58 protein-coding genes (1 of these 58 running past the window's edge) are annotated in these 57671 nt (G+C 42.6%); 28 read left to right on the top strand and 30 right to left on the bottom strand.

What is annotated here, in order from left to right; genetic code table 11:
* Positions 1–104: 104 nt before the first annotated feature.
* From ABIB50_RS06045 to ABIB50_RS06055, 3 genes are all read left to right on the top strand, one after another.
* On the top strand, positions 105–1325 hold the full coding sequence (locus ABIB50_RS06045; protein ID WP_429378110.1) for a site-specific integrase: 1221 nt from the start codon (positions 105–107) through the stop codon (positions 1323–1325).
* Between the two features lie 69 nt (positions 1326–1394).
* The gene (locus ABIB50_RS06050; RefSeq protein WP_429378111.1) at positions 1395–1895 is read left to right on the top strand and encodes a DUF6922 domain-containing protein; all 501 of its coding nucleotides are present in this window, start codon (positions 1395–1397) and stop codon (positions 1893–1895) included.
* Positions 1853–2551 (top strand): nucleotidyl transferase AbiEii/AbiGii toxin family protein, encoded by a 699-nt coding sequence (locus tag ABIB50_RS06055; RefSeq protein ID WP_429378112.1) that lies wholly within the window; start codon positions 1853–1855, stop codon positions 2549–2551. Before ABIB50_RS06050 ends, ABIB50_RS06055 begins: the two co-directional genes overlap by 43 nt.
* A gap of 159 nt (positions 2552–2710) precedes the next feature.
* Here the strand turns inward: ABIB50_RS06055 and ABIB50_RS06060 are convergent, their stop codons facing one another.
* The 6 genes from ABIB50_RS06060 to ABIB50_RS06085 all read right to left on the bottom strand — a co-directional run bounded on the left by ABIB50_RS06060 (position 2711) and on the right by ABIB50_RS06085 (position 8458).
* Entirely contained in the window at positions 2711–3760 is a 1050-nt protein-coding gene (locus ABIB50_RS06060; RefSeq protein ID WP_429378113.1) for a DUF4917 family protein, read from the bottom strand.
* Between the two features lie 158 nt (positions 3761–3918).
* Entirely contained in the window at positions 3919–4923 is a 1005-nt protein-coding gene (locus ABIB50_RS06065) for a hypothetical protein (RefSeq protein WP_429378115.1), read from the bottom strand.
* 47 nt (positions 4924–4970) lie between these two features.
* Positions 4971–5867 carry a tyrosine-type recombinase/integrase gene (locus tag ABIB50_RS06070; RefSeq protein WP_429378117.1) on the bottom strand — a complete coding sequence of 299 codons (897 nt, stop codon included), beginning with the start codon at positions 5865–5867 and terminating at the stop codon, positions 4971–4973.
* Positions 5868–6108: 241 nt separating this feature from the next.
* Positions 6109–7266, bottom strand: a complete 1158-nt coding sequence (locus ABIB50_RS06075) for a relaxase/mobilization nuclease domain-containing protein (protein ID WP_429378119.1) — start codon at positions 7264–7266, stop codon at positions 6109–6111.
* Positions 7241–7597 carry a plasmid mobilization protein gene (locus ABIB50_RS06080; protein ID WP_429378121.1) on the bottom strand — a complete coding sequence of 119 codons (357 nt, stop codon included), beginning with the start codon at positions 7595–7597 and terminating at the stop codon, positions 7241–7243. The genes ABIB50_RS06075 and ABIB50_RS06080 overlap by 26 nt, the downstream gene beginning before the upstream one ends.
* Before the next feature lie 594 nt (positions 7598–8191).
* Positions 8192–8458, bottom strand: a complete 267-nt coding sequence (locus ABIB50_RS06085) for a helix-turn-helix domain-containing protein (protein ID WP_429378122.1) — start codon at positions 8456–8458, stop codon at positions 8192–8194.
* A 293-nt stretch (positions 8459–8751) separates the two neighbouring features.
* Here ABIB50_RS06085 and ABIB50_RS06090 point away from each other — a divergent pair, with 293 nt between their 5' ends.
* Positions 8752–9456: a hypothetical protein gene (locus tag ABIB50_RS06090; protein ID WP_429378124.1), complete on the top strand. Its 705-nt coding sequence runs from the start codon at positions 8752–8754 to the stop codon at positions 9454–9456.
* Between the two features lie 38 nt (positions 9457–9494).
* Here ABIB50_RS06090 and ABIB50_RS06095 read toward each other — a convergent pair whose 3' ends face one another.
* The 9 genes from ABIB50_RS06095 to ABIB50_RS06135 all read right to left on the bottom strand — a co-directional run bounded on the left by ABIB50_RS06095 (position 9495) and on the right by ABIB50_RS06135 (position 17153).
* Entirely contained in the window at positions 9495–10505 is a 1011-nt protein-coding gene (locus ABIB50_RS06095; RefSeq protein WP_429378125.1) for a hypothetical protein, read from the bottom strand.
* A gap of 2 nt (positions 10506–10507) precedes the next feature.
* Positions 10508–11299 carry a DUF2971 domain-containing protein gene (locus ABIB50_RS06100; RefSeq protein ID WP_429378127.1) on the bottom strand — a complete coding sequence of 264 codons (792 nt, stop codon included), beginning with the start codon at positions 11297–11299 and terminating at the stop codon, positions 10508–10510.
* A complete protein-coding gene (locus tag ABIB50_RS06105; RefSeq protein ID WP_429378129.1) occupies positions 11296–12351 on the bottom strand; it encodes a hypothetical protein in 1056 nt (351 codons plus the stop codon). Before ABIB50_RS06105 ends, ABIB50_RS06100 begins: the two co-directional genes overlap by 4 nt.
* A gap of 1 nt (position 12352) precedes the next feature.
* Positions 12353–13891: an LA2681 family HEPN domain-containing protein gene (locus ABIB50_RS06110; protein WP_429378130.1), complete on the bottom strand. Its 1539-nt coding sequence runs from the start codon at positions 13889–13891 to the stop codon at positions 12353–12355.
* Positions 13892–13901: 10 nt separating this feature from the next.
* A complete protein-coding gene (locus ABIB50_RS06115) occupies positions 13902–14735 on the bottom strand; it encodes a DUF5677 domain-containing protein (protein ID WP_429378132.1) in 834 nt (277 codons plus the stop codon).
* Between the two features lie 68 nt (positions 14736–14803).
* Positions 14804–15328: a hypothetical protein gene (locus ABIB50_RS06120; RefSeq protein WP_429378133.1), complete on the bottom strand. Its 525-nt coding sequence runs from the start codon at positions 15326–15328 to the stop codon at positions 14804–14806.
* Between the two features lie 41 nt (positions 15329–15369).
* Entirely contained in the window at positions 15370–15981 is a 612-nt protein-coding gene (locus ABIB50_RS06125; RefSeq protein WP_429378135.1) for a hypothetical protein, read from the bottom strand.
* Between the two features lie 2 nt (positions 15982–15983).
* Positions 15984–16742 (bottom strand): DUF6615 family protein, encoded by a 759-nt coding sequence (locus tag ABIB50_RS06130; RefSeq protein ID WP_429378136.1) that lies wholly within the window; start codon positions 16740–16742, stop codon positions 15984–15986.
* Positions 16743–17153 carry a hypothetical protein gene (locus tag ABIB50_RS06135; protein WP_429378137.1) on the bottom strand — a complete coding sequence of 137 codons (411 nt, stop codon included), beginning with the start codon at positions 17151–17153 and terminating at the stop codon, positions 16743–16745.
* A 59-nt stretch (positions 17154–17212) separates the two neighbouring features.
* Here ABIB50_RS06135 and ABIB50_RS06140 point away from each other — a divergent pair, with 59 nt between their 5' ends.
* Together ABIB50_RS06140 and ABIB50_RS06145 are read left to right on the top strand one after the other, a co-directional pair.
* Positions 17213–18670, top strand: coding sequence for a hypothetical protein (locus ABIB50_RS06140; RefSeq protein WP_429378139.1), 1458 nt, complete (start codon positions 17213–17215; stop codon positions 18668–18670).
* Between the two features lie 2 nt (positions 18671–18672).
* Positions 18673–19533 carry a hypothetical protein gene (locus ABIB50_RS06145; protein WP_429378140.1) on the top strand — a complete coding sequence of 287 codons (861 nt, stop codon included), beginning with the start codon at positions 18673–18675 and terminating at the stop codon, positions 19531–19533.
* Here ABIB50_RS06145 and ABIB50_RS06150 read toward each other — a convergent pair.
* The gene (locus ABIB50_RS06150; RefSeq protein ID WP_429378142.1) at positions 19530–20300 is read right to left on the bottom strand and encodes a hypothetical protein; all 771 of its coding nucleotides are present in this window, start codon (positions 20298–20300) and stop codon (positions 19530–19532) included. The genes ABIB50_RS06145 and ABIB50_RS06150 overlap by 4 nt on opposite strands.
* A gap of 48 nt (positions 20301–20348) precedes the next feature.
* On the opposite strand from ABIB50_RS06150, the gene ABIB50_RS06155 reads away from it, so the two are divergent.
* Together ABIB50_RS06155 and ABIB50_RS06160 are read left to right on the top strand one after the other, a co-directional pair.
* Positions 20349–22619, top strand: coding sequence for a hypothetical protein (locus ABIB50_RS06155; RefSeq protein WP_429378144.1), 2271 nt, complete (start codon positions 20349–20351; stop codon positions 22617–22619).
* A gap of 1 nt (position 22620) precedes the next feature.
* Positions 22621–23115 carry a hypothetical protein gene (locus tag ABIB50_RS06160; RefSeq protein ID WP_429378145.1) on the top strand — a complete coding sequence of 165 codons (495 nt, stop codon included), beginning with the start codon at positions 22621–22623 and terminating at the stop codon, positions 23113–23115.
* Here ABIB50_RS06160 and ABIB50_RS06165 read toward each other — a convergent pair.
* Positions 23112–24080, bottom strand: a complete 969-nt coding sequence (locus ABIB50_RS06165) for a DUF4238 domain-containing protein (RefSeq protein ID WP_429378146.1) — start codon at positions 24078–24080, stop codon at positions 23112–23114. The genes ABIB50_RS06160 and ABIB50_RS06165 overlap by 4 nt on opposite strands.
* 27 nt (positions 24081–24107) lie before the next feature.
* On the opposite strand from ABIB50_RS06165, the gene ABIB50_RS06170 reads away from it, so the two are divergent.
* The 9 genes from ABIB50_RS06170 to ABIB50_RS06210 all read left to right on the top strand — a co-directional run bounded on the left by ABIB50_RS06170 (position 24108) and on the right by ABIB50_RS06210 (position 32049).
* Positions 24108–25235 carry a restriction endonuclease gene (locus ABIB50_RS06170; protein WP_429378148.1) on the top strand — a complete coding sequence of 376 codons (1128 nt, stop codon included), beginning with the start codon at positions 24108–24110 and terminating at the stop codon, positions 25233–25235.
* 528 nt (positions 25236–25763) lie between these two features.
* Positions 25764–26576, top strand: a complete 813-nt coding sequence (locus ABIB50_RS06175) for a glycosyltransferase family 2 protein (protein ID WP_429378149.1) — start codon at positions 25764–25766, stop codon at positions 26574–26576.
* A gap of 163 nt (positions 26577–26739) precedes the next feature.
* Positions 26740–27150 carry a response regulator transcription factor gene (locus ABIB50_RS06180; RefSeq protein ID WP_429378151.1) on the top strand — a complete coding sequence of 137 codons (411 nt, stop codon included), beginning with the start codon at positions 26740–26742 and terminating at the stop codon, positions 27148–27150.
* Positions 27147–28349: a sugar transferase gene (locus ABIB50_RS06185; protein ID WP_429378153.1), complete on the top strand. Its 1203-nt coding sequence runs from the start codon at positions 27147–27149 to the stop codon at positions 28347–28349. Before ABIB50_RS06180 ends, ABIB50_RS06185 begins: the two co-directional genes overlap by 4 nt.
* A 48-nt stretch (positions 28350–28397) precedes the next feature.
* Complete coding sequence (locus ABIB50_RS06190) at positions 28398–29318, top strand: glycosyltransferase family 2 protein (RefSeq protein WP_429378155.1); 921 nt, start codon at positions 28398–28400, stop codon at positions 29316–29318.
* Positions 29315–30490, top strand: coding sequence for a glycosyltransferase family 2 protein (locus ABIB50_RS06195; protein ID WP_429378157.1), 1176 nt, complete (start codon positions 29315–29317; stop codon positions 30488–30490). Before ABIB50_RS06190 ends, ABIB50_RS06195 begins: the two co-directional genes overlap by 4 nt.
* A complete protein-coding gene (locus ABIB50_RS06200; protein WP_429378159.1) occupies positions 30491–31108 on the top strand; it encodes an acyltransferase in 618 nt (205 codons plus the stop codon).
* Between the two features lie 16 nt (positions 31109–31124).
* Positions 31125–31670 carry a hypothetical protein gene (locus tag ABIB50_RS06205; protein ID WP_429378161.1) on the top strand — a complete coding sequence of 182 codons (546 nt, stop codon included), beginning with the start codon at positions 31125–31127 and terminating at the stop codon, positions 31668–31670.
* Between the two features lie 46 nt (positions 31671–31716).
* Positions 31717–32049: an STAS domain-containing protein gene (locus ABIB50_RS06210; RefSeq protein ID WP_429378163.1), complete on the top strand. Its 333-nt coding sequence runs from the start codon at positions 31717–31719 to the stop codon at positions 32047–32049.
* Here the strand turns inward: ABIB50_RS06210 and ABIB50_RS06215 are convergent.
* Positions 32046–32897, bottom strand: a complete 852-nt coding sequence (locus tag ABIB50_RS06215) for a beta-1,6-N-acetylglucosaminyltransferase (protein WP_429378165.1) — start codon at positions 32895–32897, stop codon at positions 32046–32048. The genes ABIB50_RS06210 and ABIB50_RS06215 overlap by 4 nt on opposite strands.
* A gap of 114 nt (positions 32898–33011) precedes the next feature.
* On the opposite strand from ABIB50_RS06215, the gene ABIB50_RS06220 reads away from it, so the two are divergent.
* Positions 33012–34124, top strand: a complete 1113-nt coding sequence (locus ABIB50_RS06220; RefSeq protein ID WP_429378167.1) for an acyltransferase family protein — start codon at positions 33012–33014, stop codon at positions 34122–34124.
* A 12-nt stretch (positions 34125–34136) separates the two neighbouring features.
* Here the strand turns inward: ABIB50_RS06220 and ABIB50_RS06225 are convergent, their stop codons facing one another.
* Complete coding sequence (locus ABIB50_RS06225) at positions 34137–35480, bottom strand: oligosaccharide flippase family protein (RefSeq protein ID WP_429378168.1); 1344 nt, start codon at positions 35478–35480, stop codon at positions 34137–34139.
* Between the two features lie 75 nt (positions 35481–35555).
* On the opposite strand from ABIB50_RS06225, the gene ABIB50_RS06230 reads away from it, so the two are divergent.
* Genes ABIB50_RS06230 through ABIB50_RS06245 form a run of 4 tightly spaced genes read left to right on the top strand, consistent with a single transcriptional unit; the run spans position 35556 to position 39429 of the window.
* A complete protein-coding gene (locus tag ABIB50_RS06230) occupies positions 35556–36350 on the top strand; it encodes a glycosyltransferase (protein ID WP_429378170.1) in 795 nt (264 codons plus the stop codon).
* Entirely contained in the window at positions 36351–37136 is a 786-nt protein-coding gene (locus ABIB50_RS06235) for a glycosyltransferase family 2 protein (protein ID WP_429378172.1), read from the top strand.
* Positions 37137–37151: 15 nt separating this feature from the next.
* The gene (locus ABIB50_RS06240) at positions 37152–37724 is read left to right on the top strand and encodes a gluconate 2-dehydrogenase subunit 3 family protein (RefSeq protein WP_429378174.1); all 573 of its coding nucleotides are present in this window, start codon (positions 37152–37154) and stop codon (positions 37722–37724) included.
* A 19-nt stretch (positions 37725–37743) separates the two neighbouring features.
* Entirely contained in the window at positions 37744–39429 is a 1686-nt protein-coding gene (locus ABIB50_RS06245; RefSeq protein WP_429378176.1) for a GMC oxidoreductase, read from the top strand.
* Here ABIB50_RS06245 and ABIB50_RS06250 read toward each other — a convergent pair.
* From ABIB50_RS06250 to ABIB50_RS06275, 6 genes are read right to left on the bottom strand one after another with little or no spacing between them, the layout of a single operon-like run.
* Positions 39419–40645, bottom strand: coding sequence for a glycosyltransferase (locus ABIB50_RS06250; RefSeq protein WP_429378177.1), 1227 nt, complete (start codon positions 40643–40645; stop codon positions 39419–39421). The genes ABIB50_RS06245 and ABIB50_RS06250 overlap by 11 nt on opposite strands.
* A gap of 11 nt (positions 40646–40656) precedes the next feature.
* Positions 40657–42183 carry an O-antigen ligase family protein gene (locus tag ABIB50_RS06255; RefSeq protein ID WP_429378180.1) on the bottom strand — a complete coding sequence of 509 codons (1527 nt, stop codon included), beginning with the start codon at positions 42181–42183 and terminating at the stop codon, positions 40657–40659.
* Positions 42183–42332, bottom strand: a complete 150-nt coding sequence (locus tag ABIB50_RS06260) for a hypothetical protein (RefSeq protein WP_429378182.1) — start codon at positions 42330–42332, stop codon at positions 42183–42185. Before ABIB50_RS06260 ends, ABIB50_RS06255 begins: the two co-directional genes overlap by 1 nt.
* A complete protein-coding gene (locus ABIB50_RS06265; protein ID WP_429378184.1) occupies positions 42329–43501 on the bottom strand; it encodes a glycosyltransferase in 1173 nt (390 codons plus the stop codon). Before ABIB50_RS06265 ends, ABIB50_RS06260 begins: the two co-directional genes overlap by 4 nt.
* 17 nt (positions 43502–43518) lie before the next feature.
* Positions 43519–45675 (bottom strand): exopolysaccharide transport family protein, encoded by a 2157-nt coding sequence (locus ABIB50_RS06270; RefSeq protein WP_429378186.1) that lies wholly within the window; start codon positions 45673–45675, stop codon positions 43519–43521.
* Positions 45676–46359 carry a TolC family protein gene (locus tag ABIB50_RS06275; protein ID WP_429378188.1) on the bottom strand — a complete coding sequence of 228 codons (684 nt, stop codon included), beginning with the start codon at positions 46357–46359 and terminating at the stop codon, positions 45676–45678.
* A gap of 293 nt (positions 46360–46652) precedes the next feature.
* On the opposite strand from ABIB50_RS06275, the gene ABIB50_RS06280 reads away from it, so the two are divergent.
* Positions 46653–47663, top strand: coding sequence for a hypothetical protein (locus ABIB50_RS06280; protein WP_429378189.1), 1011 nt, complete (start codon positions 46653–46655; stop codon positions 47661–47663).
* Between the two features lie 45 nt (positions 47664–47708).
* Complete coding sequence (locus ABIB50_RS06285; RefSeq protein ID WP_429378191.1) at positions 47709–47948, top strand: hypothetical protein; 240 nt, start codon at positions 47709–47711, stop codon at positions 47946–47948.
* Positions 47949–47956: 8 nt separating this feature from the next.
* Here the strand turns inward: ABIB50_RS06285 and ABIB50_RS06290 are convergent, their stop codons facing one another.
* The 5 genes from ABIB50_RS06290 to folP are packed head-to-tail and all read right to left on the bottom strand — an operon-like array spanning position 47957 to position 54637.
* Positions 47957–49105 carry a formylglycine-generating enzyme family protein gene (locus ABIB50_RS06290; RefSeq protein WP_429378192.1) on the bottom strand — a complete coding sequence of 383 codons (1149 nt, stop codon included), beginning with the start codon at positions 49103–49105 and terminating at the stop codon, positions 47957–47959.
* Positions 49106–49114: 9 nt separating this feature from the next.
* A complete protein-coding gene (locus ABIB50_RS06295; protein ID WP_429378194.1) occupies positions 49115–50815 on the bottom strand; it encodes an arylsulfatase in 1701 nt (566 codons plus the stop codon).
* A gap of 54 nt (positions 50816–50869) precedes the next feature.
* The gene (locus ABIB50_RS06300; RefSeq protein ID WP_429378196.1) at positions 50870–52324 is read right to left on the bottom strand and encodes a sulfatase family protein; all 1455 of its coding nucleotides are present in this window, start codon (positions 52322–52324) and stop codon (positions 50870–50872) included.
* A gap of 8 nt (positions 52325–52332) precedes the next feature.
* Positions 52333–53727, bottom strand: coding sequence for a sulfatase family protein (locus ABIB50_RS06305; protein WP_429378197.1), 1395 nt, complete (start codon positions 53725–53727; stop codon positions 52333–52335).
* Positions 53728–53776: 49 nt separating this feature from the next.
* Positions 53777–54637, bottom strand: a complete 861-nt coding sequence (gene folP / locus ABIB50_RS06310) for a dihydropteroate synthase (RefSeq protein ID WP_429378199.1) — start codon at positions 54635–54637, stop codon at positions 53777–53779.
* Positions 54638–54848: 211 nt separating this feature from the next.
* Here folP and ABIB50_RS06315 point away from each other — a divergent pair, with 211 nt between their 5' ends.
* The 4 genes in view from ABIB50_RS06315 to ABIB50_RS06330 are tightly spaced (each overlapping or abutting the next) and all read left to right on the top strand, a layout consistent with a single transcriptional unit that may run on beyond the window.
* Positions 54849–55331, top strand: a complete 483-nt coding sequence (locus ABIB50_RS06315) for a DUF1599 domain-containing protein (RefSeq protein ID WP_429378201.1) — start codon at positions 54849–54851, stop codon at positions 55329–55331.
* Positions 55328–56479 (top strand): BT_3928 family protein, encoded by a 1152-nt coding sequence (locus ABIB50_RS06320; RefSeq protein ID WP_429378203.1) that lies wholly within the window; start codon positions 55328–55330, stop codon positions 56477–56479. The genes ABIB50_RS06315 and ABIB50_RS06320 overlap by 4 nt, the downstream gene beginning before the upstream one ends.
* A complete protein-coding gene (locus ABIB50_RS06325; protein ID WP_429378204.1) occupies positions 56480–57538 on the top strand; it encodes an ABC transporter permease in 1059 nt (352 codons plus the stop codon).
* Positions 57535–57671: the beginning of a shikimate kinase gene (locus tag ABIB50_RS06330; RefSeq protein ID WP_429378206.1), read on the top strand. The gene runs 379 nt beyond the window's last position; the window shows 137 of its 516 coding nt (coding positions 1–137); it begins with the start codon at positions 57535–57537; the stop codon falls past the right edge of the window. Before ABIB50_RS06325 ends, ABIB50_RS06330 begins: the two co-directional genes overlap by 4 nt.

Genomic DNA, 57671 nt, shown 5'->3' on the forward strand with positions numbered 1-57671 from the left:
CAAAAACACGATAAGTAACTGATTTAGAAGATGTTCAGCGAGTGAACATCTTGATTGCAAGTGATGGAATAATCAATTTTGTTTCACTATTTAATTCATTTGTAATGAGAACTAACATCAATTTGCTTTTTTATTTAAAGAAGCGCTCTACCTACAAGACTGGCCCTGTAGCTATTTATCTGCGGTTTACAGTTGACGGCCAAAGGGCTGAAGCCTCAACGGGTAAAACTTGCGACCCTACCCGCTGGAATACGCAGTCAGGACGTGCTATCGGCACCAAAGAGGACGTTCGCAACCTAAACGCTTATCTCGACACTTTACAAGCCAAAGCCCAGGAGTTCCATCGCTGGATGACTGCCAACGATGAAATGATTACTGCCGAAAGCCTTAAAAATCGTTTTATTGGTAAAACAGAAAAGGCACGAACCTTGATTACTGTTTTTGAAGACCACAATCAAAAAATGCGCAGCCTGGTGGGTCAAGAATTTGAGAAGAGTACATTTCAGCGTTATGAAACAGCTTTAATGCATACTAAAGATTTTATGCAATGGCAGCACAATGTATCTGATATACCTATCACAAAAATCAATTTTGAATTCCTGAATGACTTTGAATACTATCTGCGGAGTGTGCGCAAGTGTGCGAACAACTCTGCGATCAAGTATATCAAAAACTTAGGCAAGATTGTCCGTATCTGTTTAGGAAACGGCTGGCTTACCGTTAACCCCTATCTGAATTATAAACCCAAAACAAAGAAAGTTCATCGGGTAGTGCTTACTAAAGAAGAATTGACAGCGATTGCCGAAAAGCAATTTCCCATAGACAGACTAAAATTGGTTAGGGACATTTTTTTGTTTAGCTGTTATACCGGGCTTGCCTATGTAGATGTTAAAAAGCTTAAACGTTCTGAAATGGTTAAGGGGATTGACGGCGATCTCTGGATCTATACCAACCGCCAAAAAACGGATACTTTATCCCGAATTCCTATTTTACCTGCCGCATTAAAGGTTATTGAGAGGTACGAAGACAATCCACAATGCATTGCCGATGATCTATTGCTGCCGGTAATGAGCAACCAAAAGATGAACGCCTATTTAAAGGAAATAGCCGACTTGTGCGGCATTTCCAAATTATTGACTTTCCATATTGCCCGGCATACGTTTGCGACCACTGTAACGCTTAATAACGGCGTTCCTATCGAGAGCGTGGCGAAGATGATGGGGCACACTAGCATCAAGACTACGCAGATCTATGCCAAGGTAATGGACCATAAGATCAGTGCCGATATGGCTGCTCTTAAAATCAAGTTGTCATCAATTAACTAATTACTAACCGTCAATTGACAAATATTCACAAATATTAGGCATTTTATCCAGTTATTGTTAGATTTGGGTATGATAAAAGAAATCAATAAACGAGTAGTGTTGGTGCAATGGAAACGTTTTGCAGGCATTGACATTGATGTATTTTCAAGTCTGAAAGGTTTTTGTGATAGCTACCCGGATTTTAATTATCATACCCTTAATAATTATCTTTCTAAAAAAAAGGTCCCATTTGAAAACGAGGAGGTTAAAATAGAACGGCAACCGCTGATACAAAAAATCAGCAGGCCCAATCTGTCGCCCGTGTTATTCTGGGATTTTGAGTTTGATAAAATTGATTGGAGGCGATCAAGGCTGACTATTATAGAGCGGGTGCTTAATAAAGGCAACCATTCAGAATGGGCGGAAATGATCCGATTTTATGGCAGAGATAATTTAGTCCATGCTTTAAAGGAAGAAATCAACTATTTAACCGATATGACTGTAGAAGCTGTTTGTGAATATTTTCAATTGAGCAAAACTGAGCTCAAATGTTACACGAAGAAACAGTTAAACCAGGGACACTGGATCTAATTCAAAAGCTGATGCGAGATCAGCAGTTCAATTCTTTTTATCTTGTTGGCGGAACTGCTTTAGCACTGAAGCTAGGCCACAGAGAATCCATTGATATAGACCTCTTTAATATTGGAGATTTTGACGCCGTAAAATTAGCGGATCATTTGGAAAAACAATATCACGCGTTAATCAGAGGACAAAGAAACAACTACGTTAGCGGGAGTATTGCTAAGGTAGATTTTGACCTGATTAGTCATAAATACCCCGCAGTTAAACAAATCGAAACCATTCAAGGTATTCGGATGATGTCTTTAGAAGATATTGCTGCCATGAAAATAAACGCGATAGTTCATAGCGGGCAGCGAATAAAAGACTTTATAGATATTCATTACCTACTGCAAGAATTTGAGTATAAAGACATCCTGGAATTTTATTCTAGTAAATATCCTAATGTGAATCAAATTCAAGCCCGTAACTCGCTTCTTTACCATAAGGATATTGATTTTAATGTTCCTGTGATTCTTAAAGATAAAAGCCTAAGATGGCATCATGTAAGTACAAGCATTAACAATGCCATAGCAAAACATGATAGGGAACCGCAAAATCCAGGATTTAATCAAGACGATGAAAATTCTGAAGATATAGGACCTGACAGAGGTGGTCCTAGGAGATAGTAGATTTTGTCAATTTTAAGTAATGCGGAGAATGACTGTTTTATTCTCCGCAAATTTGCGGAGAATATTATGTAGTAACTATATAGCTGTGTATCTGTATAATCAGATATACAGCTATATAATAAAAGGTAATAATACGGCACTTGGACAGAGCGAAGTTTAGCTATTCCAGATATTTGCGGTTCTGGCATTGTAAGGAGTAACTTTGCATTTAAATTTTTTTTCAATTTCCAATATATGTTTTAAGTCTTCGTCTGAAAACACACCAATATAAACACTCCAAAGTTTCTCCTTTATCTTCATTCCATGTTTGGTTGCGATGTTAATTGCATCAATAATATGTGTATCGTAATCACCAAAATTGAAACCAAATGTTATTAGTGAGCCTTCTATATTTGACAACTGATCATAACAAAAAGTTAAATACTTATTATGCATAATATGAGACAACTTCTCTTTTCCATTCCCAGCAGTTACAAAAATAGGATACTCCTTATTGTCAATTTTGTTTTTTACATTTTCTAAAAGATAATGTTCTGTATCATACTCCTCTTTGATAATGAGAATACCATCGTCAAAAATTGGTAAGGTGCCATGCAAATAATAAATATTTTGTTCGTCTTTGTGTTTACCCCAGCGTAATTCAGAATATTCTAAATCTTCTTTGGGAACATAAGTACCACTCTCAATATCTGTCAGTAAATCCCTACCAAATCCATCAATGGCATTTTTTGCATGATTCCTCATTAACACCCAATAAGGCAATAAATCGTAATTTGTAGAAAAAACATATCCATCATTACCAAGATATTCTTGCAGAAACCTATCACATGACAAACTTTGTGCTTCAGGCATTTTAAACACGTGTTCAGGGTGAAGTTCTTTCACTGCATCAATAAGACTGTTTTTAAGCTGTTCGCTTACAACTTTTATTTTTTCGACTATAGTTTTGTCTTGACTAAATATGTCAGCTATTTCGCAAAAATTATCTAACTGTTGCATAATAACTTCGAAATTCTTCGTGTTTAATTTTTCGAACAGTTGTATAATTAGAGGGTCGCCTGTCTTTTCAATAAAATTACTCAAGGCATTATAGGAGAAGATATCTTTGTCATATGACATGCTAAATCCATTTCCGAAAAGTAAATGTTTTTTCCTTTTCACACGTTTAAGAACGTCTTCATAGGTCATAAGTTCAGCAAATGTCATCAGGGATAAGCTTAAAGGTTTGGATTATAAATATATCTCTTAAATAGTTAACAATCAACTATTATATATTGAGCAATAGTACATTCCTAAAACTTCACCCTTGTCCAAAGTAGCGTTTTATTACCTAATAAAATTAATTCCAGTTGGTTCAACCTGATTTAAATAGCCTCCTGATCTTTCTCCGTTAGCCATTCATCATAAGCATTAGTAATTGGATCAAGCCAATCTGCTATATGATTTGCCCAGGAAATCCATTCACCGTCAGGATTTGGTATAGCAGCAAGATACTCACGAAGAAGCTGAGCCTGTTTCCACCGCTTAGCTTTGACCATTAGTTCCTGAAATCCTTTTTGCTCCTGCCGCTGACGTATTTCTCGTTCTGCTTGTATTCTCCTTTGTCTCTCCCAGTTTTCCTGCCATAGCCGTGCTTTTTCTAAATACTCTTCCTCTTGCTTAGCGGCCAATTCCAGCTTTGCTAATATCTTAGGTAGTTGATCTTCAAGTAACTGAATTTTTAAATCTTTCCATTCTGCTCTTAACCTGCCATCAAGCCGAAATGAAAGGTTACCGTTCGGGCGCCATTCAAAATCTTGATACGGTTTATTATGCACCCTGAATTTATTTGTCTGCTCTCTAAAATTGACGCGAAGTTTTATATTACGAATAATCACATAATTGGCGTCATTATCCACTTCATAAAGATAGCCCTTGGCACGTATACATTTAATCAGCGTATCCATAAAGCGAAGGGCCCGACCAGCATTTGATGAGGCTACACGTATATCCAATTGGCCTTTTGCTGTTACAGCCATTCCGGGATGATTAACATCGGTAAGTTTAGACAGGCTTTCTTTTGCGGCGATAGTTAAAATATCTGGTTTTGTTAGGCGTTCAGGAACCTTAAAAGGAAGTTTCTCTAACGTCACTTGCTTAACAAGCCGATCCAACTCGGAAACTTTCTTGACCTGTTGATCTGGTGGGCGTTCGTCCAATTCAGCGAACGCTTTTCCTTTCCATGATGTTGATAATTTAGGCTTCCTGAGTTCATAACCTGCTTTTACTTTAGCCCAGTCTCCACTTTTCGGAATAGGGATATTCAGACGGATGCACAATTTACGAAAGCCAACATCCGATATAATATACTTCTTGGCGATCTCAGTCATTGGCAACTCCCAAACCATCTCGTATATCTCTTCTCTTGTAAACCTGATCATAGTACTGGTGCTGCTGCTCTTAATTCATCTGTATTAAATTCACCGAGGCTTCGCAAGTATTTAAGTGTTACAACTACTGAAGAATGTGCCATCATTTTCTGAACCATGTACACATCCTTTGTTCGTCGGAAAACATTGATTGCTGCGGTATGCCTAAAGGAATACAAAGTTTGTTTCGGATAGATTAGTCCGTGGCTTAGCATTATCTTTTTCTCACGTGACCATTGTTTAGCGAAATAGGTGTAGTTGAAGGGTTCTTTAGTTAAGCTGAAGATATTGTCGTCTCTTTTTAATTGGGCGAGCACCGGGTCAAGTTCTTCTCTTACATAATCAGGAACAAAAGCGACTCTTACCCTGCCGCCCTTATTTTCATTGCCCGCTAAGTGAATCTCTGTGTTACCGGCTTTAAAATGCTTTTTTGTAAGTAATCTTATCTCCTCGTGTGGCCGTAATAAGCAACCGTAGGTCATCAGGCAACAGCGATATAGATTGGTGTGGTTACCCTTCAGGAAATCAAGTACAGACTGCAACTGCTCTTTTTCATAAGCTAAATGAAGCGTAGCTTTTATTTTCCGTACCTCTGTCTTTCTAACTGTCATCAGATTTTTGTCTATTAACTTAGTGGCGGTATTAAAAAGCACGCTTAAATCGCGCCTTTTATTCATGTAGTGCGTAGCAGATGAATTGTATCGCTGAAGGAATTCTTCAATTTGAGCTGTTTTTAATTTTTTGATTGAAGTCTCACGACCATCTTCTCCCAGAAAAGCCATGAAATGGTTGTAAACATATCGTAGGCTGTCTTTATGCTGTTTACTAATATCAGATGTAAGTTTTTTGTCAAGGGCCTGTTTGAAAAGAAAGGCGGTAGATTTGTTGTTATAAATATTATCCATTCGGCAAACATCTGTTTATCCTCAATAATTAGCCGAGTTAAGTTTTCTTTTTTGACAGCTACGAACGATACTACCTTAATCATCATGTAAGCAACTAAAAGCAAAGCCGGATAAAATGTCAAGGGCGAGCCAGCCGCTGAAAGCTTGCTACACGGCTCGCTTGTATACCCTTGACTTTTTACTCCGGCTTGGGCTACCTTTGCGGTAGTGGTGAATAAGGTGGTTTCACTGCCTAATAATATTAACGACTGATACCTCCTCTGCCTTGACTTTTCCTGTTTCGGCTTCTCCCATATATTGCCTCATCATCTATATCATCGCTTATTTCAAAGCCGTAAGAATCATAATGGCCGTTATCGCGATCAATAGGGGAATCATCATGAAGAATATAAACATCCTCACCTGCTTCAAAATCTCTTTGTGGTTTTGATCCACCTTCTTCTCCAATCTTATCTGCCCCTCTTGAATTTCCTTCGTCAAAGTTAGGATCAGTTGGACCGCTTGTATAAAGTTCATCACCTCTTTTTCCTCCATATTGGTTTGGTTTGACCTCTCCGCTTGACCATGATTGATCTCCATAGTTTGTTCTTGTTCTGCTGTTTGCTTCGCTAATTGCTTTGCCATCTCTAATTTGCTCATAGTTGATTTGTTTAATCAGTTCTGCCCATTTAAATCTGTTGCCTAAAGCTTGTCCTTTTATTTTAAAGCCATTATGAAAATAGGTAATGCCCGATATCTTCCCAGTCGTCGCCTGGTTGAAAAGAAAATGAATTCCTTGCCGCTCGCCTCGTTTTATTAGCTCTTCAATTGAAATACTCCCCTGATCAATGATGTTGATTAGTTTGTTTTGAAGGAGCAGTTTATCTGAAGGTTTACCTGTTCTTAAGCTCTGTTCAATTTCTCCGATTTTAGCTGCTTTTAAAGAAGTCTCTTTACTTGATTGAACTGCCTTCAAATTATACTTTCGTTCCAGCTTCCTAATAATGTCTTCACTTCGTTTGAAATTGTTGCTGTCTGAAACCACTGTTCCGTCAAATGAAATTCGATTTACCAGTAAGTGTATATGTGGATGAGGTGCATCATGATGGCGGAAGATCATATACTGATTATTAGTATATCCGCTTTCCTGTAGATAATCATGGGCGATTAACAACAATTTATTGTTGTCCAGTTGGTCTTCAATAGAAAAGTTAAGGCTGGTATGGTAAACATAACGGCTAAGGTTGGGCTTTAAGCTTCTGATTAATCTAAGCTCCTGCTGTATCATCCTCGAATCAGGGGATGCGAAACTGCTGTCCAACAATTCTGCTCTCTTCTTTTGGTCAGGATGATAAAGTTTTTTTATATTATAGTTCAGTGCTCCTACAAAACTTTTACCTATTTTCTGACTTGCTATCATAAAACAATCCCCTAATAATTTTCTCCTCCTGCGCTTTTAGTTTATTTAAAAGCGCAAGTAGTCCGATAGGCAATTTACCCGCATTCAACTGCTTAGTTTGTTGATTAATATTTACCCCGATTTTTTTTAATTCCACATAAGTGTCCAAATCAACTTTGGGTATTCTTGCCTCTGGAAACTTTCCCTTAAAAAGTTTTTCCCTTATAAGTACCACGGGAGGTAAACCGCAAATTACTGCGGCTTTATCCAGCTTTTTCTTTTCTTCTTTAGTCAGCTTTAAAGTGATCCTTTCTGACCTTTTTTCCTCCTTTGATAACTCTGGCCTTCCCATAAATTTTTATGCTGAACGAAGTGAAGTATAACGGGTCCGGGTGTCCCGGCAAGCGTTTCGGGAGGCCCGAAACATGGCTTGCTTTAAACAACCGGATAATATATTGGTATATGCAGATAGCTGCATATGTGGATTGTAAAACCAGAGCTTTGCTGCCATTTTTTCACCCGATCCATCTCGCGTTGTTATTCTGTTACACTGTTACTTCGATAGTCAGTTCTACTAATGTTTGGTTATACTGTTACTACGATAGTTGCGTATAGTGTTATTAAGATCAACCATTACACTACGGTATGCTCTCCGGCCAATACATCAAACTTCCCTCTATTGGATGATACGAAGGCTCATAACGTATATATCCGTAAGTAACTAACTCCTTTATACATTTGTGATAAGTAGCAAATGACGAAATTCGGGTATATGACATTAGCCGCCTGCGGCTGATTGAAAAAGGGCTATTAAATCCATTTCGTTGCCAACTGACAAATACAGCTGTAAAAAGACTAATATGACTAGCGTACAAATGTTTATTACCAGCCATAAGTTTGACACGTTCTAAATAAACCTCTAACTCCTTATCTTTAATAATCGACTTCAATGGCGACCTCCTTCCAGAATTTTATAAATGTCCTCCAACTTGTAATACATCATGCCGCCGATTTTAGTATAACAAAGGGTGCCATTAACACGAAGATTTTGGAGTGTCCCCGGTGAAATGTTTAATAGCTTTCTTACCTCATTGCTTTTTAACCATTGTTTTTGTTGTCCTTTTCCCGGCTGAACAATAGCCCTTATATCTTCCAGTAATTCTATCTTAAACGCCTTCAGATCCTCTTTTGTAATCAACTCAATTGCTGTCATTACTAATAAATTAATTGTTAATATTTCATAATTATTATCCGTCTGTGCAGTAATTGTGGATCTAACCTCGCTAATTGCACCTCAGTTGGTTTGATATCAAAACAAATGTAAGGCAATGTTTTGATAATTTAAAATATGTCAAAACAAATTATTATCTTTGAATTATTAAATCAGCAATTGACATAATTAGATTTAGCGGCTTTTGATGAGATTTGATTTATTACAGTGTTATTATCAACATTGAACCTGTTCAAAAACGGCAGAATCCTATTAGAAAATATTTTTAATATAAAATGAAAATAAGTTTCAAGACCTACCTAAATGACCGGCTAAAGCAGGTGGATTTTTATGGGCAGCTTACTCATCCGCTGTATGTACAGGTAACTTATGAGCGTAAGTCTATTTTTTTCAAAAGCTATTTTTTTGAATTATTCTCTAAGCCGAGGTATGCTATGCAACTGCAGGATGGCAGCATCAAAGGGCCTGATTTAGAGCAAATAATTGAAAAGGAAAATGAAGTTATCCGTTTTGTAATAGATAAGCTTAAGGATGGATTCTCATTAGAGGCGTTTAAAAAGCTTTACGCCCATTTTAGTACTGACCTTTGCGATGCTACAGAATTCGACTTTATTACATACCTATATTCGTTTTTCGATGATAAAGAAATGCCACATATGGCTGAATTAATAAAGTGGGGTACATTGCATCTCGTCACCTATGATCTAGTTATGGAATTCAAAAAAACACTTAAGAAATCTCTATACAATGAACTCATTGAGCAGGCCTTTGAAAAGGCACCGCCATATCTACAATTATATAGCTTTGTAATGCACTATAAACGTTGGCCATTGCAATGTCTTACTGCGATGGAATGGGATAATATTGAAACGATTAAGTCTTTTAAAAATCATGTAGAACTGCATTATCCGCATATGAAATCTACTAAACTAATTGGACTGGTGAATGCATGGCCGAGCTATAGGAGAAAATCTTTTTAATTATTTATTCAGATGTGATAATATAAATAATGATTCACTCAAGCTTCTTCAAAATATCTTACGGTTCCGATCTTACCTAATATGTTGGTTAGGTTCGGAGATCGGTTACCCGGGTCGTTTTCGTCGGACGTGGTCATGCCGATGTTGTTATTAACCTGTTCGGTTTCCAGATTGTCCACGATTATTTTAATATCTTCCCTTAAAAAATAGTAATCGTAGGCGATCTGCTCGACTTCAGCCAAAGTTATCTCACTGATGATGAAGCGATGGATTACCCGGTTGCGATCTTCATAGAGTTCAGACAATTCTTTATAAAGATCGTCGGTGATGATACCTAAGGAAAGCGCTGTTTTGTAGACATCTTTTTCAGATTTCTTTTTGTCCGAAGGCCCCTGGTAGATCCATTCCCGTTCGATAAGGTCATTGTTGTTGAGTAGTTGTTTTTTGAGGACGATGCCGATGCGCAATAAGGAATCGATTTGGTTGCCGAACAGGCAGGTTGCTTCAAAGAAGGCTTTATTTTCGACGGCTTTTTTTACTAATAGATTGGTGGCACCCATGCCTTGCAGGAATACCTGGAAGCGGTGGGATGTTACGATTTGGTCGCGATGTTCTTCCGGTAACATATCGAAAGATGAAAAAACTGTAAAGACAACTTTTAGCTTGTTTTCCAGTTCAATCTGGCGATATTCTTTTTTGTAATGTGGCTTATAGGTAAAGGAAAAGTAGACATGATAGTAACCGTAAACCGTAGACCATGCTTTGGTTATTAACCCATTACTTTTTGAATCTTTGTGTGCCCGGCAATCAAAATCGCCGACTTGTGTGGGTGGTAAATAACTTAAATTCTCGGCTAAGTTCGTGCGTTCGGCTTCGGTCACAGCCATTACCGATAACTGAAAACAATCGTCATCGTGGCTTTCGTTATCCTCGAAGCTATGCACGCGGTTTTCCATTACCCAATACCGCCAGGTCGGCGGGATGAGCATTTGAAAAGTGCCGTCGGGGTCAATGATCTTTCTAAAAACGGTTTGTTTGATTAATTCCATAGTTAATACAGCGGTTGAGCTTTAAGCAGAAATGTGGCTGCATCAATGGCCATTTTCTTAAAGACGATATTGTCAAATCCGAGTTCTTTCATTTGCTGAATGATACCGGCGATTTGTTGTTCCGTAACCCGGCAACCAAAAATAACTTCTTTCAATTGTTCTTTTGCATAGCTGATATCGTCTATGCCGGTGCGTGATACAGCACGCATTTCTGATTCGTAGGCCCAGCAGAGTGGTTTGCGGGTAAGCCAATAATTAAAGATTAGCGTGGTATCGGCCATGCCTTGCAGTTTTCGGATTTGGTCAATATAGCGGACCGGGTACATACTAAACTCTTTGCCCATGACCGGGAACTTAAAACCGAGGCAAATGCCGGTGTGCTTATCAGCGTAATGCGACCACATCAGGATATCATCAGGTTTGGTGGAAAAGCAACAGATCTTAAAGTGTTCCTTTTCTTTTTGAAGTGCTGCGCGGTAAGTGCCTGGATGTGTTGCCAGTTCAACGAGTTTGTCCTGTATTTGCTTTGGGAATTTGTCCAGGTCTTTTTTGGCAAAGTCTCTGACCGATGCCGGGTCAATGTGAATGTCTAATAAATCTTCGTTTGAATCAAACGGATCATTGAAAACAGCCGGGCGGGAAAACCGAAGGGTTTGGTTAGGCAGGATGAATTGGGTAGTGGTATTGAAACCGGCGTACTTATAATAAATCTCTTGCTTGAGAATGATCTGCAGATCTTCGGCAGATTGCTTTTTGAGCTTGGCGATGGTGAGCATTCCGGGGATATCGTTCATATTAGAGAATTTAAGAACGTGTCTAAATCAATTTCTTTCCTGTTTTTCCAATCACAGATTAGGCCTTTTAGTGTAGGGTTGCGATGGGTTGCCGGCGCATTCCGGGTCAGAACGATGAGGTTGATCCAGTGACCGTAAATCACCACATGGCCGAAGATGTGTCCATCGCCTTCGCTGATGAACACTGCATGCGCCGAGGATGGTAATAGCCCGACGATATTTTGGATAGCTGTGTCTTTTTCCTGCGTTAACTTGACAAATTGATTATCGCCACCATCTGCGATCCATGATCGTATAGCATCAAAGGTGGTATTACGAACGTAATCAGCACCATAAAGATGCGCTAAATAATTAAAAGCGATTTTAGCGGGTATGCGGTAAAAATCAGGTTGTAGCGAATTGGTCCGGTTAGATATCACATGGTTGCTGCTTTTGATACCTGAGTTCGGGTCCAGTACCAGTTTCTCGCCGAACTCTTCGAGCAACGCATTAGAAAAATTGAAGGTCGCTTTTGGGTTGCTTGCAAAAAATGCACGGTTATATTTTTTCTCTGTTTTATAGCCAAATAAAAAGGTATTTTCCGGTATAAGGTCAGAGGTGATCAATGTGGTGTTAATGGTGGCGATGGATTTGCAGATGGCGATGAGTTCGTCAATTTTTTCTTGAATCCCAGGTTCATTCTTGAGCTGTACCTGAATGGCTTTGGTATGGATATCATACCGAAACTGCGGTAGGTTAATTGGAACGCCCTTTTGGATGTACCCTAAAGTGACGTCTTTAGCATCGGTATTGTTTACCAGTACGTGTATATTTGAACGAGTTTGATTTTGGTCTGATAAGCTGCCGCTTCTACCAGGGCCCTCGGTAACACGCGCAAAGCCTGCAAAAATGGAATCACTCATATATTGTTTTTCCAGTCCGGACATAGCATAGTTAAACTCATCGGAAACAACACCGTTGGCCAATTTCATCATGCCACCAAGCCCGGCAGGTATAATGTGTTCTTGTTTTTTATAATGCAGGTTGGTTTGGCCTGTCAGGTAAATACACATATTAAACTTTGTCTGTAAATAAATACTCGGGAAAAGGCATTGGTAATGCCGGCCCTTTTGGATTTTGCTTTTCTTCGTGGTGAATGGCTAAAGACGTGTAAATAATAGCGGAACGCATTAAGCTGATCAGTTTGAGCGTTTTGAGTTCGAATTTACCCCGGTCAATTGCGTAAGTGTAGCCGTCGGGATCGTCGCCACCCCAATTTCCATATTGGACGACTTTGAAAGATTTGTGCTCAATATGATTGCGGATTTCGGCTAACTCCTGCGCATCGGGTTCCAATACGATGGAATGGGCTTCTTCGTCTTCCGCATTGTAAAGGTCCTTGCTCAGCCAGTACAAACCTCGCAGGGCGATATTTGTATTGTTTTGAAAACGTTGACGCAGTGTTTTTTTACCTTTAACATCTTCATGCCATAAACTTCTGAAGCTGATTTTTTTGCGATTTAACCCGATCTGCAAATAATCATTAAGTAAATAGGCGATTTTGTCAAACAGAGAATAAATCAGACGGTAAGTGATCTTCACCTTTTCCATGTGAAAAGAATATTCGGCATATTCCAGTGTATCGACCAGGTTAACATCCATATCCGAAAAATGCGGCTTATGGGGTTGTGTCCCTTCATAAAATAGAAATCGGGCGGTCGCATATTCCTGCTTGATTTGGTTGAACAAGGTATGGTACTTCGGTGGATCACCGGCAGCTACGGTCATCGAAGGCAAATGCAAAATATCATGGCAAGCCGTAGTGACCGGGCCGATGTCATTGAGTGGATTGATGTATAAATATTGGTCTAAGCACCACCGGCGGTAAGATCGAAGCTTTGGATCTTTGCCCAAATCAAACCTATTAAAATCATGGTCGTGCGTTAAATAGGTAGCTGGGTAACGTTCCGCAATCTGATCGCTGAGTTTTTTCCAAGCATCGTAAGCACCAGGGTGCAATTGCTTTTTAAGTTGGATTGCACGAATTAGATATTGGTAAGTTTGAAAAATAAAAATATTGTGATGACCATTGTCGTATAGCGCGCGTCCGTAGTAGAAATAGCCTTGACCCATATTGCCCAGCGCCATTCCAAAATGAGGAATGATCTCCAGCGCGTTGCGCCACATTTGCTGGGCTTCGACAAAACGCCCGACATGCGAAAAGTGATTGCCCATGTTGGTATAAGCCTGGCAGCGTAATTCTTTTTGCAATTCATCAAAAGCTCCATTACGCAAACAGCTCCTTAAATGAAAGATTTCCCCGGTCAATTCTACCTGGTCATAATCCCAGCTGTCCGACTGTTCAAAACGATTGAAATAACGCATTTGCGACCAGCCATTTGCCAAATAATAATGGAGTTTAGCCTGTTCTATAGGCGGTAGTTCCTTGATCTTTACCGTTTCCGATAAACTTAGCCCTTTCTCCGTGCCTTTGGTATCATTATTCTCGTAGGAGTAGTCAAAAAGGTCACCAATATAACCGACCTTTTCAAGATCAGAATGGGTCCTAGGGTCAAGGGCAAGTAGTTCGGCATAATTTCTGTCGCTCAGCATGTTCTTGAGATTAAAGTTTATTTCCGACACGGCGCCAGACGTCCAACAGGTAATACTCTCTTGACTTTTTATCGACAAGTGCGTTTAGTTCCGGGATAAGGCGGATATAATCATACATATATTTAGCCAGCACGCACATTAAAGTAGCTGCGGAGGCCATTGCCATTTCTTTTTGCCCTTTCAGATCGGTTACTTGCTGTATTTGGATGACACTTAGGCGACTCGAATGCGCGTGTCCGCATAAAAACTTGTATTGATCGTCGAAAAATGATTTGCTGAAGCCTGCATTTATCGCCAATGAGGACCAACTTTGCTGACCGCGCCAATTGCCTTTACTCAGCTCGCGTTGTTCGGCTCGATTCAAGGTTTGATAAACCGGGCTTTGTTCAATCTCTGTTTTAAGAACCTGGCTCAGAACAGCTTCTTGTTGTTGCTTGGCCAGGGTCTCCGGAGTTCTGGTGCTAAATCGCTGCCTTTCAACATAACCTGCATAGTCCCAGCTGTCGAAGCGAAACTGGTGTTCGGCTGGGTTGTCCGGCTGCACATACACGTGATTGAAGGTTAAATAGGTTTCCAAAGCCGCGCGGGACAAAATACATACGGACGAAAAATCGACTTGCGGTTCATAACTATTGCCTTTCGCCGTTAGCGCAAAACCTCCAGCTAAATATTTTACTGATAATGTGTGCTGCAGAATTTTCCGCCCCAAACCTTCCGCATACATTAAATTCTTGGTTTGAAGGACATTCTCAGTACCTTGCAATTTATTGCCGATGGTAATAAACGCGAGGATAAGTTCATCGAAATCCTGTTCATGTTGTAAATCTTCTTCGGTGGCCATCATTCAAATTATAAATTTCAGACAAATTAAAGATATTGCCGCGCAGCCTATTTGCGCAGTTGAAACTTTGTTTATCGCTGCGGCAAAAAGCCAGCTAACAGGCCATCAATTTGCGGATCATTCAACAAAGCGCAAGGAATATAGGTTAGGTCGGCACTTTGCATTTGTTCCGCAGTCGCACAGAACGGCCCGGCATTGGGCCCCAGTAGCGTTAATATATGTGCTTTGAATGATCCGGGGACTTTGCCATACCTTACCGTTCGACTTAATGACGCATCACCGATGAGCCCCCCGAATGCTACCCAACAGTGCCCGTCCCAAAGCTCCAATTCCTTCATAGATTCTTCAGGTGTTGGGATAGGCTTTATATAGTTAAAAATACGCCGGCTGCGCCAGTCCAGGTGTCCACATACGATTTGTGTTGGTATGCTGGAATGGGCCATGACCATTGCACCCCAGGCCGCACTCATGGCGGCACAATTAAAGCCCTGCGAAGGAGCCAGTGCCAGCACTTCCTTGGCGGTGTCGCTGATCAATTGGGTTTCAGCGACGCTAATCTCATAGTCAAAAAACTGCGCAACTTGTTCGGCTGTCATGACTTTTTCCAGCAAAGTCTCCAATTGTTGTCCGTAAGTAATCATTGTGTTAGGATTGGCCGATAATGTTCAATTAATTTAGGGATATCCAATCTGCGGTAGATACTGGATGTCGAATAGGCGACAACTATTTTTAAATCGCGTTTGTTGACTCGTATATTTGTTTCCCACGGAATATTTTCATCAAGGTGTTTAAAGGTTATCGTGTTTAGCTCACAATAAGCGGAAAACCAAGTCAGCACACTGTTGCCTTTACCGCTGCTTGTTAAAATGATGGTATCTATTGAAGGATTGGCTTCGATCAACGCAAAAACATCAAAGAATTCAAGCGGAAAGAGGTTATGATCAAGTGCGCTTTCGTTTTGGCGAAGCACGCGAAGGCCAATATCCGTAACTGCCAACCGTAACTCTTGTAATATTTCCCGGCGCTCCCGAACTGCCTCTTGACCTGCAAAATGGGTTAACGGACACTCCGCTAACGCTGACATGACTGGCCAGAAACGATTTTTTGGCGATGGGTAAAAAAACTCGAAACGATGGTTTTCGGCAACAGTCGGAAACGTGCCTAATAATAGTTTGGTCGCCCCTTTTGGAACGTATGGTGGCCAAGGATGTTGTTCTTCCTGGTAGCTACTGAGTGTCTGGAAAGCCATTATCAATAATTAGAAAGGTCAAAAATAACAGCACCTGCTATGTTGTGGGAATTGTTATCCGATTGTATCAATCCATAATCGCTATTCAAACCCTGATAAACATAGACTGGCGGCTGGTCTGTGATAAAACTACCCACGGATTTCTCTTTAGGCGGAGCTACAGCTTTGTCCAGAAAGCGGCGCATCGACCCAACCCAGGAGCGGCCAGCGCCCAATTTGGGGCAAATGAGTTCGTGCCAAGGAATTAGATCATCTTTCCAGTCTGCCAAAGCGGTTGTTTTTACACCTTTTGCTGATCTGACCGAATATGCACTTATGAGTGAACAACCGTAATCATTGGTTAAGTACTTCGGGTAATCTTCACTATGCAGGTAAAGAACGTAAAGCGGAATACAAGGATTGCTTTTGTCGGCTTTTGCTTCGGCGATCAGCTTATCACATTGAGAAATCGATGACTTATCCTTGCGATAATATAATTGCTCGAATGACTCGGTCCAGACGTCGAGCACTTTGGCCTGCACCCGATAGCCGATCCAGCGTCCATCAGGTATTTTGAGCCACCATTCCCAATCCGCACCGTTTTGCCCTTCCTGCCATTTGGTAAAATTGACTATCTTAATTTCCGGGTGATGCTGTTTAAAGTGAAGCAGGTGAAGATCAGTGAATGTTTCCTCCTGCATCGGATAAACCACAGCCCGCGAAGTGGCAAGCATTGCCCAGGTTTTATGAGCCAAGTCTTTAAAGGTTTGACAGATATTCATTTATAAACGATTAAGCCCTTGTTCTACAAGTCGCATGATGGTAGTAATATGGTCCGGATGCGTTTCCCTATATAAAGTATTCGACCGTACATTATTCTTTCCCCGGACTTTGTTTAATTTAAAGATAGATTTGTTGAGCCATTGAACACGGCGGCCAATTTCAATTCGGGTAGAGCCGTAGGTTCCGCTGATGAGTTGCGGGCCTTCGACCAAACCAACACCTTTCACCGTTACCTGTGCGCCGAACGCGGCAGATTTGAGGTACACGATGTCCCCTGGTTCCAGGATGCGAAAATATTCATGCAGGTCGGGAGCTTCGGTAATATCCCAACCGGTTCCGATAACGCCGTGATTTTTGAAGTCTGAGCTGACATCACGGTTATAATAAGCGCCAATTCCATAAATAGCCATTTGGATAAGGTTTGGTTAAATATAGGCATTTATAGCTACCTTTAATTGTGGATGAAAATTTGTCATATCCAGTTCAAGTGCGGCAATGGTTGCATGAAAAAGATGAAAAGTTCCTGGGACAAAATACGCCTGAATTTTTGTACGGATTTAATTTGTCCCGCCCAACTTTTGAATCAGGTTTGTTGTTTCATGTGGCTATAAAAAATACCTACACTAATTCGTTTAATGGGGTAGTATTTTTATCGGACACCGTCTCAACTTTCAAAATAAAGGAAACCCAAGACCCGGTTTGTGCCGCAGATCTTTTCCCGTTGGTCGATACGGCCGCTTTCGCTTATGCGCAACTGTTTCATGAGCGCACCCGCCAAACAACCCTTTTACACCATAAGATCGCCAAACCGCAGGTAAGTGAAGTATTACCCACCTTACAAGCAACCGTAGATATCTGGGAGGAACCTGTAAAGGAATTTAAAGCTGCAGGAAGAATGAACCTGAATCAATTCAGGGATTTGCCGCCTATTCCTGAAGCAAAACAATTTAAAGAAAACATACATCACACCGAAGAACAGCTGATCTCGCACAAATTGCACATGGGGCAGCAAGTATCAAGCGAAGAATTAAAAACCTTTGAGGGTTTAAGCGAATTTTATAATGAACTTGATAATAAATTAACCTTGCTGGATTATGGTTCATTCAGGGTTCAGGAAGTCAAGGATTTTGAAAATTATATTCTTTACGCCTTTCGCAGTTTAACACTGTTAAGCGATGACGTCAATATTACCCGACTTTACAGGTTGGTCGTCAACGAAGAAGTGACCGGCAGGAATGAACCGATAACGCATTCCGGCTTTTTAAGTTATCCGCCGTTAAAAATTGTAAAGGACAAAAATGTATATAACCGGGCGAATACCGCTGAAACCACTGTTTTCTATGCGGCTCAGACTGTCGACGCGGCCCTAAAGGAAATACGTCCCGAAGTCGGGAAATTGGTAAGCATTGGTGTTTGGCGACCTGAAGTTCAACGGGATTTCATCGGTTATCCAATCGTGCATGATGAAGCAACGATTGAAGCCAATCCTGAAGTTAAAGAAGCGAACAAAAATGTGCGCGAAATGGAGCAATCCTACCATCCTGCGCTCTTGAAATTCTTTCATTATTACATTAAATTATTATCGCGGGAATATGCAAAACCGGTCAGCCATAAGCTGGAGTACATGCTGTCGGCATTATTTTCAGAACATATTTTTAAGATCGCTGATCCAAACCCAGCGTTCAATTATGATTGCATTTTATACCCTAGCGTCGGCAACGGTTTTAAGACTTTTAACTTTGCTGTAAAACCTGCTGTTATAGACCGCGACTTTCAACTCGAAAAAGTAATTCAGTTTGAAATTACCGAAACCGGTTATAATCAGGCAGCTGTGCAGGGACAGCACCCGGAATACATTTCGCTGGCACGTTTCAAGGATTACCGGGTTACCCAACAAATATCCAAAAAAGGAGAAATTAGCTGGTAACCATGAAAAACTACCTGACGCCGGAACTGATCAAATGGGTGGAAAACAGTGCCGCTGACCCAATATGGCAAATGGGTATATTGGCGTCCATGAAGAAAGACTGGTACGGCGTTTTACGCGTTTCGCCGATTGGCCTGATCCACATCCACGGTAACCGGGATACGGGCTGGGCGCATATCATTAACAGGCATGCTTATTATTCCAACGATTTTTATTTCGGCGAAGGCGCTCTGGGTAATCCGAGCCGTTTCCAGTCCTCTGGTTTGCCGATATTTGATTGGGTGCCAGTTGCGGACGATCTTTATCGGAGTGGACAGATCGATACCAAAGAACACGCGGATGGCGAACTGTTCGTGAAATATACCGGACATTCGGCTCGTTTTTGCGCTTCAAATGGCGAAATGAAAGACTTTATCTTAATTCTTTACCGTGGAACCAAAATTGTTCATTCCCTCTATCCAAAAAAGAACCTGCAAGCGGATACGCCGGGCATCAAATTAAAAAACCTTCGACGTGCGCTGGATGATCTCAGTGCTGAAAAACCTTTCTTAAGCCAATGGCTCACGGTACGTATTCCTTATTACAACAGCGATATTACCGAACGGTATGTCATAGTGGTCTATATTGACCTAAACGCAGACCGGGGGAACGCTCATTTGCAGGTTAATTGGCCGAATGGGCAACCTTATTTCAGCATCTACCGGCTGATGGAGTTTTTTAATTTTGATCTTAAAATCGCAGACGTCGATACTAATAATCTTGAATTTACCCGGTTCATGAACACATTTACGAAATATGGCGACTTTACCCACATCGAAGAGGTGATGGGAAGGACCAATCAGAAGCTGTTTGAGGAAGGCTAAATCCCTCTCGAATTTCTCACACTCATTAAAGTAGCATCCAGTAGTTTTTCAAATTCTTGCGGGCGTTCGTAGCTATATTCAATTCTTCGTATGTGGTTGACATCGAAAAAGTCTGCGGGTTTGTTTTGTTCCAACAGGAAGATGATGTCTTTACCGATGCCTTTGGCATAGCCGATCTCGAAGAATACGTTTTTGTTGCAGTTGGTGATATCGCAAATAATAAATTCGGCTTTTTGAATTTGCTCCAGGATGGTATCGGCGATGATGTCCGTGCCGGTAAAGTCGTCGGCGCGAAGGACGGAAATGCCCAGTGTACTGGATTGCAGATAGTCCTTAACGTGCTTGCGGTAAAAAGCATTTAGGCTGGGATATGCAAACGGCATGACCATAAAGGCGGTATCTTTTTCGGTATAAGCGGCTAGATTAATGAACCGGAATGTAAAAAAGATCAACCCTTCGTCGCCACTGGCTTGAGACGTGCTGGTGATCTTAAAAAAATCCAGGCCGTTAAATGTAAAATATCCCGGTTTCCGGGTTTCATAATCTTGGTAAATCCCATTTGTTCGGACAGTTTTCTTGTTGATACATTTTTCCCGGTGAAAATCATTGGCCATGCAGATCACACCTTCAAACGTTTGTTCGTTGAACTGTTTATAAACACGGATTGTCATATAGGGCGGATAGCCTGCCTCATACTTTTGCCGAGAAGCCACGGTTTGCCGAAACTCCAGCTCATTTACATACCATGCCGTAAAATTTCCTTCCATAATATCAGCAGCAATATCGCCACCCTTACCGAATAATCGCAATCAAAAATGCGTACCTTCGATTATTATCGAGATAAACCGATGCCTATCAACGACACTAGTATTTATTTTATCATAGCCATTCTTGGCCTGGCATACCCGATATCGTTAGGTGTAGTTACCCGGCTCGATGAAAAGTACAAAAGTGTTACTATAGTACAACTTTTTCGCCGGTGCATAGAGTTTCGTGCTTTCCAGTCGCTAATGATCGCTGCAATTGCGGTAGCTGCCGTGCAGATTATCTGGATCGTTAATTGGAAGCCCTTTCCCGTAGATAAGCCACAATTCTTTTTTCATGACTGGGTTGAGATCCTGCTGTCGATAGTAACCGGCTTGCTGCTGATTTCTTTTTTCTTGTTTACCCGCCGTGTATTTCAGTTTTACGTACCGCCAGCTCTGGCGGCCTGGCTTCGCCGCCAGAGCGACAACGAAGATAGGCTGATCTTCAAGGCGCTGACAGTACTGCTCTTTTTTGGGATTGACATCCAGGATGCAGAGCTAGTCGCAACGTTGCGTGCGCATTTTGGACAACTGTTTATTAATTGGCGGACGGAGACTGGAGAAGAACCCGTCAAGTATCCCGTAGCTTATTATGAAATGGTCTATGATACGATTTATAGGAGCAGCAAATCGGATTACTGGAAGGTTCGGAACGTGGGTTTTGCAGCTGCCAGTGGCCGCTGGCTTATAGGTAGCCGGGAGCACAGTATGATCGACGAACTTACCTATGCGTGGCTTTGGAACAATCTTACCTTAATGCTCAGGTTGGACCGTGAGGATTTTGTCGAAGAATTCTGGCAGAATTCGCATCAGTTAGTGACGACCGCGTTGGCACCGCTGCCCTGGGATCACGACCACGAAAACCCGAGGCTGATCTTAAACCAACAAGCAGTTGACCAGCGTGAGCGTGAACGCCAACAGTTCTTTGAGTTCCATGTAGCGCTCGGTGGCATGTTGCTGTTCGAAAAGCGTTACGAATTATTAAAGCGTTTATTTAACCATACAACAAGCATTCCGGTTCGTTATGAACTAATGCCCTTGACGATGAATATGGTTTTAAACTTATTTTTTCGGTTTTGGACGAATGATGGCCTATTTTATATCGGACGATACCAATTTCCCGGTCAGGATGGTATTCAAGGCGAATTCCTTAGCCGCCAATTTATTGCGAAATATACTGCGCTGCTTTTTATAAGGCAATACTTTCTGGTTTCGCAATGGTATGGTTATGAACCGGTATCGCAGCCACAGGGCCCACGTACCCAAGAAGAAAGAACGATTTGGATACAGCAACTCCCATACTTTAAAAAATTACTTGAAGAAATTCAGAAAAACAAGAAATTGCTCGACACACTCGGTTATGAGGTGATTGACGAAAACTGGGCAGCTTTGCATAACAAGCCAACACCCGCTGCAATAATCAACGAATTGATCGAGCAAACCGAGGCTGCCTACGCTGCCGCCGAAGTGGAGCAACGGGCTGAAGCAGATAAGAAGACTACCTTCCGCGAAACATCAGCTAGGATTATCGAGGGGCGGATTGAAAGCTATCACAATATTTTAAATGAGCAATTGATCACAGCGCAATTTGAATCAAGTCGTATTAAAGGCGGCTACATGCTTTATCAGAAAGCTGCATTTTCCAGGGATCAGGGAGTCACTTACATGAATTATGATTCCTTTTTTGCCGGTGAAATAACCAGTGGCTTTACACGCGAGTTAACCGGGCTATTTCGCAGCAAAGCAGTCCAAACATACTTGTTTCGTGCGCCGCAATTTTTTGAGGCTATCGATAGGCTCCATTTAAATCCCCGCCTGCATGTATTGCTTAATTTCGGCATTTCAATAGAAGATGTCCTGCGCCAGCACGGTATTGATCGATTGACCGAAAATACATACAAAGGGATTCCGATCCTTAAGGTCGACCACGTCGACCATTCTGCTATGCGCAGTTCATTTATTGTTATCAAAAAGGCTGATTTGCCCTCATTTGTCTTTCACCAGCCGGAAGAAGCAGAAATTGACCGATTTGATTTAACTCGTGTTAGTCAGGCTGTCGAACTTTACGCAGCGGTAGTCGATCTTAATGAACAACCACAGCTCAAACCACTTTTCCCCAATGAAAAACCGGATGTATTGGCCACTTCGGTAATCCTGGCATTAGAATTAAACGTTGAGGTGCGCTGGAAAAACAAAGCAAAATTGGTAAGGCTGGCGTTGTATTCAGACTTCTATCAGCAGGGCAGCGTAAATGATTTATCGGAAGTTAAACGTTTTTAAAATGCAAAAAATAGTGTTGCTGTTTTTAGGGGATGCTGATAGAGCTACGATAAATTATCAGGGTATCGAACAGAAACTTGCCAAAGACTACGCCATTGGCCAATATATCGCAAGTAATGATATTGATCAGATCCAAGAGTTTTTTGCTGGCTTTAATACTGATCATGAATCATTGTTGATTACGATACTTGCACACGGCGGCGCGGATTGCATTAGTGCGAAAATGACAGCTACGGACTGGAATCGTTTACCCTATTCAGATCTATTGAGATTCATTGCTGCCTGTCGGACGGAAAATTCATTAACCTTGAACTTGGTAGCACCGTGTAATACGGTAAATGTAATACCCTCGGTAGCTACTCATAACATTGATGAGGTTTGGTACACGATAGACGAATCTGATTCTTTACATTTTGGATTAACTGCTGCAGAACAAGGGTTTATCAAATTCTCTTTCATGGACGAAAAAAACCTTTTTTTTCGATATCAGCGTTAAAGGCCCGCAGTTAAATTGATTTTTTGGGCAATGATATCGATGAGCCGCTGGTTGTTGGAGAAGATGTATTTGGTGACGTGAAAGCCGTGTAGTTCGTTGATCTTATGGATCATTTGTTTCGGGGCATCAGCATAATAAATTTGTTTGTTAGCGGCATCAACCCTATAGGCTTTGTCTGGTGTTTTTGATGAAATGACCAGGCACAGGTGTGGCGTGAGCGGCATGAAAAAGAAAAACTCATCCGTGAACTTTGTGTTTTGTGGCCGGTTAGTGGGGTCAATACTTACGCCAGGGTTGTCAGTGGTAAAAAAATCATTATGGCTGTACAGCACGCGCCATTCGAATTGCAACAGGTGCTGGGATATTTTATGTTGAACGTTTTTGGTTTCCATTTGACGCGATACAAGGGAGGACAAATGGGTTTTGCGTCCAAAGTCTTCATCTGTCATTATTTTTTCCTTCATTTTATCCATTTCCTCCAGCATTACGTCTTTTCGTATAATTTGCCTCGGATCGGTCAGTTCTAGTTTAGCTAATTCGGTCCTGTAACTGTCAAATAAAGTATCTATGACTGTTTCTTTTTTGGATTCTACAGCCGTTTCTCGAAAATAGGGATTACGAATCTTGATATCAATAATGGCATACATGAACAGCTCTGCCTCCTGCAATGGTAGGTCAGGTTGCCGACTTTTTATTTTGGCGATGATCTTGGGGTACTCACGTTCATACTCTTGAAACTTCTTTTCTAAAAATAATGGGTCGAGACCGTTGAGGTGCTGAAACTGCGTTTTGAAGTCACCTTTGATCGTATAGAAATCTTTGCTTCTGCAAACTTCGGCCGTTGTCTTGAGTTCGGGGAATACCTTGCGTTTAAATTTGAGCAGGTCAATATCTAGCGTGAATAGTTTACTTTCTGCATTACAAAATTCGCGAAGATATGATTGCGGCAGAAAATGCTGTTTCATGGTATAAAAATATAACTTTATATCTGAATGAAAATCGATATCACCAATAGTGAAGAGTTTAAGGAACTTATCCAGCGTACGCGGGCGCGGGAGATCCATGAGTTGTCCCAGCAACGGTTTTGGGGACATGTGGTTGTTTATGGGGAATCGGGTATCGGCAAGACAGCGTTGCTGCAGACTTTCAGGGATAAGAATCCGGTGGCTTATTTGGGGATCACCTGGTTGCGCGGGCACGAGATAGAACTGGATGAATCTTTACTTGCGCCGTTTTTGTTGTCGCGATTAAGACGTCCGGGCATGAACGGCTTTCCGGAATTGGTCATTATTGATGATTTTGACCAAATTTTATCGAAGCCCATTCGGGAGAAAGTGGCGACCATGCTCAAAGAGGGACGTCATTGGGGTTTTCGCGTGATCCTTTCGGCCAAAAATCAAATTAATGAAAAGGTGTTTGAGTCGAACGCGGAGGTGATGCGCTTGCGGGGGTTGAATGCAAAAGAAGTCGATGAATTGGTGGAGATGTACTCGGTCAAAGCCAATGAGCCTCCCGATCGGACCTTTAATTTGAGGGGTATGATACGGGCGGGAAATGGTAACCCTGGGGATATTTTGACGCAATTGCATTATTTCCTGGGCGAGGTGCCGGAGTTTAGGTATCGTAACCAGATTATTATTGAAGAACTGGAGCGTCCCAGTATTATCCTGGCGGATATGCCAGAGATTATTACCGATTTGCGTTTTGTTAACCAACGGCTTTTAGATCGGATCGGACGGAAACCGGAAGCCATACGTCATTTAACGCCGCGACAGTTCGAGGAGTTGGTCGCGGAGCTTTACGAAGAACGGGGGTACCACGTGCAATTAACGCAGCAAACCCGTGATGGCGGTAAAGATCTCATCATCATGAACCGCAGCGATATCGGCAACTTTATGATCTATGCCGAATGCAAACACTATGCACCAAACCGACCGGTTGGTGTCAGTGTGGTCAGTGATCTGGTCGGGCGCATGAGTGCCGACCGCGCAACGGCAGGTATGGTGATCACCAGTTCCTATTTCTCGCCGGATGCCAAAGTTTTCCAGTCCAAATTCGAGCATCAAATGAGCCTGATCGACTTTGTAACGCTAAGTGCCTGGATGAAAACTAAGACCTAAATGAGTTATTGTCCTGAACAGCCAAATGGAAATAGTATTTTGGGGCTTAATCCGCAGACCGGCCCTTGCTTTAATTTAAAAAACTAAGCAATTTAATTGTGTTAAAATGTATTTTTTCATAACTTTGATCTAATCCATTTGCATTCAATCAGTTGCAAAAAATAGGTGAGCATCTGGTGAGCACCAGGCGTTTAGAAAGTAAAAACATTGATTTTTAACGATATAAGGGATAGGTTGCTGTCCCGTCCATTCCGCTAAAAGCTTCACATATTGTGAAGCTTTTTTGTTTTATGCCTTTCGTGTGTATATCCTACAAAGCCAAAGCGACTAAAGTTATTATAAAGGTATGCTTCCTTTTTGGTTGATAAGACTTCAATCTAAACCAACGCGCAGGTTTGCAAAACGCCGCGTTCATCCAAATGTCCAGCGTTAAAATTTAATAGATAGATGAAATCTAAAACATCACTACATTCGTAACTGTTATGCTATAGATCCCGTTTAAACAACAGTGCACTTACCTCATTATCTATGAAACCCATTTTCATTCCGGCTTATATAAAAAAGTATTTACAGATAAACCGCAATGATATTGCTGCACTTGATGCAATAAAGGCCGCTTATAATGACAACTTAGTCACTGGTACACCGCTAATATCTGTTGTTATGCCTGCTTATAACGAAGAGGAGAATATTGTACCTACGTTAGCATCGCTTTGCAATAATATAACCAGCAACCCGGTCGAGATAATTGTGGTAAATAATAATTCAAAAGACAATACAGAAGCGCTTGTAAAAGCCTGCGGTGTTACCTGTGTAGATGAGACCAACCAGGGCATTACTAATGCGCGTAATAAAGGCCTTAGCTATGCAACAGGGAAATATATTCTAAATGCTGATGCTGATACCATTTATCCTAAAGACTGGATAGAAGAAATGAGCAAACCTTTGATAAATAACCAGAACGTGGCTATAACTTACGGGCGGTTCTCATTTATACCTATTGGCAGCACCGGGCGTGTCACCTATTATTTTTACGAAGGGTTGGCTGATCTTACGCGCTTTTATAACAACTTTAAAAAGACAGAGGCAGTTAACGTGTATGGTTTTAACTCGGGCTTCAGGCGCGAGCAAGGTTTGAAGGTTGACGGGTTTAATCATCCGCCCGGCACTAATGAGGATGGTTTCCTGGCATTAAAACTAACTCAAAAAGGGTTTGGAAAAATGTATCGCGTGCGTAAGCCGAATGCCATTGTCTGGACTACCGACCGACGGATACAAATTGACGGCGGCTTGTGGCAAGCGGTGGGCAAGCGGTTAAAACGCTTATTCAATATTAATTAAAAAACTTACCGATCGGTGTTGCGTAATAAGCAATTTTTTAACCTATATTTATTTAAAAAATCGCTAACGATATATAATAACAAAATCGCTAACTTAATGTTACAAGCTACGTACAAGGGACAAATATGTTAGCGCAAGTAGTGTCTTAAATTTTCAAAGTATTATGAGTTTTTCCAACAACAGCCAGATAAAGATCCTTATAGTTGAAGACGACCAATTCATGCAGGCTATACTGCAGAAATTTTTAAGTGCTACGTACGAGATCATAATGAAGGCTGATGGTATGGAAGCCCTGGCTTTTATGCAAAGCGGCAACCTGCCGGACCTGATCATATCCGACTTGAACACACCAAATCTAAGCGGGCTTGCGCTTATTGAGCAAACAAAATTGAGCGACTTTTTTAATTCGGTGCCTATCATTATTCTTTCTGGTGAGGATAGCTCAGAAAAACGGGTTGCGTGCCTGGATGCCGGGGCAGACGATTTTATTGTAAAGCCATTTAATCCCGCCGAGTTAAAGTCGAGGATTAATGTTGTTTTAAGACGTAGCGGCAGGTTGATATCTAATTTATGAGCGATACGATCATTAAGGGTCAGCCGCCAATAATAGCATTGGTAGGATTTGATAATGAGCTTACTGCTGCATTTGCCGGCTATGATCTGGGTGACAGGAAAGTGGTTCATTTCGAGAACGGAATGAAAATGGCTACAGCCTGGATAAGCGATAACCTGCCCATTGTAGCCATCATATCAAACAGCGAGATAATGGGGCCTGCGGGATTAACACTAATCGAGACCCTGAAAAAAAAGAATCTTGCTTCGGTGCCTTTTTTCCTGATAGTAAACCATCTTAACGTGAACCTGCGTAAGCTGGCACTTGAAGGCGGAGTTACTGATGTTTTTAAGCTGCCGCTTAGATCTGCTGCCCGTATTGAAAAGCGGATAATCTTTTTGATTGAGAATTGGACGCAACTAAAAAATAACTTAGAAGCCGTCGCTCCGCCTATACGCACTATCGAAATTGGTAAACGCATTTTTGACCTGATTTTTGCAGGCGGCGCCTTACTGGCGCTTTCACCACTGTTTCTAATCGTTTATATCCTGATAAGGCTTGAATCAAAGGGGCCTGCGTTTTATTATTCATTACGCGTAGGTACAGGATACCGGGTATTTAAGTTTTACAAATTCAGGTCGATGTATGTTAATGCCGACCAGCGTATAAAGGACTTGAAGCATTTGAATCAATATAATATTGACGCTGATACCAACAAAACGGACAGACCCGTGGTGGAGCGGGGTTTATGTGTTGATTGCACGACCTACGGCAAATGCCAATATCCTATCTTTGCAGACAACCTACAATTTTGCGAAAAGGAATTCCAGGGAAAAAAAAAGTCAAGCGCAGGCTCTGCATTCTTCAAGATCAAGAACGATCCTCGTATAACCAAGGTGGGCGCTTTTATCCGCAACACCAGTATAGACGAGCTGCCGCAGCTGTGGAATGTTATCATTGGCGATATGAGCATTGTGGGCAACAGGCCGCTGCCGCTTTATGAGGCAGAAAAATTAACTACCGATAAATACATCTTGAGGTTTGCCGCACCTGCAGGTATAACTGGTTTATGGCAGGTAGAAAAACGCGGCAAGGGCGAAATGAGCGAAGAAGAGCGCCTGATGCTGGACAACGTTTATGCACAAACCTATAGTCTTAAGAATGATCTTAAACTGATCCTGAAAACTATTCCCGCATTGTTTCAGAAAGAAAGTGTGTAATTTGCGTAGCCGGGTAAAACATAGTAATAAATACAACGCTATTATTTAATGAAACGGGTTTCCATCATTACGGTCAATTTCAATCAGCCCGCGGTGACTGAAGCGCTTTTAGCGTCTATATTTTCAACCATAACTTTGCCGGATATTGAAATTATTGTTGTTGATAACGGAAGTAAAGACAACCCCGTACCCGGTTGGAAAGTAAAATATCCTGGTGTGCTGTTCATCCGGTCGGACGATAACCTGGGGTTTGCCGGTGGTAATAACTTAGGTATAGCACAGGCAAAAGGCGATTATCTTTTTTTTGTGAATAATGATACCGAGTTTACGCCGGGGCTGACAGAAACATTGACTAAAGCGCTTGATGAGCATGAAAACGTTGGCATAGTATCACCTAAGATCAGGTATTTTGATCAGCCTGATATACTGCAATATATGGGCTACACCCCGATGAACTATATTACTGCGCGTAACAGGTGCATAGGCCAATTTGAGATTGACAAGGGCCAGTATGATGACCTGACCGGCGAAACCGGTTATGCGCATGGCGCCGCTATGATGGTAAGAAGACTGTGCATTGAAAAAGCCGGCCCTATGGCCGAAAACTTTTTCCTGTATTATGAAGAACTGGATTGGTGCGACCATATAAAAAAGGCGGGTTACCAGGTATGGCTAATAACGGGCGCGCTCATTTATCATAAAGAGTCCGTTTCGGTAGGTAAGAACAGTGCATTAAAGGAATTTTTCATGAACCGTAACCGTATTCTTTTTACAAGGCGAAATGCCCCGACTGTAGCACGAATATTGTTTTATATTTATTATACCGGTATAGTAGCGCCACGCAATATTTTGAACTATATTAAATCCGGGCATCGCGACTATATCAAATGGCTGTTAAAAGCTATATGGTGGAATATTACTGAAAAAACCACTAGCAAAAAACTTGGGTATCCCCTAAAAACAATATGATAGCAACATTTTGGATAAGCCTGTTCATAATTTTCTACGCCTTTATAGGCTATGGCCTGTTGCTGTTCGTTCTTATCAAAATAAAAAGGGCCATAGCTGGCAAACCTGTTTTGCCCGGGGCGGTAAACCTGCCTACCTGTACCCTGATAGTTGCTGCCTATAACGAAGAGGCCTTTATTGAACAAAAGATACAGAACACACTTGAGTTGATCTATCCTGGCAATAAACTTAAATTTATTTTTGTTACCGATGGGTCAACCGATGCCACAGCGGACATTGTGTCAAAATATCCGCAGATAAAACACTTGCATAGTGATGCGCGCATGGGTAAAATGGCAGCAGTTCACCGGGCCAAGGACGCAGTGGATACTGATATTATAGTTTTTACCGATGCCAATACTTTTTTAAACGCTGAAGCAATGATAAATATCTGCCGCCATTATGCAGACCCAAGGGTGGGCGCAGTGGCCGGCGAGAAACGGGTAGCCACAACCGAAGCCGCCGATGCTACCGCAGGCGAAGGCTTTTACTGGAAATATGAATCAAAGCTAAAGGCCTGGGATTCCGAATTGTATTCGGTAGTGGGTGCCGCCGGCGAGTTGTTTTCGGTACGGACCGAATTGTATCAGCCAGTACCTTCAAATGCCATTATTGATGATTTTATGATCTCGATGTTGATTGCCCAAAAAGGCTATAAGATAGTATATGAGCCTGACGCGTACGCTTCAGAAACAGCGTCCGAAGATGTAAAGGAAGAATTGAAACGGAAGATCAGGATAGCTGCGGGCGGCCTGCAATCTATTATCTGGCTAAAAAGTTTGTTACTGCCGTTCAAGCTGCCGCTGCTTTCATTCCAGTATATCAGCCACCGCGTATTGCGATGGACGGTAGTGCCGTTCTTAATGATATTGGTATTGATATTGAACATAGTGATTATATGCAAAGGCGACAGCGGATTTATTTATCAGGTTATATTTTTGGGCCAAATAGCTTTCTACGGTATGTCGGTTTTAGGCTGGATAATGATGGCCCGGCAAATAAAAGTCAAGATTTTTTTTATACCTTACTATTTCAGCATGATGAATTATGCGGTGATACGGGGTATTTTCCGTTACCTTAGTGGTAACCAAAGCGCTATCTGGGAAAAAGCCAAAAGAAAACAATCTTACTAAATGGGGCTTAAAGAAAAAATAAATAGCAATCCTGCATTGAAGAAACTGGTCCATTGGATGCTGATACCAACCGGTGAAGCCAGGCCGCGCCTGTGGGTAAAGCTATTAATCAATCCTTTTGTACACAAACGTGGTAAGGGTAGTAAGATTGGGCGCGCGCGCCTGGATGTTTTGCCATTTAATAAATTTAACCTGGGGAGCAGGTCGACCATCGAAGACCGTTGCTCTATAAACAATGGGGTAGGGGATGTTTTTATAGGGGATAACACCCTGATAGGTGTGGGTAATGTAATTATCGGCCCGGTAACTATTGGCAACCATGTAATTTTTGCGCCTAATATTGTCGCCAGCGGCTTGAATCATGAATACCGCGATGTTAACATACCCATTAGTTTACAAAAAACCATCGTGTCGCGAATAACGGTCGAAGACGATTGCTGGATAGCAGCTAACTCGGTAATAACAGCAGGTGTTACCATTGGTAAGCACAGCGTTGTGGCGGCTGGTGCGGTGGTAACTAAAAGCATACCACCCTATTCAATAGCGGCCGGTAACCCGGCAAAGGTGATTAAGACCTACGATTTTACAGCAAACGAATGGGTAACGGTTAAAAACTGATTTAATAAGGCGGGTATTGGAAATTAACCACGATAATAAGGATCAGGTAGATAAGCTGCGTTCGGTAGCCGATAAGCATATCGCTATGGAAAAAAAGCTTGACGAACTGATATCTTTATTGGCCGAAAGCGATTTTGACAGCGAAAGCATTAAACGATACCGATCAAAAGTTAATTCAGCATTTGAAGATAAAATAACTGCCGACGATCTTAAAGCATTCGAGGCTATTGGCGAAAAAGCCGATGCGTCGAGAGAGGAGCTGCTCGACGAGTTCAGCGTATTGTTGGAGTCACATAAATTCAACAGTAAGGCGTCAACCCAATATTTAAAGATAGAGCGCAGCAATAAATTTATATTTATGGCGATAGGCGCTATTATGATCACACTCGGTTTCGCCATGATCATAATGCCTGCCCCGCCATATTTTGAAATGTTCACTATATTTTATTTCAGCCGCGATAACGGGGTGACGCTGATGGACCTGATATCGCTTATAATTGTATTTGCCGGCGTTTATGTTTTTATGCGCCCATTATATAAGAAAAACCATGCCGCAAGATAATTATAGTAATAACCTATTAAGCTAACCGTTCATTAATAAAATGAATATGATCAGTATATTTAAAGAAGACGAAAGGAACGTGTTGTTGAGCCTTGATCTGCAGGAAGCCGATCTTAGTAACGCTGATGAATTCAAGGCCGAACTGCTGCAAATTTTCGAGGCGCATCAAAAACGTATTATCCTTAATATGCAAAACGTGAAATATATAGACAGTTCGTTCCTGGGTGCATTGGTGGCTGTGTTACGTCATTTAATGTCGGTGAAACAGGATATAGTACTGGTAGCCGTACGTAAAGATATTGCAGACCTGTTTGCCTTGGTGCGGTTAGATAAGGTATTTAAACTATACAGCAGTTTTGACGAAGCTGTTGCTAATTAACGCCATCCATCTGCATGATTATCCAGTAGATCTAAAATAACGCTATCCTTCTCCTGATCAAACTTCCGCGCAAATAATTTCCCTGATGCCAATAAGTCTTCGGCATCGGCTATTGTCAGTGTTTTGGGGCTCACCCCACCATCCGACCAATCGATATACCGAAGATCATCATTTGCCATTTTGTTTTTATATTTGGAGTTATATAAAATGGTCTGAAATATAAATTCATCAGGCGCCCATGTCAGCTTAATAAAACGTCGCAATCGTGGGTTGTTTTCCCAATAATCCAGTATGTATCTTACCTGGTCGGCAGGGATGGTAAACCATTGTGAACGACCTACGGATATCAGTGCATTTGGTAGCGTACGCCTGGGCATTATTGTATTTACCAGCTTTTGCAATGTATAGCGTCCCTTCATCTGCAGATTATTAAAGTGATATTCTTGTATGCGTGCCAGCGCCTCGGTCCAGTCCGGGTCAAACAGCAGGTAATTCATAAATGCCGTGCCCTGGTTGACGCTTAAATAGTGATGAATATTTACTGCGGATGTAAGCGGGTAATCCTGGCCGCTTAGCAAATTAACAAACTGATAGGTTTTTCCTGATTGGAAAATTTCTTTGAAAGCATTTAGTGTTGCCTGTACAATATTGTATGATCCCCAGTAAACCTTAACGCGGGCTTGCACAAAAAACACATTAGGCAGCTGTTGTAAATGTTGAAATTGCTGCATGGGTGTTTTCTTATCCAGGTGGATGTAAACATCGGCATCCGGATGCGCCAAACGCTTAATAAGGCGTTCAAGCTGGGCCGGCTGGTTATGGACCAAAATAAGGTGGACAAGCTTCATATATATTACACAATATACAACTTGTATACGGCCTAACGCGTAAAATAGATAGATAAAAATAGGGATATGTATACGTTTAAATTATATTTACCAGTATCAAAATATAGCACCCTCATGAAAGAGCGATTTGCAGTACTGGACATTTTTAGGGGGATATTTTCCAGCCTGGTGGTATTGTTTCACCTCAGCGCTTTTTCGGCTACGCCCATCATCAACAATGAGTTTGTTTATAACAGCGACATGTTTGTCGATTTTTTTTTCGTACTCAGCGGTTTTGTTATTGCCTACAGCTATCAGCATATAAAAACCGGGGCCGAGTTAAAGCGTTTTTTTAAGAAAAGATTCTTCCGGCTATATCCGCTTCACATCATCGTATTGCTATTATTTGTGTTGATCGAGCTGTCAAAACACAGCGCATCCGGCTATGTGCATGTTAATAAAGTTGAGAACGTAAGCAATAATATCTATACCTTTTTAACCAACCTTTTTTTAGTTAACTCAGTTAAGTTTCCGGGGATAAACGATGTAAGCTGGAACATAGCCAGCTGGTCTATAAGCGCCGAAATGATAGCTTATGTGGTGTTTGGTTTTACCATGCTATTTATCAACCGTTGTAATTTATCCGCTTTAAAAACTATTATCTATCTTGCTATTGCAATACTTGCGGGTACTGCAATGTATTTACTTACCGGCAGCTTTAAACTAACCCGCTCTTTTGATTACGGCTTTTTGCGTGGTATAATGGGGTTTTCGCTCGGTGTAGTCTGCCTTCATACCTTTAATACTTGTAAGGACCGGTTACAAATATTGGGTAAAGGGCTATTCAGTTTTCTGGAGATAACATTTATTACATTGAATATCGTGCTTGTTTGCAACGGCGATTATTTTAAAAGTTACGGCTTTATATTCGAGGCTGTGTTTTTTATTACGATCCTGGTGTTCGCTTTTGAGAAGGGGTGGGTATCAGGGCTGATGAAGAAATCGGGCTTTTTGCATGCTACAGGCAAATACTCCTATTCCATCTACATGATCCACACACTGATATTGAGTTTGTTCAACGTAGTATTTATCCGTGTATTGAAACTTCCGCCATCGGCTTACGCCTACCTGTTTATTGTGAACTACGCATTGATCTATTTCCTATCGGCCTGGACTTTCAAGCATATCGAAATGCGATTTAATTACTCAGATAAGCAACAGGGTAAAAAGCGCTGGTGGATCTGGTAATTACATCGCGTTCTAACCTTGCATTTTCGCTTTATTGCGAATCGTCTTTAGCAGTGCCAAACTTTCTAAATAACCCACTTTAAAGATACTGCCGAAAGTAAACCGGCTATACCTGTTCAGCGCCCAAAAGCCAATAATAGCACCGGTTAGTATCGGCATAATAGTTGCGAATGCAATACCGTATACACTATGCGTTAAATAAACCCCGGCCAAATCAGCGCCAATATTTACAGCCAGCATAACTAATACTTTATAAAAGTTAATTTTAGGCTGATGGATCACATCCAACGTCAGCGCAAAGAATCTGTCGGGAGGGAAAAGAATAGCAAAAGTTAAAAATAACCTGAATACGTTGGCCGCTTCGGTGCCGGCATATTTACCGCCGCCTATCAGGGCTATAGGCAGATCGGCCAGCGCGCAGCCTATCAGCGCAGCCGGTATCAGCATTACCGAAAGCATACCGGCATATTTTTTCATGATATTGATAACGCCTGCGCGGTCGTTTTGATTATATGCGGCGGCCAGCTCGGGCATAGCAGTTAATGAGAAGCTGCGTAAAGGTATCTCTACCAGTTGCATCAGCGTTTGCCCCAGGTTATAAATGGCCAGCGCGGGCTTACCCAGCACAAAGTTGATGATAAACGTATCTGATGTGCTGAACATGTTGGCGCTAAGTGAAGTACCTACACTGTACTTTCCAAAATCGAATATCTCCTTTATGGTGGCTTTAGTGCGTCGTCCCAGGTCGGTGATACGGGTCCAGCCTTTTGCAAGCGCGTATATACTGGTTATCAGGTTTGACAGCAGGTAAGCAAAAAGAACATACTGCAGCGTTATTTTACCGCTTACTAATAACACAACAATAAAAACGATAAAACTGCCCTGGTTGCTTAACCTGATATTCAATAACCTGCCGAACTGCTGCTCGCCCTGTATTACGCAGGTTGCCAAAAACCAGGGTAATGAAAAGGCATAATACAGCCCCGACCATTTAAAAAACAATAACAGGCCATCGTCCTTAATATCATTTAAAAATGGGTACGATATCAGGCCCCCCAACACCAGCAGGCCAGTCACGCTCATTCCCAGGAACCAGGCCGAACCGGCTACTTCGGCAGTACGCTCTTTAGTAGCACCCGAATAGAATTTAATGAAAGCAGTGGTCAGGAACCCTGATCTTACGGTATCAACCAATAACAGCACCGATTGAAAAAATACCCATGTACCAGCATCGGATCTGGTAAGGGACCGGTATATGAGTGTCATGGTAACCAACCCCAACCCAGACATGATAACATTGCCCGCCAACGACAGAAAGTATTTGTTTTTTATAAGGTCACCAACTTTTCGCCACATTTTACGTAAAATTATCAATCAATATAAAACAAATAATGTGTAAGCTAACTATTTATAGGCATATTTATCTAAGATATGGAACAGGAAAAAATTGCTTTTAAAAATGTTACCTTATTAGTTACTCATTATAACCGGGTTAGATCGTTAGAGCGTTTGTTAAACGCATTTAAAGCGCTAAAAGTCACCTTCGGTGGTATAGTTGTGTCAGACGATGGCAGCAACCCCGAAACCATTAAGCAGTTAGAACAGTTACAGCAAGCCTTTAATTTTAACCTGGTATTAGCGCCAAAAAATGCAGGGCTAGGTAATAACATTAACAAGGGCCAGGACGCTGTTAAAACCCCCTATACCCTTTACGTGCAGGAAGACTTTGAACCTACCGATATATTCGCAGAGCATTTTAAAGATGCGCTTCAATTTATGGAAGAAGATAAGCAACTGGATATAGCTCGCTTCTATGCTTATTTTAAATATCCTTACACAAAACCATACGGTAAAGGCTTTTCTGAAATGATATTTAAGATTTCTCCATTAGCTCATAACCATCTTAAGTTTTATGTGTATAGTGATCATCCACACCTGCGGCGCAGCAGCTTTTTTGAAAAATTTGGCCGCTACCCAGAGGGTATAAAAGGCGACCTTACAGAGTTTAGCATGGCGGCCTCGTTTATTCAGAAAAAAGGCCGGGGCATTTTATTTGATGATTTCACTACCATGTTTTATCAGAAAAATTCGTCTGACGAGCCAAGCACCATGGGGCGTGCCGGATGGCGCGAGAGCAAAAATATATTTGGCCTTGCCGCACGAGCAGTTTACCTGCAGTTTAAGTTGCTAAAGTGGACCGCTGATGTACTCTTTAAACGTTACTAAATGGAACAGTTTAAATCGATCACGTTACTTATTACGCATTATAACCGCAGCCAGTCGCTTGAGCGCTTGTTGAAGAGCTTTGCCGCGCAAGAAATAGTTTTTGGCGATATCGTTGTATCGGATGATGGCAGTAAACCCGAACAGGTTGGTTACTTAAAAACTATAGAAAAACAATATGGCTTCCGTTTGATCACCGTGCCAAAAAATGCAGGACTGGGTAATAATATCAATAAAGGACAAGATGCTGTTAAAACCCCGTATACACTGTACGTTCAGGAAGATTTTGACCCTAAGCCAGGTTATGCCGAACATTTAAAAGACGCGCTTGATATAATGGATGAGCGCCAGGATATAGATATGGTGAGATTTTACGCCTACTTTAAATATCCGTACCTGAAACCTTTCAGGAAAGGCTTTTCTGAAATGATATTTAAAATATGGTACCCCGGTTATCGTAAGTTCCACGTATACAGTGATCACCCGCATTTGCGGCGCAGTACATTTTTTGAAAAATTCGGCAGATATCCCGAAGGAATAAAGGGGGATAAAACAGAATTTACTATGGCGAAATCGTTCCTGAAAAATAAAGGGAAAGCAATGATATATGAAGATGTTAAAGGCCTTTTTGACCAGGTAAACTCGGCCGACGAGCCCAGCACTATGACGCGTAGCGATTTGAGGCAAAGTTCAAACTTTTTTATCAGCCTGGTAAGGGCTTTCTACCGCAATGTAAAGCATACAGCCGATTTGATTTTGTTTAAGCCGCATAAACCGGGCGGAAAATAAGTACCTTCATAAACAATGAAAAGAAAAACCGCCATTCAGAGCATCCTCGCATTGGTTACGCTGGGCGTTTCGGGGGTTACGTATGAGTTTTTCAAACACGGCGAACCACTGCCGCTTAACCAGTTGCCGCAAAAAAAACAACTGCTGGCCGAACTGGCCGAAACTATTATCCCCCGCACCAATACACCGGGGGCAAAAGATTGCAAGGTTGAAGATTATATTACTAAGATGGTAATTGAAAATACCGACGCCAGGGCGCAAAAAATATTTTTGACCGGGTTAGCCGATGTTGGGAATTATGCCAATTCAAAGTACCGGCAGTCGTTTGTAAAATGTAGTGTTGCGCAACGTAATGAGATCTTGAAGCATTTTGAAAATAAAGGCACGTATTCTATTAATATTTTAAACAAGGCGAGAAGAAAGTTTTTGGGCGCATCATTCTTTAATCAACTGCGTGATTTAACAGTTGAGGGATATGCCACCTCCTTTTTAGGGGCGACAAAGGGCATGGCTTATGATTATATACCGGGAGTCTATCAGGCATGCATCCCTTTACAAAAGAACCAGTTAGCCTGGGCAACCAAATAATAGTTTAATACAAAGTTCAATGAGCGATGCTACCAATACATTTGATGCAATAGTTGTTGGTTCGGGCATTAGCGGGGGCTGGGCGGCGATGGAGCTTTGTAAAAAAGGATTAAAAACACTACTGCTTGAGCGTGGCCGAAACGTGGAGCATATTAAGGATTATCCAACTGCCAACCTTAACCCGTGGGATTTTGAATACAGACTTAACAATACCCCGCAGTTTAAAGCGCAAAGCCCAATCCAATCAACAGGAAGCAACGCCGGTAACGCGCATTTTTATGTGAATGATACCGATCATCCATATATACAGGATAAACCTTTTAACTGGTACCGTGGCTACCAGGTAGGCGGCCGGTCATTAACCTGGGGCAGGCAATGCTACCGCTTTAGCGACCTTGATTTTGAAGCCAACTTAAAGGAGGGCATAGGGGCCGACTGGCCCATCCGCTACAAAGACATTGCCCCCTGGTACAGTTATGTTGAACGTTACATTGGCGTTAGTGGTAAAAAAGAAAGCCTGCACCAGTTGCCTGACGGCGAGTTTCTACCCGCATTAGAACTTAATTGTATCGAAAATCACCTTAATGGTTCTATCCGAAAAAACCATCCTGACCGCTTATTAACTATAGCCCGGGTAGCTAATCTGAGCAGAGGTTGGGATAACCGTGGCCCATGCATGTACCGCAATTTATGCTCGCGCGGCTGTCCGTTTGGCGGTTACTTTAGCAGTAACAGCTCAACCATTCCGGCAGCTATGGCTACCGGTAATTTAACGCTGCGGCCTTTCTCTATCGTAGCCGAGGTTTTGTATAATGATGCCAGGCAGCGTGCAAAGGGCGTTAGGGTAATTGATGCCGAAACCCACCAAAGTTTTGAATACAATGCAAAAATCATTTTCCTTAACGCGTCAACTATTGCTACGGCGGGGATCTTGTTAAACTCCAAATCACATAGATTTCCTAACGGGATGGGCAATGACAGCGGCGAGCTGGGCCATAACCTGATGGATCACCATTCATCGGCAGGTGCCTCAGGCAAACACCACGATTTTAAGGACAGTTATTATAAAGGCAGACGGCCCTGCGGCTTCCTTATACCCCGTTACCGAAACCTGAAAGCCGATGAAGGCTTGGGTTATACCCGCGGTTTTAATATACAGGGCCACGGCGAGCGTTCGGAGTGGCCGGATACTATGCAGGGCAGCGGCTTCGGCGAGGATTTTAAAAAGCAAATTACCACTCCCGGCCCGTGGACGGTTTGGATGGCCGGCTGGGGCGAATGTCTGCCGTATCATGATAACCAGATCAGCCTGAACCCAATAGCAAAGGATAAATGGGGCCTGCCGCTCATCAACGTTGATTTCTCGTTTAAAGACAATGAGGCTAAAATGATGGATGATATAAAAAAGTCATCCGGTGAGATGTTGGAAGCAGCCGGCTTTACTGATATTGAAACCTTTAATTACGGCAAGCCAGGGGGCAGCACTGTACACGAAATGGGCACCGCACGCATGGGGCACGACCCTAAAACATCCGTATTGAATGGCAATAACCAGTTACATGCTGTAAAAAATGTGTTTGTTACGGATGGTAGCTGTATGACTTCATCTGCCAGCCAGAATCCATCGCTTACCTATATGGCGCTTACCGCCAGGGCCTGCGATTTTGCGGTGAATGAATTGAAGAAGGGAATATTTAGGAGTTAGTTTGAGGCTCGCTTTCCACCTGGTTAATCGCTTTATAAATTTCCTTTACATTATTCTCCCAAGTATGGGTAGCGGCAAATGCTATGCGTTCCTGTCGTTCCTCTGCCGAATCTTCGGCTAAGGCTTTTTCGATTAATGTTACGTAATCCTCTTGTGTTTCGCCAAGATAGGTGTGTTGCTCAAACACGCTCATGCCTTCGGTACGGGTTGCTACTACCGGTTTACCCATAGCCAGGTATTCATCAATTTTGCGTGGGTAGTTGCCAATGGTAACCTGGTTTACTACCTGGGGATTCAGGCAAACATCAAACGAGTTAATATAGGCTGCCAACGAATCAGGGTCTTTGCTCCCCAAAAAATGGATATTATTGATCTGGTGCAGCTCGCTTACCTTAAATTCATCGTCTTCAGGGCCTACCAGCACTATGCTCCACTCTGGTTTTTGCCGGGCTACGTAAGCCAGCAGATCCAGGTTGAGCCGGATACTTTGCAGCGCTCCTACATAGCCAATAACGGGGCTTTTTAACTTGGCCACATCTGCCGGTAAGGGCAGGTCCTGCTTATTGGTAAATACCTCCAGATCGCAACCCTGGCCTACGTAAAACGAATTGGGGTTGTACTGCCTGCAATAATTAGCCAGGTAGGTTGAATTAGCCGTGCAGAGATCGCTTTTCCTGATCAGTTCGGGTTCAAGTTTTTTGCCATGCAATTTCCAGTAATCAACAGACAATAAAAAGTCGCGCGAGTAATAAATACTGATAGCCGGCTTCAACAATTCCTTCAAATAAAAGCACCTGAAGATATCGTTATCATTAAACAGTATCACATTCTCAAAACCCAATTGCTTGATAGCTTTTGCAATTGAGCGGGCAAAGCGCTTATTATTAATTTTATTAAGGAAATTATAAACAGTATCGTTTTTTATCCAATTGATGGACTCGATCATCTCATCAGGAAAATAATTCCAGAGGTTATCCTGTATAAGCACAATGCTATCGGCCTTTTTGTTGATTACATCTATCCGCTTTTTAATCCTTGGTTCGTTCTTATACTTTATCCTGTTGATGCGGTCTAAAGGCGAATTGACGTACAGCACCCGGTTATGCTTGCTAAACTCCTGGGCAATATTTTTGCAATTACTGCCTATCTCAACATCCCATGGTTGCTGGCCAACTACTATAATATCCCTGTTTTTAATGATCGGTTCAACAGCCATTGCCTATAGATTTAAATTTGCGTTGTTGTTTGGATTGCCAACTCTTCTTGTTTCTGCTTATCCAACCTATATAAAATGGTAAGCATGGCCATGTCTAACGAGAAAAGCACGTTAGATGGAAATTGTACCAGTGCCTCTTGCGGAAAGTTAGCGATGTTATAAGCGAAAATCACCATGGTTATCCCTAAAATATAGGTCTTAATTTCAGGGTCCTTGACTCGATAAAAGTTATCGATACCGGTTTTCATCACGATAAACATCATGATACAAAAAATGATGAGCCCAATGGGGCCAAGCTCCACAGCCGTGCGGACATAACCGCTATCGGGCTGAAACTGCGACACTATGCCGCCGTCGCCAAACCTCTTACCCCAGCCGCCCACTGCGCCAAGGCCAAAACCAATAGGGTGTGTTAAAATATAAGGCTGAATACGTTTTTGGTTATACTTGCGCAGTTTGTAGGATGGATCATCATTAGGTTTAAATGCTGTCTGGAACCGAAGCAGGTTTGGATCGCCGGTGGGTACGTTTATCAGCATCACGAAAAAAACTGCTGCAACACAGGTAAACATCAGCACTTTTTTATTGTAATTTAAAATTGCGAACAGGAATAAAGCCGCCGGCACTAACACGTAGGCGCCCCTGGTACCCGAAAACAGCATAGCTACCAAAAACATAACAGTGAGTATAGCCAGTATTGTTTTTTTCCAGCCGGGGAATTTGCCGGCTATTAAGGCAATACAAAAAGTGGCTGCCATGCTCATGTTATAAGCAAACGCAACCGGGTCAGAAAATATGGAGAACTTGCGCCAGTGCCCGGCTATAAACAATAGCCCGGCTATTTCAGGGTCCGAGTGCAGATAGGCGTCCTCGGCGGCCGAAAAGCCTATGTATTCCTGTTTCATTCCATATAGCGCGGCATATAAACTAAGGGCAAGCCAGATCTTAAATATCAGTCTTACATATTTAATTGAACGGATGTGGTATACAAATACAAAATAACTAAACATTACAATAGCCACAGAACGGATAGTGTAAAGCCAGGCTAATCTTGATACCGCGCTTGGGTTGCCAAGTTGTAATATGTTATAGCCAATCCAGATGAGTATAATGGTGCTGACTGGTCCTTTCAATATTTCCCAATCATTATGGCGCCGTAGCCTCCATAATGTGCCAAGTATAAGCAGCGCCTGAATGCCATCGGCTACTACCCCCATCGGTCCTTCAATACCCAGCCTGCCAAAATAAAACAGCAAGTATGCCACTATAATTAGTACAATTATACCAAATCGGGGGAATGCTACTATGCAATAAATTGATGGGAGCACTACCGTTATACCTAAAACAAGCGCGCCGAATATAACCCCAAATTTGGCTACACCAACGGCTATAACACCGGCCAGTAAGGCCAGCAGCGTTAGGCCTATGGGGCTGTACAGCTTTTCGATCAGGAAACGCTTTTTAAAATTCCACCAAAAACCCTTGCCTTTTTTTGATAGGCTCATGATATTTCCTGATGATGGGATTGGGTCGGTCACTATAAAAATAATATTTTAATGATGAAAAAAAACGTACTAATAAACGCCACCACTAAAGCAACAATGCGGGTTACGCTTTGGATTTTAAGTTTATTTTGTTCATCCAGTTCTTTCTTTTTAACAACTTCGTCGGCGGGATCTATCCTCATAGCTTCTCATCGGGTTGTATATAATGATGTTTGGTAGCTACCGACCGCTCATTTGCCTTGCGCGCCTTTAATAAAGACAATACCTGGAAAAACATGAACTTAGGGATATTGATCAGCGAACGATAGATGCGCTTATCTGTATGTGAGCTGAGCAATGCAAAGCAAAATCCGCCAATAAATAAAACAAAGCCGGCAACCCAAAATAGCGCTGTTTCGGGGCTTACGAAAATGTCAACGAACAAACAGCTTGCCGACAATAATAAAAAAATAAACAAAGGCGGCCTCAATAATACCAGGCCAAATAACAGCTGGTTCCAGCTAAAATTAGTAATGCCTTTGGCGATAAGTGAAAAGCCCAGCGAAAAATATTTGAACCAGGTGTTTATCCATCGTGAACGCTGATTGACCAATTGATCGGTATTGCTGGTCTTCTCGTCATACACGATCGCTTTTTCTGCGAATGCGATACGTACATTGCGGCTTACGATCTCTGCCTGCAATACTTTATCAAAGCCGGCACCTACTATATCGCGCTGGCCAAGGCATTCTACATACAGGTTAGTAATAAAGGCCATGCCAGATCCCGCCAGCGTAGCGGACGAACCGGCCTTGAACAATATTTTACCGTCATAAAAATGATAATAGATATCGCGCGCCGCATCTAAACAAGCGTAGGTGGTATCCAGGTTCTTTGCATCGCGCAAGCCCTGTACCGCTATATACCCCTGGTCAAACATCAGGTTTAACTCGTTCAGATATTCGGGATCAAGCAAGTTGTCACTGTCAATGATGGTCAATCGGTCATGCGCACGGGCAAAGTTTTTAATAGCGTAAAAATGAGACCGGGTATTGCTTGCCAGCGTGGTTTCCGGGCGCAGTACGATAACGCGCTCGTCTGTAAAATTCAATTCGGCATCGCCGCATTTATCGGCAACGATATAAATCAGGTAATTTTGATAGTTAAGGCTAAGGATAGAACTTACTACCGCCGGGATATGAGTTGCCTGCTCATATGCGGTAACTAGGATAGCGTAATCTGCGACCGTTGGGCTTATCCTGGTGTTGCTCTCGGGCCGGATAACAGCGATTAAATAAATTACCAATGGCAACACTAAATTGTACCCGATAATTAGTTGAAATATGATCCAAATGGTGGATAGCACTGTCATAACCACTACTTAAGTTATTAATTGTCTTCGCCTGTTTCTGGCCGTACAAGATTGATTATCCAGCCAATAAACTGACCATTTTGCTTTTTAAGATATTGGATGTGCCGTTTATATTTTTCGGTGATATTATGCCCTGCCTCGAATACGGTTATTATTTTATCCGAAAACTGCACCCACTCTTTCGATAGGTTAAGCGTATCCAGCGCAGAAGCTTCTATTATGATCACGTCAAACATGGTCTTTAAGGCTGCTATCTTTTCGGTCACTATCTGTTTGCCACCTATTTCAAGCAGCGAGTAGTCGCCGCCTTTGTTACCTATCACCCTTATCGGCGTGTCATTAGCCATAAATGATTTATCGAGTACGTGGGGCAACAGGTCTTCCAGGTAAAATTGCGTTTTTGTGAACCCCGAGATACCAGGGTCGCTAAAGTTACCATCAATAACTAATACCTTTTTGTTGACTGATGCGAAGGCATATGCCAGGTTAATAGCAATAAAGCTTTTTCCCGCGTCTTTTTCAATGCTGTTAATGAGCAATACCTGGCTATCGCCCATTTCGGTCTCTATTTCAAAACGCAGTGATTGCACGAGGTTACGCAGGTTGCGGGTCTCGTCCGTTGTTCTATGATCGTACCAGAGCGCTTTAAGGTCAATTTCTTTATTTCTTAGCAGATTAATATATCCCAATACGGGTGTTTCGGTTTGATCTGCCAGTTCATAGGCGTTTTTTACGCTATAATCAAAAAAGAACAGGATGAATAACACCGCAATGCAAAAAACAAAACTCACCACGCCGCTGATGATAACCAATAACATCTTTTTTGAAGGCTGTGCAGTACCCGGCTCGGCTATTTCTATTATCCTTAATTGGGTGGAAAAACTGGACTCCATGCTGGCCTGGTTGTACTTTTGCAGTATCTCCAAATATTCCTTGCTGGCAATGTCTATGGCGCTCTCTAATGCCTGTGTTGCGGCCTCATGCGGTACAAGCGCGTCAAATTTTGAATTTAAACGATCAATCTCTTTGTTAATAGCCCCGCTACTGTTTTTGGATAATTGATTTTGCAGTTGTAACTGCAATTTTTGATCGACCAGATCTTTTTTTGTGGATAACGGGCTAAGGATATACCGGTCTGATAGATCGCCTAATTGCTCAGTGATAACGTTGTTAAGTGAGTCCACCCTCCGTTTATAGCGGGCATCAAAATTGTTTTGCACGTATGCATCTGTTGCGGCTTGTAGTTGTGTACGGGTACTCAACATTTTTTGGGCCGCTGCTACTTTATTACTTTCTACATACTGGCGGTCTGCAGGGTCAAATTTTTTATCAATACTGTTGATAGCCGACTCCGTGGCATGCGCGTTTCGCTCTGCCTCTTCGCGCCGGGTTTCAAAATCGGCCATTTGCCCGTATAAGCTTTTTGCCTTCTCGTTAAGGTTCAATACATGATTTTTTATTTTGTATTGCTTTAACGCCGCCATTTTTGCGTTTAAAGTATCTTCCTTAACCTTTAATAAGTTACCTAAAAAGTCTACAGCCTTGCGCTGGTTCTCCTTAACTAATAAACTATAATAATTTATAAACTCTGCACACAAAGTATTTACCACTACTGCGGAAAGCTCTGACCCCTCAGAATCAAACTGAACGTTAATATAATCGCTGCTCTGCACACGATATACCAATAAGGATCTCAGTATCGATTGGTCATCATATTTCATCGACTCAAGCAGCTTGTGCAACCCATTTTGATCAGGGTTAAACAAAGACAGCGCCTGCCTTTTATTATAAAGATTGGTATAGGTTTCTAACGCGTGTTGCCTTGCGCTTGCGTTTAACTGGGTGAACAATACGCTGGGCTTACGATAAGGCTTGTTGCTGGTAAGATCATGTATGATCAATTTATAGCTAAGCTGATCAAGCATCCTTTTGGATTTGATCATCTCTATGAGATTGCTAAACTGCTGGTTTATTTTCGACTCCTGCAGATCAGCGACCTCGCTTAATATACTCTGCGTCTGATCAACTATCCCTGTGGCCAATTTCGCCTGGGATGAATAAACATCGGGCTGGTTGCGAACCAAAAAATAGGCTATGATAACCGCAAATATCGGTACCAGCACAAGTGTGAACTTATGTTTTTTAATTACCTTAAGAAAATTGCCAATTTCCATTTACTTCACATTTTCTAACTTGGTCCCAAGCAATTCTTCCAGGTCTGCTTTCGCGATAAAAACATTAGCCTCGGCCTGTATCTTTGTTTGCTGATGTTCGCTGTACTGTATTTGTACTTTATTATAAGAGTCAAAAGTCTCCTCGCCCTTTTCAAACTTAAATTTAAAGTCTTTTAATGAGTTTCCGGTTTCTGTTGTGGCCCTTATCTGCAATTTAAGTTCGGCAACCCGCTGCAGGTACAAGTAGTATCGTTTTTTAACCTCGGTTGTTAAAGTTACACGATATTCGTCAAGCTCACTGCTTATAACAGCAGTTTCCAGTTTTGCCTGTCGTATCTGCGCCGGTTTTGCTATTAAAGTACCCACGTTTAAGAATACGCCTGCCTGCAAGCCTTTAAAATAACTTGTTGTTGGGTTTACAGGATCGATAGTGGTTGTGCCGGGTTGATATACATATGAAACTGTCAACGCATCAAGCCATGAAGCTTTAGTTTTTGAGACATTGGCTTTAGCACCCTCGATACGATATTGATAAGTGCGTAACCGGGGATAGTTTTTCATAGCGGTATCAACCAGCTTATTGATATAAGTATCGGCAGCAAGATCTTGTATAATGGTTTCCTGCGCCACGCTGCGCAAGCTTATCATCAGGAAAAGCAGTAAAAATCTTTTTTTAAAGTGCATTTATGTAATGATCGTTTATAGGGTCTTATAACAAACTTTAATTATAAAGATATTGTTTTATTGTTGGCTTCAGTCCTTTAATTGTACGTTTATTTCCAATTTGAGTTATTGATGGTAGCTAAAATGGTCTTATTGAAAATCTTAGCAAAACTTTTGATTATGCCATTGAGCATATGGTCGTAATTCATCAGGCGGTATTGAAGTTCAAATGGTGGTATTATTTCTTTTTTTGAACAAAAATCTAACAGTAAATTTAAGCGGAGATAGCTAAGTTTATAAATTAAAATCCGTCCATGAAAAATGCCCGCCTGTTAAGATTAACCTTATTGCTAACTATACTGCTTTACGCTCTGCCATTTGGGTTGACGGCGCAAACAGTTAAAAAGGCGGACGATATAAGTTTCCGGGAAATGGATTCGCTGTTCACGTGGTTCCGTCAAAATCCACCCGCTGCGGACGGCGCTAACTTTACTACGCGTTGGGCCAAAACTAAAGCATTTGACACGTACGGCTTTGAGCTAAGCGATAAAACCTGGGGCGATTATCACCGGTATTGGAAAACGGATCCGCTGCTGGCTGCGGCCATGGAGAAGTCATACCCGGTATTATATTATCTGAATAAAGCAGTGGAGCAGTCAGTCGCCGATATCGTATCAACCAAAGTTACGCATGGTGCCGTGATATGGAAACTATACAATATGGGCTACATTGTAAAAACCAAGGATGCCTGTTTCGCGCTTGATCTTAACCAGCGCGGTAGCGAGCAGTTGGTTGATATGTTGGACTTTGCCGTGGTGTCGCACATTCATGGCGACCATAACAACACCATTTTTTTAGATGCGATGGTGGCGGCCGGCAAAAAGGTTTACACCCCGTTCTACAAAAAAGGCACCCTGATTGACACCACCCGCGAGTTTAACTTTGGTGGAGTAAACGTGCGTTTTACCATGAATAAGCAAGCCGACGTACCGGTAATAGTGGCCCAAATTAACTGCGGCCCATCGGCAAATAACTATACAATTTACCATATTGGCGATTCGCGGACGTTAGAAGAACTAAACCCTACCCGTCATATCAACCTGTTTATACTGCATATAGAAAATGCTATAAATACCGGACAATCAGTCGCCCGCGTAAAGCCCGATGTAACCATTTACGACCACGTAATGGAACTGGGCCATGCCGTTGATAAATGGCGATGGAGCTACCAATACACCTATAATAAAATAAAAGGATTGGACCCCGCCAAAAGCCTAATCCTTACCTGGGGCGAGCGGCTGGAAGTGGGTGGGTATCGATTATAAAGCGCTATACTAAAATCGTACCTTCGGACTTAAATAGTAGCTATCATGGAACAAACCGATGTTAAGGAAATTATAAGAGAAAATTTAAACGTTTTAAAGGAGAAAATTGTAGTTGCCCTGCAAAACGATGACGTTGAAAATATTGAGAAGGAAATAGAAGACCAGGCAGAAGTTATTTCTAAAATGATATTCAATTTAGAGGGTGTAGCATTTGATGCAGGCCGCCTACAGGAAGATGACGGCGAGTTTGTGTTTGATGATTTTGATGATTTCCAGAATTCCTGATAGTAAATTTATTTATCCTGCACACACCTGAAACCGAGGTGTTCCATGCCGCTGTCTTCGGTGCTTTTCATCCGGCGGGCAACACGGTAGCCAGAGCAATAGCTATCGTTACATAAAAATGAGCCGCCACGGATAACGCGCTTTTTGGCGTAAGGCTCATCAGGGTCGTAACTATCGGCCGGCCCCTGCGGGTTGCTCACCCCGCCCGATCTGTTGATGGAAGCGTAGTAGTCGTTCTTATAATAGTCAGCGCACCACTCCCAAACATTACCGGCCATATCATAAAGGCCATAGCCATTAGGCTTAAATGATTTAACGGGTGCAGCAAGGAAGAACTTATCCTTCAGCGTGTTTTTGCTGGGGAAATCACCCTGCCAGGTATTGGCTTTTGGCGCGCCGGCATCAACGGGTTCATTGCCCCATGGGTAGATCTCGTTATTTAAACCGCCGCGTGCTGCCCATTCCCATTCAGCTTCGGTAGGTAGGCGCTTGCCGGCCCATTTACAATAGGCTACCGCATCAAACCAGGAGATGTGTACCACCGGGTAGTTCTCCTTGCCTTTGATATTGCTTTGGGAGCCGTGCGGATGCCTCCAGTCTGCGCCTTTTGCCCAGCTCCACCATTGGCTGTAATCGTTTAAATTAACGGGATGATTTGGCTGGCTAAATATCAATGAGGCCGCAACCAACAGGCTTTCATCCGGCTTCGGTGTCCCCGGCGGAACTTGCTTTTTCATTTCTTCCCAGTCGGGTTTTTTCTCGGCGGTAGTAACGTAATGGGTGGCCTTTACAAACGCTACAAACTGGGCATTTGTAACTTCGGTGGCATCCATCCAGAAACCATCTACAGATACCTTGTGCTTAGGGTATTCATCCGGCCCGGCTTGCTTGTTATCGCCGCCCATGCCAAATGTGCCGGCCTTTATCCAAACCATGCCTTTATGCAAGTGGTCGTCCAAAGTCTTGCCATTGCCAGAACCGGCCAGCCCCGGGAAACGCGCCGGGATATTAGACTCGCAGCATACTGCCGATTTACCTTTGGCCGCTACCGGAACCGGCTTTTTCACCACCGGCGCGGTCTTTTGTTTACACGATGTCGCGATAGCCAATAAACCGACTATAGCACACCTAAATCCTGCCCCTCTGTTAAATATCATTGTCGCTAATTACTTTTTACGTTGACCCGGTTTAGGCAATACCATATGTGTGGTGGCCCAGGTTTGCCATAAGCCATCTAATTCTTTTACCTTATCGGGATATTGGTCTTTTAAGTCGGTTGTTTCTGTGCGGTCTTCGGCAAGGTTAAACAGGTGCCAAACATGGTCATTTGTTGACACGATTTTCCAATCGCCGGATCGGGCATAACGCGCCTGGAAATGCTCGTTAAACAATTCCTGGTGACCGACAGCGGCCTTTCCCTCAAATGACGGAACCAGGCTAATCCCCGGTGTTGCCGGGATAGCGTTGCCTTTGTAAGTTGCAGGGTAAACAGCACCTGCCAGCTCATTGAAAGTAGTCATGAAATCCATCACGTGGCCGACTTGTTTGCTGAAACTGCCTTTGGGCGCAGTTATACCTTTTGGCCAAAATGCGATCATCGGCGTATGCGCCCCGCCTTCGTATGACTCGGCTTTCCATAAGCGATACGGCGTATTAGCCACATTGGCCCAACGCTGTCCTATTGATGAGTACACTAACTCTGACCCCGGTACATTATCCTTCTTTAATGAGTAACTGATCTTGCGGCCGTCGCGGGTTTCGCTCGGGCGGTCAAAGCCAGGGCCGTACCCTGGTGCGCTTTCGGCACTGGCACCGTTGTCTGATAAGAATACGATCAGTGTATTATCCAGCTGGCCATTTTTACGTAAGGCAGCAATAATGCGGCCTATGCCCTGGTCCATACAATCTATCATGGCTGCGTGTACGGCCATCAATTGAGCGTCGTAATCTTTATCATGGTTGTTCTCCCATTTCAGGTTATCATTCCAACGTTGCGATAGTTTGGTTGTTTTAGGATCGATGAGCCCCAGCTTTATCATTTTTTGATATCGCGCTTCGCGGATAGCATCCCAGCCACCTTTGTAGGTGTCTTTATATTTGGCTATATCTTCCGGCTTGGCATGCAGCGGCCAGTGCGGGGCGTTCTCGGCTACGTATAAAAAGAAGGGTTGTTTTGATTTAGAGTAGCCGTTAATATAAGCTACCGCGGTATCATTTATAGCATCGGTATGATAATAGTTTTTTGGTACGCTGGTGATAGGCTTGGTGCCGCTCACTAAACTGAACGGATCAAAAAAATCAACCACTCCCCAAATCGTTCCAAAATATTTTTCAAACCCACGGCTGGTTGGATACTGGCTGATGGGTGAAAACTCCGGGTATTCTTTATGATGATTTAACCAGGCCAACTGCTCCTGCGCATCAGGCTGTCCAGGCGTGTTTGACACATGCCACTTGCCCGACATGGCAGTATGGTAGCCGGCCGTTTTTAAAACCTCGGCAAGGGTTACGGCATTATCTGTAAGGTGGCCCAGGTAGCCAGGTGCATCTTCTTCGTCACTCATTTTACCTATACCCGCCTGGTGATTATACAAACCGGTAAGCAATGAAGCCCTTGTTGGGCAGCATCGCGAAGCATTATAAAAAGTAGTAAACCTTATACCGTTTTGCGCCAGGTAATTAATGCTGGGCGTATTGATCTCGCCCCCATAACAGCCCGCATCGCTAAAGCCCATATCATCGGCCAGTATAACGATAATGTTTGGCCGCTTTGGAGCGGGAGGTGCCTTTGGCTTTACCGTCCAGGCCAGTAACGCTACAGACGCGCCAACAACCGGCAGCAACAGGTACAGTTTATTATATTTCATGGCAATAGGTTATGAAGCGCCTAATTTATTATTTATTTACTAATTACTTATGCATTAATCGTCGGCGCCGTTTTTGGGCTGGCGGGTTAAAGCCTGCATTTCTGTTTCTATACCCTTGTCGTTTTGCTGTTTCATAAAGGTGGTTAACTTGGCCTGCAAGTCTGTTTTTACAGATGTGTATTTAGGATCGTCAGCCAGGTTTTTCAGGTTGAATGGATCATTAACCACATCATACAGCTCAAACTCCGGGCGCACTTGGTAAAAGGCAGAGCGGGCAGGATCCGTTTGTTTCCACTCCTTAAAAAACGGCATGTTTACTACCGTATTCTTAAAGGTCGCTTTAAAGTTTAAGTTATGAATGTACAAAAACTGCTTATTACGCGCAGAACGGCTCGGGTAATTATCGCTGCCCTGTATAATGCCACGGGTAGTGTGTTCGGCAAAAACATAGTCGCGCACATGGGTTTCTTGTCCCAGCAATACTTTCTTAAAGCTGACGCCATCAAAGCCCGTTTTGCCATTGCCGTCTTTTGATCCGGTGTTTATTTTGGTAGGGTCACCGCCTATAATGTCTATCAGCGTTGGGGTGATATCGATATATTCCAGCATGGCAGGGTTACGGGTTCCCGGCTTAATTTTACCCGGCCATTTAGCAATAAAGCCTGAATGCAGGCCCTGGTCATACAACGTCCATTTAGAGAATGGGAACGAGTTGCCCTGCTCGGTAACGAACATGATTATAGTATTATCCTCCTGGCCGGTGCGCTTAACAATATCTAAAGTAACGCCTATAAGACTATCCAGATAAGTTATTTCTGCAAAGTATTTTGCCATTCGGCGACGGGTAAGCTTGGTATCAACCATGTTTGGGCCGAGTTTTACTTTATCAGGATCATAAGCCGATTGATTGCCGCGGGTATAAGGCTCGTGCGGCTGGTTACTGGTAAACATTAAGTAGAAGGGTTTATCGGTATGTGTCTTCACCCAATCTTCGGCTTTACTTAAGTCGACATCTATACCCGAACCATCGTCATGTTCTCGTCCGCCTAAAAAGTCAAATGGATACGACTCATCGGGCGCATAATGTCTTTTGCCAATTATGGCCGCGTTATAACCTAACTGTTTTAAGTAGTAAGGCAGCGTTTTAATACCTTTATAGATCATCGTATGGTTAGGATAAGCACCGCTGCGCACTGGTCCGATACCTGTTAAAAGCGACTGCCGGGTTGGCGAACAAACCGGCACCATGTTAAACATACCATCCAAACAAACACCCTCGCGGGCAAGCCTGTCCATATTTGGTGTATGTACCTGCGTGCTACCGAAAGGACCGATATCGGTCATGGTCAAATCATCAGCCATTATAAATACGATGTTGGGGCGGCGGTCTTTTTGTTTTGCAGGTTTTATTGATAGCGATGGTTTTAGCGCCAATAATGCGCCAGAACTTACCAGTATTACCCAGATAAGCACCGCTTTTACCCCATTTTTTTTATTAAATATCGTCATAACACCTCTTATTTTAAATGCGGAATGGTTTTCCACCACATCATTAATTTATCTTTTAGGTCGGCAACTTTTTGCGGCTCGTTGGCGGCAACGTTGGTCGATTCTTTTTTATCTTTTAGGATATTGTACAATTGGATATCCGTACCGTCGCTGTTCATTAACAATTTCCACTCTCCTGAACGTACCGCCAGGTTAGGGCTTTTGTCGGTAGGACGCGGATAGTTAAAAGCGATGTTATTACGGCCATATTCCCAAAACAGGTCCTTGCCGCGAAGTGATGGTTTGCCTAAAAGTACCGGTCCCCGGTCCATGCCATCGCCTTTATAACCTGCCGGTAACGTAATACCGGCAAATTTGGTGAGGGTGGGCATCAGGTCGAGTGAACTTAGTTCAGAGCTTTCATCAATGGTTGCCGCAGGCACATGCCCGGGCCATTGGATGATAAATGGCATGCGGGTGCCGCCTTCGTATAAAGATAGTTTTGATCCGCGCAAGCCCATCGCCCGGCTCCCTCTGAAACTTGGCAGCGGGCCGTTATCGCTGGTAAAGATCACGATGGTGTTTTTATCGGCACCCATAGCTTTTAGGCCATCAAGCAGGCGGCCTATTTGTACATCGTACTCTTTCAGCACACCTTTAAAAGCAGCTTCTTCCTCGGGGTTCATAGGGTATTTGCCGGTGTATTCGGTTTCCTTGCGCGGCACCCATGGGGTGTGCACATCATCGGGCCAAAGGTTTATGAAGCAGGGCTGCCCCTTATGTTTTTGCATAAAGGCAAGGGTTTTATCCACAAAGTATTTGGTGCGGTCCCAGCGTTTGATGCTGTCCTTGTCCGACCAGATCCAGTTTGTAGCCGTCAATAGCGGATCGGGGTCCGGGCTTTCATAGGTGCTGTTATGCTCATCTATGCCATATTGCTCAAAGCCCGGCGCGTTTGTTACATCGCGGCCGCCGCCCATGTGCCATTTACCAAAGTGGCCCGTAGCATAGCCTGCATTTTTAAAGATGCGGGCAATGGATGGGGCTGCCGGGTCAAGGAAATCGGCCTGCTCGGCATTTTTATTGTGTTTCTTATTATCCAGGAAAGTAGAGAAGTTCCACCTTGCCGGGTTCATGCCGGTTAACATTCCAGCCCTTGATGGCGAACAAATGGGTGCCGCGCTATAATATTGGGTAAATTTGCGGCCGTTTTTTGCAATGCGGTCGATATTGGGCGTAGGTACAAAATTACCGCCGAAGCAGCCTACATCGCTAAATCCCATATCATCAGTTAATATAATAATGATGTTGGGGCGATTGGCCGCCCGTTGCTTTACCGGTGCTGGCTTTTCTTTCCAGGCTAACAGGCCGGCAATGGCTATGCATGTACAAAACACGCTTGTTAAAAGGCTAACTTTTTTCATGGAATAAAACAGGTTATATTAGGGTTAGCCCTGCGGGCATTTTGCTAAGTTATATATTGTTATGCAAATAACCTGTCAGCTTTATGGCTTGTATCGCTTCTTTTACATCATGCACCCTTAAAATATTGGCGCCTTTGGTTAGGGCGATGGTATTTAATACGGTGGTGCCGTTTAAAGCATCGGCAGCGGTGCCGCCCAATAAGCTATAGATCATTTTTTTGCGGGATACGCCTACCAATAGGGGCAGGCCCAGCCGGTCGAACTCTTCTAATCGGTTTAACAGCGCGTAGCCATGCTCCGGTTTTTTGGCGAAACCAAACCCCGGGTCAAGTATCACATCATTAACCCCTAAGGTTTTTAACTGTTGATATTTCTCAACAAAATAATCAAGCACCTCGTTAAAAACATCATTGTATTGGGCAAGGCTGTTCATGGTTTTTGGGTCGCCTTTCATGTGCATCAGGATATAAGGAACCTGCAGCCGCGCAACAGTAGCAAACATATCAGCATCCAACTGCCCGCCCGAAATATCATTAATAATATGCGCCCCTGCTTTTATGGCAGCTTCGGCAACCGAAGCCCGAAAAGTATCTATCGATATGATAGCATCCGGGAAACGGGTAACGATGGCTTCAACAACAGGTAGCAACCTGCCGGTTTCTTCCTGTACCGAAATATCATCGGCACCGGGGCGCGAGGAGTAGGCCCCAAGATCAAGAAAAGTGGCGCCATCGGCCAGCATTTTTTCGGCTTGTTGCAGCGCATCGGCTACGGCGGGCTGGCGGCTATCGGCATAAAAAGAATCGGGCGTAAGGTTAATTATGCCCATTACTTTTGGTGTGGATAAATCAATCAGTTTACCGCCAGTGTTTAGCGTCAGTTTTTTATGAAAAAATGTATCTTTAGCCATCGATATGATCTGATAAAGGTAATCCGACTTTAACAAAAATCATAATCGTTAATGTTTATAAAGTGTGGCCCCCTAATCAGGCGCAATAATGGGATGGAATTGGCCCTGCAACCACACTGTTTGTTAGTAAAAATATTCCGCTATAATACACGTCTTGAACAATACATCATCAGAGTACGAAGCAGTAATTAATGTTTGCAAAGCCCTTTTCATGAAGAAGACCCATGATTATGGTACCGCCTGGCGCATATTGCGTTTAGAATCCATCACCGACCAGATCTTTATCAAAGCGCAACGTATCCGTACGCTCGAAGAGAAAAAAGTATCAAAAGTTGGCGAGGATATTACCGGCGAGTATATTGGCATAGTAAACTATTGTGTTATAGCTATGATGCAGCTGGAGTGCGATGCGGAAACCCCGGTTGAGTTAGCAACCGACCATGTGGGGCGTTTGTTTGACGAAAAGGTTAAAGAAACAAAGGACCTGATGTTTGCCAAGAACCATGATTATGGCGAGGCGTGGCGCGATATGCGTATTAGCTCGTTAACCGATCTGATATTGATGAAGCTGCTGCGTGTAAAACAAATTGAAGACAATAAAGGCCTTACCCTGGCATCAGAAGGGATAAAAGCCAACTATCAGGATATTTTAAATTACTCGGTATTTGCATTGATTAAACTGGACGTAAAATGAAAAACGGCTTAATATGGTTCTGCAGAATTAGCGTAGGCTTATTATTTATCTTCTCGGGCCTTATAAAAGCTAATGATCCGCTGGGGTTTTCCTATAAACTCCAGGAGTATTTCGAGGTTTTCCACATTACATTTTTAAATAGTGTAGCCTTATGTTTTGCCATATTGCTTTGCGCTATGGAAATGATATTGGGTTTCGCGCTGTTAATTGGGGTATACAAAAAGCTGGTTGCCTGGGGGTTGTTGCTAATCATCATCTTCTTTTCGTTTTTAACATTTTACTCGGCGTTTTTTAAAGTGGTGCAAACCTGCGGCTGCTTTGGCGACGCCATACCGTTAACGCCGTGGCAATCATTCAGCAAGGACCTGGCGTTGCTGCTGCTGATTGTTGTGTTATTTAAAAACAAAGAAAAAATATCGCCGGTATCTAGCGAAGAAACGGGCGAGCGCTTATTAATGGTATCTATGGTGTTAGCAGTAGGCTTTGGTTGTTTTACCTATAGTTTTTCGCCGGTAGTGGATTTTTTGCCGTATAAAATTGGAGCCAATATCCCCGACGAAATGAAAACCCCGCCCGGCGCCATGCCCGACGAGTTTGAGCTGACCTATAACTTAAAGAACAAAAAATCCGGCGAAGCCAAAACCATGACCGATAAGGAATATATCAAGTCGGGCATATGGAAAGATACCAACTGGCAGGTTATAGGCGATCCCGAAAGCAGGTTGGTTAAAAAAGGGTTTACACCTAAAATCGCGGATCTTTCTATCCAGGATGCACAACGTAACGATTATACCAAAGAGTTGTTAAGCAATCCTTTTTATAGCCTGGTAATTGTAGCTTATGATTTGAAAAAGACGGATACCAGCGCTATTAACCGCTTAAACGCGCTGGCTGTAAACCTTACACAAAATTTTAACACACGTACCATTCTGCTTACTTCAAACTCGGCTGCAGATGCTACGGTATTTGCAAAAAGGCATCGTCTGATCAGTGAGATATTTTATGCTGACGGGGTGCCTTTAAAATCAATGGTACGCGCCAACCCGGGTATAATTTTGCTAAAAAACGGCACCATAGTTAACAAATGGCATTTCCATGCCATGCCGGATTATGAGCATTTGACCAAAGAATACTTTTTGAAGCAATAAATGATCAGCTACCTTATCCGTAAATTTTTTTATGGCTCGGCAGTAATGCTGGGCATTGTGGTGGTGGTGTTTTTCCTGTTTAATATCTTACCGGTGGACCCGGCCCGCATGACCCAGGGCCAACGCGCCGATGTGCAATCATTACAAACCGTGCGCAAAGAGTTTGGGTTGGATAAGCCCCTGCCGGTGCAGTTTGCCTATTACATGAATGACCTGTCGGCCATAGGCATCCATTTAAATACGCCTGCCGAGCAGCAACGCTATCATTATGTAAAGTTGTTTGCTGTATCAAAATATAAGGTGGTGGCGCTAAAGTGGCCTTACCTGCGCAGATCATATCAAACCAGTAAAGATGTGGTGTCATTGCTTTTAGAGGTGGTACCCAATACCCTGATCCTGGCTACAACAGCTATGCTGTTTGCCATTTTGATAGGCGTGTTTTTAGGGATAATAAGCGCGGTACATAAAGATACCTGGATCGACCGGTCGGCGCTGGCTTTTTCAACTTTAGGGATTTCGGCCCCGTCGTTTTTCGCGGGGATTATCATAGCCTGGTTGTTTGGTTTTGTATTGAGTAAATATACCGGGTTAAATATGTCGGGCAGCTTATATAGTTATGATCCGTTTAAAGGCGAGGTTATTACCTGGAAGAATTTAATACTACCCATGGTTACCCTGGGTTTTAGGCCGCTGGCTATAATTGTACAGCTTACCCGCAACGCCATGTTAGATGTATTGGGCCAGGATTATATCCGCACCGCTAAAGCAAAGGGACTAAGTAACAATGTAATCATTTATCGCCATGCTTTAAAAAACGCGCTTAACCCGGTTATTACCGCTATTGCTACCTGGTTTGCTTCGTTGCTGGCAGGATCGTTTTTTGTAGAGTATGTATTTGGGTATAATGGGCTGGGTAAAACTACAGTTAGTGCATTGGAGATGTCTGACTTCCCGGTAGTAATGGGTTCTATTTTATTTATTGCTTTTATTTTTGTGGTGATAAATATTTTGGTTGATGTTGTTTATGTTTGGATTGACCCAAGAGTAAAGTTACAATGAAGATATTTTTTGTGGGATTTATGGGATGCGGCAAAACCACCTGGAGCCGCAAGCTTGCCAGCCACCTGGGCTATGAGTTTATGGACCTTGACCATATGTTGGAAGAAAAGGCAGGCATGACCATAGCCGAATA

This window comes from Mucilaginibacter sp. UYCu711 (assembly GCF_050433825.1).
Taxonomy (GTDB): Bacteria; Bacteroidota; Bacteroidia; order Sphingobacteriales; family Sphingobacteriaceae; genus Mucilaginibacter.

Coding starts and splice junctions, on each gene's coding strand:
- ABIB50_RS06045 (WP_429378110.1), top strand. CDS start 105: ATGAGAACTAACATCAATTTGCTTTTTTATTTAAAGAAGCGCTCTACC.
- ABIB50_RS06050 (WP_429378111.1), top strand. CDS start 1,395: ATGATAAAAGAAATCAATAAACGAGTAGTGTTGGTGCAATGGAAACGT.
- ABIB50_RS06055 (WP_429378112.1), top strand. CDS start 1,853: ATGTTACACGAAGAAACAGTTAAACCAGGGACACTGGATCTAATTCAA.
- ABIB50_RS06060 (WP_429378113.1), bottom strand. CDS start 3,760: ATGACATTTGCTGAACTTATGACCTATGAAGACGTTCTTAAACGTGTG.
- ABIB50_RS06065 (WP_429378115.1), bottom strand. CDS start 4,923: ATGACTGAGATCGCCAAGAAGTATATTATATCGGATGTTGGCTTTCGT.
- ABIB50_RS06070 (WP_429378117.1), bottom strand. CDS start 5,867: ATGGATAATATTTATAACAACAAATCTACCGCCTTTCTTTTCAAACAG.
- ABIB50_RS06075 (WP_429378119.1), bottom strand. CDS start 7,266: ATGATAGCAAGTCAGAAAATAGGTAAAAGTTTTGTAGGAGCACTGAAC.
- ABIB50_RS06080 (WP_429378121.1), bottom strand. CDS start 7,597: ATGGGAAGGCCAGAGTTATCAAAGGAGGAAAAAAGGTCAGAAAGGATC.
- ABIB50_RS06085 (WP_429378122.1), bottom strand. CDS start 8,458: ATGACAGCAATTGAGTTGATTACAAAAGAGGATCTGAAGGCGTTTAAG.
- ABIB50_RS06090 (WP_429378124.1), top strand. CDS start 8,752: ATGAAAATAAGTTTCAAGACCTACCTAAATGACCGGCTAAAGCAGGTG.
- ABIB50_RS06095 (WP_429378125.1), bottom strand. CDS start 10,505: ATGGAATTAATCAAACAAACCGTTTTTAGAAAGATCATTGACCCCGAC.
- ABIB50_RS06100 (WP_429378127.1), bottom strand. CDS start 11,299: ATGAACGATATCCCCGGAATGCTCACCATCGCCAAGCTCAAAAAGCAA.
- ABIB50_RS06105 (WP_429378129.1), bottom strand. CDS start 12,351: ATGTGTATTTACCTGACAGGCCAAACCAACCTGCATTATAAAAAACAA.
- ABIB50_RS06110 (WP_429378130.1), bottom strand. CDS start 13,891: ATGCTGAGCGACAGAAATTATGCCGAACTACTTGCCCTTGACCCTAGG.
- ABIB50_RS06115 (WP_429378132.1), bottom strand. CDS start 14,735: ATGATGGCCACCGAAGAAGATTTACAACATGAACAGGATTTCGATGAA.
- ABIB50_RS06120 (WP_429378133.1), bottom strand. CDS start 15,328: ATGACAGCCGAACAAGTTGCGCAGTTTTTTGACTATGAGATTAGCGTC.
- ABIB50_RS06125 (WP_429378135.1), bottom strand. CDS start 15,981: ATGGCTTTCCAGACACTCAGTAGCTACCAGGAAGAACAACATCCTTGG.
- ABIB50_RS06130 (WP_429378136.1), bottom strand. CDS start 16,742: ATGAATATCTGTCAAACCTTTAAAGACTTGGCTCATAAAACCTGGGCA.
- ABIB50_RS06135 (WP_429378137.1), bottom strand. CDS start 17,153: ATGGCTATTTATGGAATTGGCGCTTATTATAACCGTGATGTCAGCTCA.
- ABIB50_RS06145 (WP_429378140.1), top strand. CDS start 18,673: ATGAAAAACTACCTGACGCCGGAACTGATCAAATGGGTGGAAAACAGT.
- ABIB50_RS06150 (WP_429378142.1), bottom strand. CDS start 20,300: ATGGAAGGAAATTTTACGGCATGGTATGTAAATGAGCTGGAGTTTCGG.
- ABIB50_RS06155 (WP_429378144.1), top strand. CDS start 20,349: ATGCGTACCTTCGATTATTATCGAGATAAACCGATGCCTATCAACGAC.
- ABIB50_RS06160 (WP_429378145.1), top strand. CDS start 22,621: ATGCAAAAAATAGTGTTGCTGTTTTTAGGGGATGCTGATAGAGCTACG.
- ABIB50_RS06165 (WP_429378146.1), bottom strand. CDS start 24,080: ATGAAACAGCATTTTCTGCCGCAATCATATCTTCGCGAATTTTGTAAT.
- ABIB50_RS06170 (WP_429378148.1), top strand. CDS start 24,108: ATGAAAATCGATATCACCAATAGTGAAGAGTTTAAGGAACTTATCCAG.
- ABIB50_RS06175 (WP_429378149.1), top strand. CDS start 25,764: ATGAAACCCATTTTCATTCCGGCTTATATAAAAAAGTATTTACAGATA.
- ABIB50_RS06180 (WP_429378151.1), top strand. CDS start 26,740: ATGAGTTTTTCCAACAACAGCCAGATAAAGATCCTTATAGTTGAAGAC.
- ABIB50_RS06185 (WP_429378153.1), top strand. CDS start 27,147: ATGAGCGATACGATCATTAAGGGTCAGCCGCCAATAATAGCATTGGTA.
- ABIB50_RS06190 (WP_429378155.1), top strand. CDS start 28,398: ATGAAACGGGTTTCCATCATTACGGTCAATTTCAATCAGCCCGCGGTG.
- ABIB50_RS06195 (WP_429378157.1), top strand. CDS start 29,315: ATGATAGCAACATTTTGGATAAGCCTGTTCATAATTTTCTACGCCTTT.
- ABIB50_RS06200 (WP_429378159.1), top strand. CDS start 30,491: ATGGGGCTTAAAGAAAAAATAAATAGCAATCCTGCATTGAAGAAACTG.
- ABIB50_RS06210 (WP_429378163.1), top strand. CDS start 31,717: ATGATCAGTATATTTAAAGAAGACGAAAGGAACGTGTTGTTGAGCCTT.
- ABIB50_RS06215 (WP_429378165.1), bottom strand. CDS start 32,897: ATGAAGCTTGTCCACCTTATTTTGGTCCATAACCAGCCGGCCCAGCTT.
- ABIB50_RS06220 (WP_429378167.1), top strand. CDS start 33,012: ATGAAAGAGCGATTTGCAGTACTGGACATTTTTAGGGGGATATTTTCC.
- ABIB50_RS06225 (WP_429378168.1), bottom strand. CDS start 35,480: ATGTGGCGAAAAGTTGGTGACCTTATAAAAAACAAATACTTTCTGTCG.
- ABIB50_RS06230 (WP_429378170.1), top strand. CDS start 35,556: ATGGAACAGGAAAAAATTGCTTTTAAAAATGTTACCTTATTAGTTACT.
- ABIB50_RS06235 (WP_429378172.1), top strand. CDS start 36,351: ATGGAACAGTTTAAATCGATCACGTTACTTATTACGCATTATAACCGC.
- ABIB50_RS06240 (WP_429378174.1), top strand. CDS start 37,152: ATGAAAAGAAAAACCGCCATTCAGAGCATCCTCGCATTGGTTACGCTG.
- ABIB50_RS06245 (WP_429378176.1), top strand. CDS start 37,744: ATGAGCGATGCTACCAATACATTTGATGCAATAGTTGTTGGTTCGGGC.
- ABIB50_RS06250 (WP_429378177.1), bottom strand. CDS start 40,645: ATGGCTGTTGAACCGATCATTAAAAACAGGGATATTATAGTAGTTGGC.
- ABIB50_RS06260 (WP_429378182.1), bottom strand. CDS start 42,332: ATGAGGATAGATCCCGCCGACGAAGTTGTTAAAAAGAAAGAACTGGAT.
- ABIB50_RS06265 (WP_429378184.1), bottom strand. CDS start 43,501: ATGACAGTGCTATCCACCATTTGGATCATATTTCAACTAATTATCGGG.
- ABIB50_RS06270 (WP_429378186.1), bottom strand. CDS start 45,675: ATGGAAATTGGCAATTTTCTTAAGGTAATTAAAAAACATAAGTTCACA.
- ABIB50_RS06275 (WP_429378188.1), bottom strand. CDS start 46,359: ATGCACTTTAAAAAAAGATTTTTACTGCTTTTCCTGATGATAAGCTTG.
- ABIB50_RS06280 (WP_429378189.1), top strand. CDS start 46,653: ATGAAAAATGCCCGCCTGTTAAGATTAACCTTATTGCTAACTATACTG.
- ABIB50_RS06285 (WP_429378191.1), top strand. CDS start 47,709: ATGGAACAAACCGATGTTAAGGAAATTATAAGAGAAAATTTAAACGTT.
- ABIB50_RS06290 (WP_429378192.1), bottom strand. CDS start 49,105: ATGATATTTAACAGAGGGGCAGGATTTAGGTGTGCTATAGTCGGTTTA.
- ABIB50_RS06295 (WP_429378194.1), bottom strand. CDS start 50,815: ATGAAATATAATAAACTGTACCTGTTGCTGCCGGTTGTTGGCGCGTCT.
- ABIB50_RS06300 (WP_429378196.1), bottom strand. CDS start 52,324: ATGACGATATTTAATAAAAAAAATGGGGTAAAAGCGGTGCTTATCTGG.
- ABIB50_RS06305 (WP_429378197.1), bottom strand. CDS start 53,727: ATGAAAAAAGTTAGCCTTTTAACAAGCGTGTTTTGTACATGCATAGCC.
- folP (WP_429378199.1), bottom strand. CDS start 54,637: ATGGCTAAAGATACATTTTTTCATAAAAAACTGACGCTAAACACTGGC.
- ABIB50_RS06315 (WP_429378201.1), top strand. CDS start 54,849: ATGAAGAAGACCCATGATTATGGTACCGCCTGGCGCATATTGCGTTTA.
- ABIB50_RS06320 (WP_429378203.1), top strand. CDS start 55,328: ATGAAAAACGGCTTAATATGGTTCTGCAGAATTAGCGTAGGCTTATTA.
- ABIB50_RS06325 (WP_429378204.1), top strand. CDS start 56,480: ATGATCAGCTACCTTATCCGTAAATTTTTTTATGGCTCGGCAGTAATG.